Here is a 57,671-nt window from a genome sequence, read left to right as displayed (position 1 = left end):
GATGTCTACCTCTTCAATTTTGTTCTGACCGACATCGCCCGCCCACAAGCGGCCTTGTTCATCGAAGCTGACGCGCCAGGGATTGCGTAATCCATAGGCAAAAATCTCTTCGCGGTAGCCGCTCGTACTTCCTTTGTAAGGGTTATCGGCGGGGATGCCATAATTCCCTTTTCCGGTGCTGTTCACATCCACACGCAGGATTTTACCCAGCCAGCTACTGCGGTTCTGACCGTTGTTCTGCGGGTCGCCCCCACTACCGCCATCACCCGTAGCAACGTACAGATAGCCATCGGGTCCGAACAGGATTTTTCCGCCGTTATGATTCGAGTAAGGTTGCTCAAATTTAAACAGGACCACTTCCGAGCCGGGGTCAACTTCTGAGGCAGATGCCGACGATGCTTTGAAGCGGCTCACAACGGTTTCGCGGGGGTTCGATTTGGTATAGTTGACGTAGAAAAAGCCATTCTGCTTAAAATTGGGGTGAAACGCCAGCCCCAGCAGGCCCATTTCGCCCCCTGACGCCACTTTACTCTGAATGTTCAGGTACGTCCCGGCAGATGAAGCATTGGCATCATTCTCGAACACCCGAATGCGGCCTTCCTGCTCAATAACAAACACCCGGTTGGTGCCGTCATTGGCATGAGTGTACTCCACCGGCGACTCAAACTTGAGTTTAGGATAGGCGTTGACAACCTTCAGGGCGGCTGAGTTTCCGGTGCCGACAGAATCCAGACCTACGATATCGGTCTGTTGGGCAGGTTGACAGGCTGCGGCCAGCATCCAGGCAACACCCGACGTGGCCGTCAGGGAAATAATAAACGCAAACACCGCTTTGCTAAACATGACGATTCGCTCCATTTGTTTCTTTTTTTACGTTACAAATTAGGTTCCAGATGTTGTTGCCGAACTTTGCGGCCCACATTTTGTTCCGAAATCAGAGAATTTAGGTGATTACGGAATTGACTTCCTTAATAACCACCTGCCACGTCGGTGTAGTCATTCCACAGAACGGGGCATAGATTCCACTCAATTACTAACGTCATGACCACCAGTACCAGTACATTCCTCGACCATTTGCACAATCAGCGGGCGCGTTACCGCTACAAACTCCCCTCGCGTCCAGATGCCGGACGGTTTATCGACCAGTTGATGCGGCTGTTATTTCCTGTCACGCAGGATTGTAAGTCAATCTCGCAGCACGTGGAAGAAACGTATCAAAATCTGCATGAGCAGCTTATTTGTCTGCTGCACCCATTAGAGAATAACCTGGCCGACAGCCCGGCCGAAATCACCGAGCGTTTTTTTGACCAGCTACCAGCCATCTACGACAGTTTGCTGTTCGATGCTCACGCCATTGCCGACAACGACCCGGCAGCCGTTGGCATTGAGGAGGTTGTGGCCGTGTATCCGGGTTTCTACGCCATTGCCGTATATCGAATTGCCCACGAATTGCTGAAACAAAACGTGCCGCTCCTTCCCCGAATGCTGACCGAACATGCACACAGCCTGACGGGTATCGACATTCATCCGGGGGCGCAGATTGGCCGGTCGTTTTTCATCGACCACGGCACCGGCGTTGTGGTCGGCGAGACAACGGTCATTGGCGATAACGTGAAGATTTACCAGGGCGTCACCCTCGGCGCTACGCACGTGGCTAAGTCGATGGCCCAGAAAAAGCGACACCCAACCATCGAAAACAACGTCGTTATCTACGCCAACGCGACCATTCTGGGTGGCTACACCACGGTTGGTCACGATTCGGTTATTGGTGGCAACGTCTGGCTAACGACCAGTGTCGAAGCGCATTCCTTAGTGTTCAATCAGCACCAAACCGACGTTCGGCTAAAATCGCTGGAATCCCTCGAACCCATCAATTTTGTTATTTAAAAGACTGTCTATATCTCTACAAATTAGTGCCCGGCTCCCCGTCGCTGTGTCCTCACAGCGACGGGGAGTAACGTCAAACTTTAGAAATTCAAACAACCTCTAAAGAGGAGAAAAGGAATATAGACTTCCTTGCCCTCCTCCCTCCTTTACTCTTTTTTATGAAAGCCCCCAACATCCTCGATACCATTGGCAATACGCCCCATGTGCGAATCAATCGCCTGTTTCCGGGGTATGAAGTCTGGACCAAACTTGAGCGGGCCAATCCCGGCGCGAGCATTAAAGACCGCATCGCCCTGGCGATGATCGAAGCGGCTGAAACACAAGGACTACTCACATCCGACAGCACCATCATTGAGCCAACATCGGGCAATACGGGCATTGGTCTGGCGATGGTGGCGGCTGTGAAGGGCTACAAAATCATCCTGGTCATGCCCGAGTCCATGAGCATTGAACGGCGCAAAATTATGGCGGCTTATGGGGCTGAATTCGACCTGACACCCCGCGAGAAAGGCATGAAAGGGGCCATCGAACGCGCCCACGAATTAGTTGCCCAAACGCCCGGCGCCTGGATGCCCCAACAGTTCGAGAACCCGGCTAACATTGATGTTCACGTTCGGACAACGGCGGAGGAAATTCTGGCCGACTTTCCCGATGGCTTCGACGTTCTGATTACGGGCGTTGGCACGGGGGGCCATATTACGGCGGTTGGGCAAGTGCTGAAACAAAAATTTCCGAACTTGAAAGTCTATGCCGTTGAGCCGGAGTTGTCGCCGGTCATTAGCGGGGGGGCACCGGGGCCACACCCAATTCAGGGCATTGGCGCGGGGTTTATTCCACAAAACCTGCATACCGACGTGCTGGATGGTGTTATTCAGGTCAGTAAAGACGAAGCCTATGATATGGCCCGACGGTCGGCGAAGGAAGAAGGCACGTTTGTGGGCGTTTCGTCGGGGGCATCGCTGGCAGCGGTTGCCAAAAAACTTCCCGGTCTTGCTCCCGGCAGCCGGATACTGACCTTCTGCTACGACACGGGCGAGCGGTATCTGTCGATAGAAGGGTTGTATTAGTGAGGAGCAGGGTGCCGGGAGCACAGAGTAGAGATTCCAACCTAAAAAACGCACAGCTATTCCCTGCTCCGTGCTCCCGGCACCCTGCTCCAGGTACTTCACCTACCCTACTAATTCCATGACCCGTCAATCGCCTGTTTTTCGCACGGTAAAAGATACGATTTTCATCGTTGCCGGGGTGCTGAGCGCCGGGTTTGGGATTAAGGGGTTTCTGACATCGAGCCATTTTATCGACGGGGGTGTCACGGGCGTTTCGATGCTGCTGGCCACGCTTGTCAACATTCCACTGCCTATCTGGCTGCTGTTGATTAACCTCCCCTTTATTGCGTTGGGCTACCGGCAGTTTGGGCGGCAATTTGCGTTTAAAAGTACGCTGGCCATTGCGGGTCTTTCCCTTAGCCTGGCTGTTGTTCCCTACCCCGATGTCACACCAGATTTGCTGCTGACGGCCGTATTCGGCGGTTTTTTCATCGGGGCTGGCATCGGCTTAGCGATGCGGGGTGGCGCCGTGCTGGATGGTACTGAGATTGCCGCACTGCTCATTAGCCGGAGCAGTCCAATTCTGAAAGTCAGCGATGTTATTCTGGTGCTTAACGTCCTTATTTTTGGGGCTGCCGCTTTCTTTCTGGGCATTAACCCGGCCCTGTACTCCATGATTACCTACTTTGCCGCGTCGAAAACGGTCGATTTTATTATTCACGGTATTGAGGAATACACCGCCGTCCTGATAATTTCGAAGCATCACGAACCCATTCAGCAACGAATCATTGAACAGGGCTGGGGAATCAGTGTGTTAAAGGGAGCGGGTGGCTACGGCAAGCACGGTAGTCATCAGGATATTGAATGCGTACTTTATACCGTTGTCACGCGGCTGGAAATCAGCCGACTACGCACTATCGTGTCTGAGATAGACGCCAACGCGTTTATCATCCAGCACAGCGTCGATGATGTGGCGGGTGGCAAAGTGAAAAGCCTGCCGATGCATTAAATGCTGAATGATTTATTAGCTATGGCATTTAAGCCTGCTTTAGGCCGTTTGCATTTTAGATTCTGAGCAGCCAAAATGCTGAATCACTGAACGGTTCACCTTCTTTTCAGCGTGCCACAGCTCGTAATTTTTTTGCAGATTTACCCAAAACTGGGCAGTATTGCCAAAGGCCTCCGACAGTTTCACGGCCAATTCCGGGCTGATGCCCGCGCGTTCGTTCACAATGGCCGACAGATTGGCGCGGGCAATGCCTAAACCCTTCGCTACTTCGGTAATTGTCAAACCGCGTTCCTGAATGTATTCTTCCCGCAAAATCTCGCCGGGATGCACGGGGGCTAAAGTACGCTTCATTGTTTGTCCTTTTCTTAATGATAATCGACGTAATCCACGTCGTAAATGTCTCCGCTCTCGAACCGGAAAATGATCCGATAATTCGGCGTAACGGTGATCGACCAAAAGTTCGTCATATCGTCCGTCAATTTGTGAATCCCTGACCCCATTTGCTGAATGTCGCTGATGGATGTAACAGCCTCTAACTGATCTATAACTCGATTGATCTTGCGTAAGTACTGCGCGGGGAGCTTCGAGCTATTGCCCTCCTCGTAATACTGCTGCAAACCTTTGTGCCGGAAATTCAGAATCATAACACGCCTGTAGCGTGTAATATTACACATTACAGGATAAAAAGAAAAAGGACGGAAATATCCCGTCCTTTTTTCCGAAGCCCTCCCCCGATGATACCCGTTTTAGGCCGTTTATGGAGAAATGCTGTGCTGTAGCCGGACGGCTGCGTCTTTACGGCAAATTCCGTTTTTAGCACCTAAACGCAAGTCGGTATGACGTGTCTGCTACGCACATTTTTTCTCTTCGTTAGCTTATCAGCGATAATTCATCCCACCTTCGCCAAACCCGGCCCTATTCTTTCGGGAACCGTGCGCGACGTGACCGGCACAACCATTGAGTTTGCGACCGTTGCCCTGCACCGGGCGGCTGATTCGGTCGTCATCAAAACCGAGTTCAGCGATGCGGGTGGGTTGTTCCGGTTTGATCAGTTACCAGAAGGCCGCTATTTTGTTTCGGCGTCGCAGGTTGGCTTCGAGCGGGTGCAAACGGCCCCATTTGTCGTCGCTTTATCCGACCAGACGCTGCCTCCTCTTCTGCTAAAACCCAGCCGCAAAACCCAGTTGAAGGAGGTGACCGTTCAGGCCAGCAAGCCCCTCTTTGAGCGGGAAGCCGACCGGATTGTGGTGAATGTTGGCAGTAGCCCGCTCAGCGCGGGGGCTACGTCGCTGGAGATGCTGAGTCGTTCGCCCGGCGTGACCGTCGACCAGAACGATAACCTGGCCCTGCGGGGCAAACAGGGGGTTCTGGTGCTCATCGACGGTAAGCGCGTGCCCATGACCGGCTCTGAGCTGGCCGATATGCTCCGGGCCATGCCCGCCAATTCAATCGAAAAGATTGAATTGATCACCAACCCGCCCGCCAAATACGATGCGGCTGGCAGCGCGGGCATTATCGACATTAAACTCAAAAAAGACGGTCGGCAGGGCACGAATGGCAGCGTAAATGCCAGTTATGGCTATGGGCGATACGGCAAACTGACCGGTGGCCTCTCGCTGAATCATCGGCACAAAAACCTGAACCTGTTCGGCAGTTACAACTACAGCGACCGGAACGTGTACACCCAGCTCAGACTACACCGGGATTTCTACCAGGCAGGGCAGTTCACGGGCAGCAGCGACCAGGATAACCAGGGCAAAACACGCTACATTGCCAACACCTACCGCGTTGGCTTCGACTACACCCTCTCGAAACGAACGCTGCTGGGCGCGGTTATGAATGGTTTTGCGATGGACGCCGAAGCCCACATTCCTAATAGTACCCGAACGTTCGATTCAATCGGGCAACTCCAATTGGACTATCAGTCCGCAAACCGCCGGAACCTGTCCATACCCAACCAGGCTATTAACCTGAATCTGAAACACAGTTTCGATTCGACCGGGCGTCGGGAACTTACCGCCGATGCTGATTTCGCTCACTACGAAACCCACCGGCTGCAAAATCTGGAGACATTTTTCACCCTTCCGGTTCGTCCCTCAACTACGCTGGCGGGCAACCTGGACGGTATACTCAATATCCGTTCGTTCAAAGCCGATTACCTGCATACGACGCCGAATAAAACCCGGCTGGAAGGCGGTTTTAAGGTTAGCTGGGTTCATGCCGACAACAATGTGCTGTTTACCAACATCAGCGAAGGCAGGAGTGTGGTCGATACGGGCAAAACCAACCAGTTTCAGTACGACGAGAATATCAATGCCGTTTACATTAACCTAAACAAAACAATTAACAAACTGACCATTCAGGCGGGGTTGCGGGGCGAACAAACCAACGCCAAAGGGGTTCAGGTGATTGGTAATGATAGTTTTGAACGCAACTATTTTCAACTGTTTCCCAGCGTTTTCGTCAAGCAGACGTTGTCGAAAACGCACGAGTTGAGTGTATCGCTCAGCCGCCGGATCGACCGCCCGACCTACAACCAGCTTAACCCGTTCCGGGCTTATGTCGATGCGACGACGTACTTCTCAGGCAATCCGTCGCTGTTTCCGCAATCGAGTTACAACATCGAACTGACACACACCTTCAACCAGAAATTCATCACGTCAATTAGCTATAGCCGTACCGACCAGCCCATCATCAGCGTGGTGCAACCGGCGCCAGAAGGCAATCGGCAGGTCGTGTCGACGTTTCAGAACCTGACCCGCCAGGATTATTACGCCCTGACGCTCACCATTCCGGTGCAACCCGCCACCTGGTGGACAATGGACAATAATCTGGTGGCCTTTTACAACCGGTTCGTGGGCGATTTGGCGGGTACGTCGCTGAACGAAGGCCTGCCTGCGTACACCATCAACAGCACCAACACGTTCACCCTGGGCCGGGGCTGGACCGCCGATTTGACGGGGAATTACCAATCGCGGCAGTTGTATGGTTTTCTGGATATTCAGCCGTTGGGTCAGCTTAATGTGGGCCTGCAAAAAAGCGTCTGGAACAAGAAAGGCACGTTAAAATTGAACCTGACGGATGTGTTCTACACCAGTCCGTTACGGGCCAGCTCGAACTATACCAATTACGTTGAACAGTTCTACCAGCGGCAGGATACGCGGGTGGCTACGGCCTCGTTTTCATACCGCTTTGGCAGCGACACGGTTAGCCCGTCTCGTCGGCGCACGGGCGGTGCTGAGGACGAAAAACGCCGGGCCGGGGGCGCGTAGTGCTGGCTGTAGGGCACGTTGATTTTTACGACAGGATTACAGGATTTTATTTGCGTGAAAATCCTGTAATCCTGTCGTAAAAACTTGTCTTATACCCCAGTGCGGTTAGATGTTGGTGGCAAACTGCTCGATTGTTGTTTCGGGCTTCCCCAAATCGGCCCAGGTTTGTTCGGCTTCGAACGATTCGGGGTAGTTGTTGAGGGCTTCGGTGATGTGCCAGCCATAATCGGCCTGCGCCGAAAACGGGCGACCGAGTTTCATCAGGAAGGGCGGAGTTGTCAGTACGGATAGTTTCTCGTTGGCGTATGCAGCCACAAACCGGTCGGCGGCTTCGTGCTGGGTGATGGCTTCCGGCCCTTGAATCACGTACTCCTGACACTGACCGGCCTGAGCCAGTTGAAACGCCCGCGCTACCTGTTTGCCGTAGTCGTGCGCCGACACGTACCAGGGTTTCACGGCAGACCGCCCGACCAGCAGGATAAACCGCCCCATTCGCTGCGTTTCCGCCAGTGAATCCATAAAGCAGGAGGGATAAAAAATACTGTAAGGGATGCCGGATGCTTTAATGAGCCGAACGGCTTCCTGCTTGATCTCGAACGCCCACCATCGAAAACCATTCATGCCCTGATAGCGCATGACAAGCGATGATAAATAGGCAATTCGGCGGACGTCCGCCTGCTGAGCGGCTTCGAGAATATTCGTCAGGCCTTCGGCTTCGATATGGAAATCAGTAGGTTTTTCGTCCTGTCTGATAGACAGGTTGAGGTAGACCGTATCGATATTCTGTAGCGCATGGACCAAACCAGGCTGGTCGCGTACATCGCCCGCCATAACGTCGACAGTCGGAAACATCGCCCGCGTTTTGACTACGTCGCGGGCGATGATGCGAATGGAAAAACCAGCGTTGAGCAGTTCATGCGCGACCGGATGACCGAGCATGCCGGTTGCCCCGATAATGGCAATACGCATGAATTAGCGCAGATCGCGGATAAACCGGCGCATGGTTTCGCAGTAAATTTGCTCCGACTGGTCGAGGGGTTGTTCATCTTTGAGCAGCATAGCCAGCATAATCATTCCGTGCGAGACGGACCACCACTGAAAAAACAGCCGTTTGATGCTATCCTTCGACTTGGGAATAAACGAGAAGATCGTCTCACTCACAATTTTGCTAACTGCCTGCATCGACTCCGACTGGTAAACCGGCAGGGTGCAATAGGCCCCGTCGAGGTTATACATTACCTGATAAATCTCGGGCTGTTGCCGGGCTAATACCCACTGAATCAGCGAGATTTCATAAAGTCGTTTTTCAGGGTCGCGGTAAAGTTTCAGGATGCGGTTATACTCCTGAAGCAGATGACGGAATCCCTCATTCCTGATTTCGTCCAGCAACACATCTTTGCTGTCGAAATATTCATAAACGATAGGGGCGCTATACTCAATCGCATCGGCGATTTTACGAATCGAAACGGCTTGCCAGCCTTCCCGGCGGGCAATAGATTTTGCGGTTACCAGAATGCCGGATCGGGTTTGCTCACGATTACGCGGCTTTCGTTCAAGTACTTCCATAGAGCAGGTTACAAGTCGACAGTTAACGGTGTTAAACTGACTGAAAACTACGGATTTATGTTGAATTTCCGGGAGCCGGGCAAAAAAATTATGGAAAAATTAAAACTTCATCGGTAACAGACTACATAATTACCTGACAGACAGATTATTATACCCAGATCGATAGACTTAGAACCAGTTACTGATATACTAACCACCTGACGATCAAGCCTATTTTCTTTGAGCCACAAGCCACACCGCTTCGTCGCCCAACGCATAAGGCTCTCCGTCGATTGTTCCATAAGCGGCTATAATCTGCAAACCTGCTTCCGTAAACAACTGCCCCAGTTCGGCCAGTGTAAAGACATAGTGCTGCGCCAGGCGGGTCTCAATCTTCCCTTGTTTCACGTAAGTCAGGTGCGACTCGATTCGGCTATCCACTGGGAAGTATTCATTTTCGACCAGAAACAAGAGCGGCTCCTCATCGGCTCCACCAACGGGTTGCCAGCTACGCGCCTGGTAATCGGGCAGGACCGACTCGGCTACCATCTCCGAGTGCGCCAGAAATCGACCACCCGGCTTGAGCAGTCTGGCAATGCGCGACAAAAATAGCAGCATGTCGGGCCGGGGGAAGAAACTAAAACTATTGCCCAGGCAATACCCCGCGTCGAACGATGCATCGGCCCCTACGCTGGCTTCAGGCATCGTCAGAAAATCATCGACACAGGCGATTACCGGCAATTTTTCTTTATCAGCAATCGTCTGAATTTCAGCGATGTATTCGTCTGAAATGTCTACACCCGTCACCCGCGCACCCATTCGGGCAAGAGGGAGCGCGTGCCGGCCATAACCGCAGAAGACATCCAGCAGCCGGTCGCCGGGGCCAAACTCCAGGGTTTCTACGAGCAGTTCAAGGTCGAGTTGCGTTTGCTCATCCGTTTGGGCGGCTTTCCACGCATTCTGTGGCAACCCGTAAAAGAAGTTGTGATACCAGGCCATGTTGTGAATGATGAATGATAAATTATGAATGATAAATTCACGCATCAGCCAAATTCATCATTCATAATTGAAACGATGGCCTGAAAATCAGGAACCTCACCAGTATTTTCAAGCACTATTGGGGGTTTTCTGGCCGGGAGTTACCATGATGTCTGATTGATGACTGGGTCGCCGGGGCGATTACGCTATATGATTTGCTGGGCAAAGCTACATTTGTATTCGTTTAAATCGTAATTCGTACCGCAACGGCGGACCATCGCTTAAATCGTACATCTATTCATGCAAACTTATTGGGGTATTGACCTGGGCGGCACTAAAATTGAAGGCGTTGTACTGTCTGCTCCTTCGCCTGATGCTGTCCTCATCCGCAAACGTATTGATACCGAAGCCGAAAAAGGTTACGACCACATCCTGAGCCAGATCATCCGGCTGATCGACATGCTCAAAGCCGAAACGGGTCTCACGCCTGGCCGGATTGGTTTCGGAACGCCCGGTACCTTCGATCCGGCCCGGCAGACCATGAAAAACTGCAACACGACGGTGCTAAATGGCAAACCCATGAAACAGGACCTCGCCCGGTTGCTGAACGTACCCGTCGAAGTAGCGAATGATGCCAACTGTTTCGCCCTCGCCGAAGCGACAATGGGCATTGTACCCGATGTAGTACCTGATTATCAGACTGTTTTTGGCGTAATTATGGGTACGGGCGTTGGTGGGGGCGTTGTAGTGAAGGGCAAAGACGGACTCCCCTTTGTGCTGAACGGCTTTCAGGGTATTGGGGGCGAATGGGGCCATAATATTCTGGAAGAAAACGGCCCGCCCTGCTACTGCGGCAAGCAGGGCTGCAACGAGCAGGTTATTTCAGGTCCGGCCCTGCAACAGTACTATCAACAGCACAGTGGCGAAGAGCGAACAATGCGGGAAATTATGGATCGCTATCGGCAGGGTAACGACGTAGTAGCCAACCAAACTGTCGACCGGCTGCTGGAATACTTTGGCCGGGCCATCTCGGTCATCGTAAACATTCTCGACCCCGACGCCATTGTGCTGGGCGGGGGCGTTGGCAATGTCGACCTGTTGTATACGGAAGGTGTGGAACGGGCGAAAAAATACGTGTTCAACAGCCGGGAACTGAACACGCCCTTTCTGAAACCCAAATTAGGGGATAGCGCGGGCGTGTTTGGGGCAGCGATGTTATAAAAGCGTGGAGCGCGGAGCAGGGTAGAAACGCTTACCCCTGCTCCGCGCCCCTGGCGCCCCGCTCATCTACCTCGGTCTGCGGGCGCCCCCGCCCTGTGCGGGTTGCTGCTGTTGCTGGCCACCATCGCCACCGCCTTCGCCCCCTTTCACGTCGTCGTTCTCAACCGAACGGCCCCGTTTGCGCTGTGGTGTATCGAAACTCAGTTTACCGAACTTGTAGCTGAAGTTGACCCGAACACCGGCATTGTACAGATTGACAACGCTGCTCTGGGTGAAAATTGGGGATGCCGACTCGGAGCGAATGGTGAATGGGTGGCTGAAGAAATTCTCACCCGCAATGCCGAAACTGCCCCGTTTGTCTTTAAGGTCTTTTTTCACCCCGATGCTATAGAAACCAAATCCACCCCGGTAGCCCTGTAGCTGAATCTCTTTGCCCCGAAAGAAGCCAAATCCCTGCAAACCCCAGCCGTTTTTGATATTCAAACTGGTGAACACCCGCCCCGTAATGACCCAGCCCGAATTGGTGGCCTGGTAAATGGAAGCCGCGTTGTTATTGGTTAGATAGGCATAATACAAATCGAAACCACCACCAATCTGCCATTTGGAAAACAGGGTGGCATTACCGAATACGTTCGTTCCGTAGGCCGATTCGCGGCCAATGTTGAGATAGGTTGTGCGAATTACCTGCGACAGAACCGGGTTGGTTACCTGCCCCACACTGGAGGTAACTGTGTCGCGCACGCTGGTGATGGAGTTGTTGGTTTGCCGGGCAAAGAGCGACACATTCAGATAAACACTTTTGACATACGCACTGGTGCTCAACTCGACGTTATCGGTCAATTCGGGCGACAGCAACGGGTTTCCCTGTGTAATGTTGGTGGGGTTGGCCGCGTTGATGTTGGGGTTCAGAAACTGAATGCCGGGTCGCTGCAACCGACGGTTGTAGGCCAGTTTGATGGTTTTACCACCCTTCAGCGATTTTGAAATATTGATGCTGGGCACCAAATTGCCATAACCCGGAATGCCCAGATCCTGCCCGGCAGCTCCACCCTGCTCGCCTGGCTGATTCTGGCTGTAGTTGGCATTGATGGTTGTGTGTTCATACCGCGTTCCCACCTTTATCGTGAATTTGCTCTTGGTGGTCAACGTGTAGGACACATAACCCGCGCCAATGTTCTGATCGTAATTCAGGGTGTTGCCGGTTCGGTTGGGGTCGGGCAAAAAACTGGCCGTACCAACGCCATAATTGTAGCTGAACGAACTTTCGACCTGCCGGAAAATGCCCTTTCCGCCAAATTCAATCAATTGATTCGTGCCAATTGGCGTCTGGTAGTTCAACTGAAAAGTAGACTCCTGATTGTAGCTGTCATTCAGGTTTTGCTGCCGCGAGGTAATGGTCGAAAAATCAGCCGAACTCAGAATATCGGCCGTGAAATCATTATTTCGGTTGTTGCGGCTATACTGCGCCGACAGGCTCAGTTCCTGCTGTGGCGTGGCATAGGTCCGGGTATAATCGACGTTCGCATCGACCGTGCCCGACAGGTCTTTGGTCTGCACATTCCGGCTGTTGTAAGTCGGGAAATATAGTCCGCTGGTTTTGGTCAGAAAATTATCCTGGTATTGGACGTTGTTGCGGGCGCCATACCGCAGGCTGGCCGTAATAGCGCTGGTTTTACTGATGTCATAATCCCAGCCGAGCGTGTATTGCCCGAAAACACCCTGGTTGCGCGTATCAGCGCTCTGCTCGGTGGTGGTTGTCCCGTTTTTACCAACGGTTGTCTGAGTATTGGCAAAATTGCCGACGACATTGTAATTCGCCCGCCCGAATCCGCTCAGGCTAAAGCCCATTTTACCAGTCCGCAGGTTGCCATTCAGGCCGAGGTTGCTGCCCCGGTTGCCAACGCCCGAATCAATATTCAGCGTGAAGCCCTGCAGGGTGGTTTTCTTAGTGATGATGTTGATGATGCCCGCCGAGCCTTCGGCATCGTACTTAGCCGAGGGCGAGGTGATCACTTCAACCGTCTTAATCATGTCGGCCGGAATCTGCTTGAGGGCATCGGCCACGCTGCTGGCCACAATGGTGGAGGGTTTATTGTTAATCAGGACCCGCACGTTGCTGCTGCCCCGCAAACTCACATTACCGTCTAAATCGACTGACAAAAGCGGTACTTTACGCATCACGTCGGTGGCATCGCCCCCTTTGGCGGTCAGGTCCTTATCGGCATTATAAACCAGCCGGTCCACTTTTTCTTCGACTAAGGACGCCTGCCCAACAACTTCTACTTCGTTCAGGGTTCTGACATCGGCGGCCAGTTTAATAAGGCCAAGATTAATGTCGCCTTTGCGATTCAGCTTAACGCTCGAAATGGTCTTGTTCCGATACCCAACAAAGGAGATCAGCACCTGAAAATCGCCCTCCGGCAGCTTGGTCAGCGTAAACTTTCCTTTATCATCGGCCACCGTTCCATCAATTGGTTTTTTCGTTTGGGTGTTTATCAGGGCAATGCTGGCAAATTCAACCGGTTTGCTGTTGGTTGAATCCATAATGATACCCGTTAGTTTGGCATTACCTCTGGGCGAATCGTCGCTGGCGGTTCCGGGAATTACGGCTGGCCGCTGCTGCCCACCGCCACCGGGAAATGGAGGAAACTGCGCCCGAACTCCCGTTGGCAGGGTTAGCAGTGCGGTGCTTATAAGGAAGGATAGTAGTGCATTTTTCATAATCAGGCTGGAAACATTTGTATAGATATACTTACCGGGTAACTTGGTATAATCCCAATAGACAACTCGGTTGACCAAAATTGGCGGCAAATTTCTCAAAAAAATCTAATTCTACACAAACGGCCTTCATGGGGGACAAACGGGCCGGATTACTCAACTAAATAACTGTGTAGTGTGGCTTAATTCCGGGTAAGTAGCAGGCTCTATCACCTGGGGTACATTCGTTGGCTCGGTTCTCGATGTAATGCGTTTGCTGATGCTGTAGCTGTGCATCCGGCGGGCCGGATAGGGCGCGGTCAGCAGCAACAGCGCGTCGGCTTCGCTCAGGTCGTTGTGCAGCCAGGCGTGTTCGGCTTCGGGGGTCAGTACGCACGGCATTCGCTTTTTGGTGTTGTGAATAGCCGCCAGCAATGGATTGGCATCGGTGGTCAGCAATGTGTAGGTCGGTATCAACTCGCCTGTATCGGGGTTAGGCCACTCGTCCCACAAGCCAGCAATCGACGCAATTTTCTGGTCGCTCATGCTGATGTAGAACGGAAATTTTTTGCTGCCTTTTGTGTGCCATTCAAAGAAGCCCGTCACCGGAATCAGGCACCGCTTACCGGCCTGGGCCGCCGACCGAAACGACGGTTTTTCGTAAATTGTTTCGGCGCGGGCGTTGATGGTCTTCGTGCGAATTTCGTCGGCGCTCTCCTGATTTCGTGTCCATCGGGGAATCAGCCCCCAGTGAATCAGTTGCAGTTTGCCTGGTTCCTGGCGGGTAATGATGGGCCAGGCCGGGAGCGTGTAGGCGTTGGCATGGTATACCGGCTGAAAATCAGCCGAAGGTGGCAACACGGCTTCGTAGCGAATTTCAAGCTCTGAAGCGTTGGCATTGAGTGACTTATGAAAACACATGAGACAGATGGGCCCGCCCGAAGGCTACCCGTTGGTGTACTAACTTAACCACCAAATACCCGCTTCGGTTATGCTGTTTAACCGGCTTGAGTGCATTCTGTAGATTCCGTATGCCATATCTTGGAGATATGGCATACGGAATCTACAGAATGCACTCAAGCCGGTTTAGTGAAAGTCCTCCAGTTCCTTCACCTGTTCCCGTAGTTCATCAAGGTAACGGTCTTTAAACATACCCGCCAGCGACGCCAGCCCAATCGACACTGCAGTCAGACCAATTGGCAACAACACAATCAACAGGCTATACAGCCAACCGGCTTCGGCAAATTTACGGGCAACAATAGGCAGCATAATCATTGAACCGGCCAGCATGGCCAGCAGCCAGACACATTTCATCAGGGCAGAATGCCGGGTACGCAATCGAATCAAATCCGTCAGGGCGTGGTGCAAGTCGTGCGTATGGAGCGTAGTCCGGCGCAAGTCGCTGTTGTGGTGCAGCAGAAAATAAAGGCCGGTGGCGGCAATAAGGGTATAACAAACAGCCGGCAGATAATGAATCCATTGTGTATAATCGAAGGGGTTACCCGCAATGACCGCGCTGAAAAACACAACGAGGGTTAGCAGAATGGCGCCGGGCAGCCGCAACTCCCGAATCATTTTATCAATCGTACTCGTCGACCGATTGCGCTGAACAATAGCCAGTACCTGCTGACTTAATTGCTGAGTCGAATCGAGTTTCTGGTCGTATGCCTGCCAGGTGGCTTTAAATTCATCCAGGTTTATTTCCATGCTCATTTATTTGTTGGTTATGGCCACTATTCGTTTCAGTTTGCTTTTGATTCTGTTCAGCTTAACGCCCACATTCGACTGAGAAATGCCCATGATTCGGGAAATTTCGTCATACGAATTATCATCTAAATACAGAAACACAAGGGCTTTTTCAACCGGCGACAGGTGTTCGATGGCGGAGTAGAACTGGTCAATGCGTTCATCCAGTTCGGGCGCACCCGTAGCCTGAACCACAGCCAATAACTCATCATTAGCCTGCATCGGGGCAACCCGGCGTGACTGGTATCGAAACAGAGAAATAGCCGTATTCAGGGCAACCCGGTACATCCAGGTCGAGGATTGAGCTTCCCGGCGGTAGGACGGGAAGGCCCGCCAAAGCTGCAGGACCATTTCCTGATACAGGTCTTTCCGGTCTTCCTCATCCCGGCCATACAATCGGCATACCTTGTGCAGAATCCGGGCGTGGGCAGTAATACTCTGTATGAATTCGGTTTCCATTCCTGATTGCCTTTAACCCGTTAGTCGCCGACTTACCCAAAAACTTACAATTGCAAACAAAAAAAGTTAACTGCCCGTTAATTTAACCTGACCAGAACCATCTATGCCCACTGTCAAGCAAATACCCTCTCTCAAAACAACAGATACCCCCCATCATTCAGTCACCCTCACTGACCTTGAACGGGATAGCTGGCAACAACTCGCGTCGGCCATCGAAGAAGAGCAGGACCAGTTTAAAACGATGACCCTGGCCACCTGCACAGCGAAGGGAGCCGACGCCCGGACGGTGGTGCTGCGCCAGGTCGATACCACCCTAAACTACGTCTGGTTCCATACCGACGCCCGGGCCGAAAAGGTAATTCAACTCGAAGCGTTTCCAACCGCCATGCTGCTATTCTGGGATGAGACGCGGCAAATTCAACTCCGGCTGACGGTTGAAACCCGGCTTCATACCGACGACCACATAGCCGATGAACATTGGCAGGCGCTTTGGGTGGGCAGCCGCAAAATGTATCTCTCCGCGCCCGCGCCCGGCAGCGAACAGCCCGGCCCCTACCCTGGTTTTCCCGAGCATCTGGGCAATGAGTTACCCTCGGAGCAGGAGAGTGAAGCGGGTCGCAAAAACTTCGCAGTAATTGAATGCCGGGTGCTGGCGATGGAATACCTGCACCTGAGCCGCAGTGGACAAACACGGGCGCGGTTTCAGTATGAACCCGAATCCAAAAAGGTGTGGCTGGCGCCGTAATCAGGCTACGCTACACGCTACACAATGCAATACAGTTAGTCTGACTACTTGCGCCGGGTTTTAACCCGGTGTCGTACTAAACAACCGTCACGAAATATCCAGCACGGCAAACTGGGTGAACGTTACGTCGAAACCTGCGCCATCGGGAGCGGCTGCCATCAGGCCGATTTGTACGGGACTATCGGCGGGGAAATACGCCAGCCGCAGCATCTGGTAGGTGAAATCATCGAACGAATAATCAATGCGTACCGCGTCGTTTTGCCGGGTCAGCCGTAAATACACCGACGACGGATTATGGAGTTGCGGGCAAACCGACCAGTCCGAAAACTCGCGCGTGACTACGGCGCTGATATGCTGCTGCTCATCGACATACTCGATGCCCGTTTTGATCCAGTTGCGTTCATCGAGCCGGATCATCAGCCCTGCCTGATCGTACTGGTTTTTATACTGCCCCGTTACGTGTACACTCGCTACGAAATCACCCGCCTGTTCCCGGTAGTAAAAATGCCCATTATCGCGGACAAAATCGTAATGCGTTATACGCCAGAAATCAGTATCATTTTCGACACGCAGGTAAACCTGATCGCTATCCTCCGACCAGATTTGTGGTTCATTGTACCAAGTCATAGTTACTGGTTTTGGCGAAAATACAGAAATGTTGCCAGTAGCGATGCGATTAAATCCGGCAGGAATAGAAAACAGCCTGTTGCCAACAAACGTTTAGCTGCCAACTGAGTTTAGCGTGAGACGTTCAACTTACTGAATAGCCAATGGCAATCAACAACCGCGCCTTCAACTACGACCTCGACTACCAAAATCTGAACCTGCGCGAACAGCCTGAACTCTACCGCGTGGGCAAGGGTGAGCAGGGTTGTTAGTGATAGATTGCTTTTAACAACGGTACTTGAACAATATGGCTATGACAAAACCAAATTCTGACTATTACGGCATCGACTTTAGGGAACACCCGGAGAAGTATAAAGTAAAGATTGGTGAAATGGGTGTTCTAACAGCCATGCCATACAAAGCTGAGATTCTCCCCTACTGGCGGTTCAAGACGCCGGAAATTGCCCGCGAGTCATCCGAGAAAATTTATCAGTTATTTCTGGCCTATAAAGAAAACGGCGACTTCATCGGCATGGATATGGCCAGGAAGTTTTTACAAATGGGATACACACGTGCCAGGCGATACGCCAATCACGCCAGCGGCCAAAAATACGACGGCCCCGTTCCTACCGACAAAAAAGGCCAGTCGGGCGCACACGGGCGCGAGCAACTCCCCCGTGTGGAAGACCCCATGAAAGCCGAATCGGCCCGGATTTTTTACGGCAAATATCTCGAAGCACGGGAAGATGCTGAGTACAAACGGATGAAAAAGGAATGGCAGCAGAAATACGGGTAATATGCCCAGTCTGCTATAGCGGTGTATCTTTGCAGCAGAGTCGTTAGTTAATTCATACCGTTAATCTACTATCGACTGATGACTGACGACTAACCACTGACCTATGCAACTCCTTGACGGTAAGCTCCTTTCGGCACAAATTAAACTCGAAATTGCGGCACAGGTCGCCCAGATTCGTGAACAGGGCGGCAAAATTCCGCACCTCGTAGCCATTTTGGTTGGCAACAAAGGGGCGTCGGAAACCTACGTGGCCTCGAAAATGAAAAACTGCGAAGAGGTCGGCATGCACTCGACGCTCATTCGCTTCGACCCGTCGGTTACAGAAGACGAACTGCTGGACAAAGTCCGTGAGGTGAACACCAACCCCGATATGGACGGGCTGATTGTGCAGCTCCCCCTGCCGGCCCACATCAACCCCGACCGCATCATGGAAACCATCGACCCGGCCAAAGACGTCGACGGGTTTCACCCCATCAACATCGGGCGGATGGCCAAAGGATTGCCCGCCTACATATCGGCTACGCCACAGGGCGTGCTGGAGATGATTAAACGCTACGACATCAAAACGGCCGGTAAGCATTGCGTGGTCGTGGGCCGGAGTCAGATTGTGGGGTTGCCCATGTCGATTCTGATGCAGCGCAACACCTATCCGGGCAACTGCACCGTTACCATCACCCACAGCCGCACCCAAAACCTGCCCGAAATTTGCCGCTCGGCGGATATTCTGGTGGCGGCTCTCGGCAAACCGGAATTCGTTACCGCCGACATGGTGAAAGAGGGGGCCGTTGTGATCGATGTGGGCCTGGAGCGCGTGCCGGACGCCAGCAAGAAAAGCGGTTTCGCCCTCAAAGGCGACGTAAAGTTTGATGAAGTAGCCCCAAAAACGAGTTTCATTACGCCCGTTCCCGGTGGCGTTGGCCTGATGACGATCTGCTCGCTGATGCAGAACACCCTGAAAGCCGCGCGGGGCGAGGTTTATTGAGTCGACTGTTCGCCGAGGGCTTCGGCAGGTAGATCAGCGAAGAATTCATGGAGCGGAACCTCCTGTTCTCCGGCTATGCGGACATGTTCATCTGCTTTCTCGTAAATCGTCTCCGTCCAGGTATTGGCTATGTTCGTTCGACGAAAAACGGTAACGGATATGTCGAAGCGGTCTACAAATATTACCTCCTGCAAACTAATGACTCCCTGATATTTACGCAGTTTATGATTAAAGTCGTAAGCTGCCGTTGACTCGGACAGCACCTCTATAACAAAATAAGGGTTCGTAATGATGGCCGTTGAGTCTTTCCGAAATATAGGTTTACCTTTTACAACCGTAATATCAGGATTATAATACCCTTTGCCTTCCTCCTTCAGGACGCCAACATTACTACCTGCCACAAAGTATCCTTTTCCCTTTAAAATTCGGCGAAGAATATCACCGACTGCCATAATCAATACCTCGTGATAAAATGCGGCTAAGCCCATAATAATAATCCGTCCGTTATGATACTCAGCCCGGTAGGGCGTATCGGCCAGAAATTCCATAAAATCATCCCACGAAGCTGGAATAGCAACTACGCCCCCGGCTTCGAGTCGGGCTACCTGTTTACCATCCAATTGAACATGAATTGCCGCTTCCATCCCCATCTCATTTTTCATACAACTATGTTAGTATCAAACATAATGACAATTTCTGAATTTATGTCCGAAAAATACCGGCTCCTTCCTTAACAAACTTTAACAGCCCGCCCCAACCCGGTCGGGCTGCTTTTTACGTAATTTTGGCCTGGTCCCGGCGGTTACCCGCCGAATTGGCCACTACTTACACAAAAACAGTCCGCTAATCTCATCCGTATGCAATCATTCAAACGCCTGAATACCCTCACGGGCTGGGCCGCTTTCGCTATCGCGCTGTTTACCTACGCGAGCACCGTTGAGCGCACCGCCAGTTTCTGGGACTGTGGCGAGTTCATTGCGTGTTCGTTCAAACTTCAGGTGCCGCACCCGCCGGGTGCCCCGTTTTTCCTGCTGCTGGGTCGCATTTTTTCGATGTTTTCCTTCGGCAACCTGACCAACGTAGCCTATTGGGTCAACATGGCGTCGGTGCTGGCCAGTGCGTTCACCATCGCCTTTCTATTCTGGACCATCACCATGCTGGCGCAGAAGTCGTTGGGCAAACTGGAGAGTGAGTACTCCACCGGCGACACCCTGCTGGTTATTGGCACGGGGGCGGTTGGCGCGCTGGCGTACACCTTCTCCGACACGTTCTGGTTCTCGGCGGTCGAAGCCGAAGTGTACGGCATGTCGTCGTTCTTTACAGCCATTGTGGTGTGGGCGGCTTTCAAATGGGAGCGTATCGACGACGAAGCAGCCGCCAACCGCTGGCTCATTTTAATTGCCTACCTGACGGGTCTGTCCATTGGTGTTCACTTACTGAACCTCGTGACACTGCCCGCGCTGGCCCTGATCTACTACTTCAAAAAATACCCTAAACCAACCTTCTGGGGGGGAGCCGCTGCGTTTGGCATTGGCCTGGTTATTCTCGGCATTATCAATTCAGGCATCATTCCGGGCCTGCCGGGGATGGCGTTCGTTGTGGAGCGGTTCTTCGTGAACACGCTTGGGCTGCCCTTCAATTCGGGGATGTTTTTCTTCATCATCATTTTTCTTGGGTCATTGGTCTACGGCATTATCTGGTCGGCCCGAAGCAAGCGGGTTATCTGGAATACGTCTCTGCTGTCGCTGGCGTTTGTCCTCATTGGTTATGCCTCCTACATGCAGGTGCTGGTGCGGGCCGATTTCAACCCGCCCATCAACGAAAATGATCCCAGCGATGCCCTAAACTTCCTGTCATATCTGCGTCGGGAACAATACGGCAGCCGCTCGCTCCTGTATGGACCTGTGTTCACAGCCCGGCCCGTCGACCAGAAACCCGGAGCCGCCATGTGGAAGAAAGAAGGCAATAAATACGTTGTCTTCGACCACCAGCCGGAGTATGTGTATGCGCCCGGCGACCAGATGCTGTTCCCCAGGGTATATAGCAATCAGCAAAATCACCCGCAGCTTTATCGGCAGATGCTGGGCCTTGCCGAAGGGCAGAAACCAACCATGGGCGATAACCTGAGTTATTTGTTCAGCTACCAGTTGGGCCACATGTGGTGGCGATACCTGATGTGGAATTTTGCCGGGCGCGAGAGCGATGAAGAAGGCGCGGGTTACCTGCTGCCCTGGTCGTCGGATCAGAACGCGCCCGATTTGCTGAAGAACAACAAAGCCCGCGATAATTTTTACATGCTGCCGTTTGCGCTGGGCCTGTTCGGTATTGCGTTCCAGTACTTCCGCCGTCGGCGCGATTTCCTGATTGTAGGGCTGCTGTTTTTGTTTACCGGTATTGCCCTGCAAATTTTCCTGAACTCCCCCCCATCGGAACCGCGCGAACGCGATTACATCTACGTTGGGTCGTTCTACTTCTTTGCCATCTGGCTCGGTTTGGGCGTGATGGCCCTGGCTGAGGGTCTCCGCAATACGCTGAAATCAGACATCGCCCGGAACGGCCTGGTCGCCGGCGTGTGTCTGTTGCTGCCGGTGATGATGGGCATGAAAAGCTGGGACAACCACAACCGCGACAAACGCTATCAGTCGGTCGATTTTGCCAAGAACCTACTTAATTCCTGCGCGCCAAACGCGGTCCTGTTTACGGGTGGCGACAACGATACGTTCCCGCTCTGGTATGTGCAGGAGGTCGAAGGATTCCGGCGCGACGTGCGTGTGTGTAACCTGAGCCTGCTCGGTACGGAGTGGTACATTCAGCAGATGAAGCGCAGGGCGTATGAATCGGACGCCCTGCCAATTTCACTGGAATTTAATAACTTCAACAAAGGCAAAAACGACATTGTGCCCTTCTACGAAGTACCGGGCGTGAAAGGAGGCATCGACCTCAAGCAGTACATCAACCTGATTAAGACCAACAACCCGGCTATTCAGGTGCCACTGACGAACGGCGACATGACGAGTGTGCTGCCCTCATCGGTGCTGTTTCTGCCGATTGATAAAGCGGCTGTCGATCAGGCTAATTTCGTACCGGCCGCATTGCGCCCACTCATGAAAGATACGCTTCAGTGGACCATCGGCAAGAAAGATCTCTACAAGCCCGACCTGATCATGCTCGACATGATTGCCACCAATAACTGGAAGCGGCCTATTTATTTCTCCAGCACACTGGCGAACGATAACTACCTGAGCCTGAAGAATTACATGCAGTTGGAAGGCTATGCCTATCGGCTGATGCCGGTGGCGGTTCCGGGCGCTACGGATGGCTACGTAAATTCGGACGTGATGTACACCAACATGACCAAAAAGACCTTCTGGCGCGAGTTCGACAACCCGGATGTCTATTACGACGAAACCTACAAAGGTCCACCCGTGGTGTCGGCCCGGATTGCGTTCTTCCGACTCGCCGACCAGTTGATCCGCGAAGGCCGGAAAGACAAAGCCCGCGACGTACTGAATTACTCGCTGAAGGTCATTCCCGACAAGAGCATTCCATATGACCAGATTTCGTCGAACTACGTGCGGTTCCTGTTTGAAGTAGGTGACACCAAAAAGGCCCTTGAAATTGCCGACATCATGGCCAGCCGTGCCGACCAGGCCCTGGCCTACGATAAGAGTGGCAATGGCAATCGCTTTGGCAACCCCGACTCTGACCTGTATATTCTGCAAACCATTGTGGAAGCCTGCAAGGAGGCCAAACAAACGGCAGCCGCCAGCAAATACGAAGCCATCTTCCAGAAGCATATCAATGCCTTTGGTTGAGTAGGCTTACTGCCCAGGGTTAGTCCAACAACGGCCCGCTCACTGACAAGCAGTGAGCGGGCCGTTGTTGGACTAACCCTGGGCAGATTAAGAAAATAGCCGCCCCAAATCTGCCTTGAATTAGTTATGGGTATAGCAGATTGATGGTTGAGTTAAGGCCCGACAATGGCTCTCAGCGACCTGGTAACCAACCAATCGTTTGGGCGACCCCGGTTGATTGCTATCGCAGAACATTTCCTAACAATTTGTTTAACAGGCCGGTTTACGATTACCTGGCTTCCGCATAATGTTGGCGTCAGCCTTGCTCAACGACCTATGCCTGCAGACTTACCAGTAGCACCTGACCTATCGTCAACAGAATCGTTTTTATTCAGCAGAACACCCCTCTCGCCCAATCTCCAGGTGTCGGTTATTGTACCGGTGCGCGACGAAGCCGTTCACCTAACCCAAACACTGGATGCCTTACGAAAGCAGGTTGACGCCACTGGAACGCCACTTGATCCAGCCCGCTATGAAGTCCTGTTGCTGGCAAATAACTGTACGGATAACTCCTACCAACTGGCCGAACGCTACCAGCGTCAACACCCGAATTTCCCCCTGCGGCTGGCCCAGATTCAACTGCCCACGCCACAGGCGAACATTGGCACCGTTCGGCGACTGTTGATGGACGAAGCCTGTCACCGGCTGCTTACCGCTGGCAACCCGGATGGCATCATTGCCTCTACCGATGGCGACACAGTGGTGGACAGCCAATGGCTGTGGTACACCATGACCGAAATAGCTTCCGGTTGCGACGCGGTAGCAGGCCGTATTATGGCCTATCCCAACAACAATCCCGCGCGGCTCTTTCACCTGCGGGATGTGACGTACCGGCAGTTGCTGGCACAGGCTGAAGCGTTGCTCGACCCCAGCGCTCATGACCCCTGGCCCCGCCATTTTCAGCATTATGGGGCCAGTTTAGCCGTAACCTGTCGCATGTACCTACAGGCTGGCCGATTGCCAGCCGTACCTTACCTGGAAGATGAAGCGTTTTATCAGGCTTTGCTGCGGACCGACGCTAAAATCCGTAAAAGCCCATCCGTAAAAGTATTTACCTCAACGCGGCTTCGGGGGCGCGTAGCCGTTGGATTTTCCGAGCAACTGCGTTACTGGACTGAGATGCACAATGAACAGAAAATCCAGTTAGCCGAGCCGCCCGGTGCCTGGCTAACTAAATTCCAAAATCGGCGTCGGTTGCGGGTACTCTGGCAACTCCCGCAATCGCCCCTATCTGGCAAAACCCTCAACACCATCGCGCGGGAGTTGCGTATTTCGGAAGGCTGGCTACGGCAACAGCTATCGACCTGCCTCTACTTTGGCCAGCTTTGGGAGAATATAGAAGCCCAAATGCTAAACAAAAACTGGACCGATCAATGGCGGCCTATTCCCATTACAGACGCTATTCGGGTACTGCGTGCTCATCTCCGCCTGTTACCTGCACCTACGGTTTTATCAACAGATCGAGCCGGTACTGCTCAGTCCGCTGGCCCAGCAGGTGTTGCAACGGCTGCCCCGATGTGGTCAACTCCAGAAATGACTCATGTACCTGATCGCCCGTTAGCGGGTAATCCGGCACGAACGGCGTCCAATGCACCAGCAGCAACTGACCTTTTGGTTTTAGATGATTGACCATCAGGCGCTGTGTGCACCGGAGATCGGCCATCGTCAGGTAATACCCGACCTCCGACAGCAAAATCAACTCAAACGATTCGTCGGGAAATTGATTCGGTATGCTCATCTGCCGAACGGTTACCTGCGGAAACGGGGCCAGCCGCTCACGGGCCTGATTCAGAGGCAGTTCACTGGCGTCAACGGCCAGCAACTTGTCGCAGCGCGGGGCCAGCATCTGGCTCAGCACACCAATGGAGCAGCCAATTTCAAAAACGTTCGCATACCGTTCCTGAGGCAGGGCAGCCAGCGTAGCTGCGTACTTGTCGCGCTCATAAGTACTGGTGGCAAACTGCCAGGGGTCGTTGCTGGCCCGGTACACATCGTCGAAGTAGGCTTGAGGCAGGCTGGTCTTCATGGGATAAAAAAAACTTCGTGAGGAATCCTGAAATACCGTAATAAATCCGGCGACAGGTAAAAAGCCGTCGGGTCATCATCAATCAGGTGCGTCACCTGCGACCGGTGGGCAGCAATGGCCTGCTGTTTCAACTCCATAACTGAGTCGATAGCCAGACTGCGGGCGCGGACTTCGTGTGGGCGGGGCTGGTCCTGTGCTGTACCCAATTCCCATAGCCAGATTGGGTATTCGATAACCGTGGGTTTGGTCGGCATCTGCTCAACAGCCGCCTGCGTCAGGTGCCACGAAGCCCGGTGGTCGGTGTGGGGATCGCGTCGCCAGGGTATCAGCATGGTCTGGGGAGCGATGGCCATCAATCGGTTATGCAGATTGGTGACTGCATCGGCAAAATCCGGCTGGCCGGGCGCGGGCACCTTCGTATCGACCAACCGCATGAACTGCACGGCATCCGGCTCCACGCCGAGGATGTGCAGCGCAGCAAGGGCCTCGCGCTCCCGCAGCTGCCGAAGCCGTTCGGGTGGATACTGCCTCGAGTGCGGATGCGACCGGCTGCCATCGCTGACGAACACGACGTATACGGACTGGCCCGTTTGCCGCAACAGGGCGATGGCACCGCCACAGCCCAGCGATTCGTCGTCGGGATGCGGGGCAATAACGACCGTTGTGCCAACTTGTTTCAGCCAGTCATCGCCGACCGGTTCAACATTGCGGTCAAAGAAATGGGTTTGATCAACGCCAGAGATCATGCGTTCGGGATGGATTATGGAGCACATACTGCCCAATATCGGTGAGGGTTGCATCGGGCGCGGGCTGCCGCAGATACATGCTCAAATCCCGGTGAATGCGCTCAAAGGGCAACGGACGCAACAGCCCGCGTGCGCCCACCGAGCGTTCGGCTAATTGCAGGGTTCGCAGACAAATGTCTTCGATAGCTGTGCGGGTCATGTTGGCATAGGCCACAATCTTGTCCGCTTCCGTATGATGAGCCAGCCAGGCATCTGTTTTGTCGCCCGCCGAGGTTAGCCACTGATTTCCTGACTCGATCAGGTACGCCATTTCGGCGATGCGGGCTTTCTGAAACGGGTCGTCGGTGCGGTTCAGGTTCGTTAAAAAAGAACGGGTTTCCGCCAGCAGCGCTTCGGCCGCTCCGAGCTGAACGGCCGCAAAGCGAATGGCGCCCCCGCTGAAATACGGCTGCCGCAGGTAGTCGCCCGGCCCGCCCAGCAGGTCATGTCGGGTCAGTTCGACACCCGTAAAATCCAGCCTGAAACTGGCCGACGCCCGCATACCCAGCGGCTGCCAGAAACGGGCATCTTCAGGAATAGGTATCACCCGCTCCATTGGGATGATGCACATCTGCCAGCCCGACTGGTTGGAGCCGGTCAGTTCGCCGGTGACGACAGGCCGGTTAATCCAGCCCGCGCCGGAACAGAACGTTTTGCACCCTTCGAGCACGTATCTATCCGGTCCAACAGCGTGAATGCGGACCCCATTGCCGGCCTGGGTGTTCCAGACGCTGAACAGCCGATGGTGGTCTGCCACATCGGCGTAGTACGTTGCCCGCTGCGCCGGTGTGCCGAACAAATGAATGAGATAGAGTGCATTGATATGCCCTTCATACACCCGGCCAACGGCCAGGTTACCCGTACCAATTCGTTTGAGAAGTTGCAGCAGGTGACTTGTTCGCGGCTGGTCGAAATCAAGTTCCCGATTTGGCAGGGTGATGGCAAATAACCCGGCTTGGGCCAGTTCCGCAAATTCCATTTCCGGGAAACGCCCCTCAACATCGCTTTGCGGGGCCAGGTCAGCCAGCCGATTAACCAGTTGATCAAGTTGCTGACTATCCCTTAGTTTTGGCTGTAGCGAAGTGGGCGATGCCGGTGTGCCTGTCATATAAACCAAATCGGTTAATCAGGTAAAATGTTTACCCCTTCGGGTTGAAATAGATAGCGAGGATACCACACCGGCAACAGCCTACGGCTTGGCTACAACCACCATAGATTGAGTAAAACGACTGTTAGGAGCAGGGATAGTAATCCGGCAATTTTGCTTTATAGTATTATTGACAACGGTTAACCTTTGTTCAGTACCCAAACCTTATTTTCTCAACTCGCTTTAGTTCATGAACATACTCACTAAATCCCTATTTCTGGCGCTGTTTGCAGCCTGCGTAACTATGAATGCCTGTACCTCAAAAAAAGAAAAAGAAACCGACGACCAAACGCCGGGCATCGACAAATCAACTTACGGCCAGCTTCCCGACGGGCAAACGGCTGACCTCTACACCCTACGGAATACGGCTGGAATGACCGCCCGCATCACCAATTACGGTGGTATTATTGTGGGGCTGACAGCGCCCGACAAGGCTGGCAAATTTGAGGACGTAACCCTGGGGTTGGATTCGCTGTCGGATTACGTGAAGGGAAGTCCATTTTTTGGGGCGTTGGTGGGGCGCTATGGCAACCGCATTGCCAAAGGCAAATTCACCCTCGATGGCAAGCCCTACACGCTGTTTGTTAACAACATGGGCAATCACCTGCACGGCGGTAAAGTGGGTTTCGACAAAGTCCTCTGGGCCGCCACGCCCATCGAAGGCGACGAACCCGGCCTCAAACTAACCTATACCTCGAAAGATGGCGAAGAAGGGTATCCCGGCAATTTATCCGTTGAGATTACCTACACCCTGCAAAAAGATAACGCACTGAAGATTGATTATCAGGCCACTACCGACAAACCAACGGTTGTGAACCTGACGAACCATACCTATTTCAACCTGACGGGTGGGGCCAAACGCGACATTCTCGATCATGTACTGACCCTCAACGCTGACCGGTTTGTACCCGTCGACAAAACCCTGATTCCAACCGGCAAATTAGAGCCGGTAGCCGGCACGCCCTTCAATTTCACCAGGCCAACCGTTATCGGCAGCCGCATCAACGACTCAACCGATACCCAGATCAAGTATGGCATGGGCTACGACCATGCCTGGGTGCTGAATAGTGGGGGTGATTCAATGAAGCTGGCCGCCACCGTCTATGAACCCACCAGCGGACGAACGATGGAGGTTCGCACCACCGAACCCGCCGTCCAGTTTTATACCGGTAATTTCCTGGATGGCAGCCTGACGGGCCGCGAGGGTGTGGCCTACAAAAAACGGTTTGCCCTCTGTTTAGAAACCGAACATTACCCCGATTCGCCCAATCAGCCTTCTTTCCCGACCACGGTGCTGCGGCCCGGCCAGACCTACAAAACCACAACGGTGTATCAGTTCTCAGCGAAGAAAGAGTAGGGTTTGCCTTCACTATCTGGTGGTGGGTGATGGTTCATAAAGTGCTTGCGTGGGCGGGTCGCGGGCGTTGGGTTGCAGTCTCAGGGAGTCATCTGTAGACTTCCGTTTTCTGGCGACAGGGCGAACGACTGAATTAGTCAGTTCAACAGAAAAGGCAGCTTCCCACCGACAAAACCTCCAACACGACAATCAGGAATTTTGAATTATCCCCTAAAAACCATTGCGGGTTCAACGCCATTAATTCGCCTGATTGCCAACAACGAACTTAAAACAGCCATCAACACCGTAACAATCAGTAGAGCAATACGGAAATGAATATGAAAAGTCAACAAAATGCCAGCGTTGGCGACCATAATTTTAAATAGTTCCAAAAACAAAGTAGCTAATCCATATCCCATTAGTGCATATAAAACGGCTTGCGTCAGTATCAAACGAGACACATAACTGTTTGTAGCCCCAATTGCTTTTAAGGTTCCGTAATCTTTTATATGGTCTATGACTGTAGAGTACATAGAGATAGCAATGATAAATAAGCCACTGATTACAGCAAAAACTACCATCAACATAAACACGATACCGATACCTGTGTTTCCCAGTACTATATCCACTGTCATTTGACGCAGGTTTTCTTTTTGCCAGGCTCTCACGCCAAAAATGTGTCGGTTTATATTTTTGACGACCGTTTCAGGCGTATATCCTTTTTTTACGTTCACGGTAATCGCACTATATGAATAAGAGGGAAATTTCCCATAGAATCTGGCCCGGTCTAACGTAGTGTAAAGAAAATTAACTGCCAACCCTCGAACTCCTCTGGTTTGGGCTTTGATAATGGCCTGTTTACCATTGATTTCAAATTTTGTTCCTATATCGGTTGTGCCACCGAAAGTCATAGCATCGAAAAAATCAGCACTTACGGCCGCATCCTGTATTAAATCATTTCGGTTGCCCGCTATAATTTTCGACGTATCAGGCCCGGCAATAAACGTTGGGGCTTCGCTACCAACTAAAAAAACGTTCGCATTTTGTCCATCGGCAAATTTGGCCTGTGTATTTACAATGACAATTGGGTAGGCTTTTTCAACCCCCTCAACGCTTTGCACCTCTCGTAAATAGCGGTCATCAATCCGTCCTAATTGATTAGCGTTTCGGTTCACATTGTCAATTACCCACACTTCAGTATTGGTGTTGTTCACTAAGCAACCAATCATATCCATGTGGAAGAACAAAAGCGAAATTTGCTGACCTATCAGGAAAGTGCAAAGCAAAATGCCAAATACCAACCCAAAGGATTTGGATTTATCAAACTTCATAAACCTAAATGCTGAACGTATCATCCCGGTGTTTTTTTAGTGTCGATTCTACACTCAATTCGGGTATTATATAGTAAAGCCTCCGGTTTGGTCAGCAAAATTTTAACTTCCCGAACCCGCCTATCCTCCTGATCGCCAGCCTTTTCTGAAAACAAAGACTTTTTTCGTAAATAAGCCGAAGCATAAATTACGCTTCCAGAGGTTATAACCTGCTCGTTCCCAATTAGATGAATTTCAGCATTCTGTCCGACCTGAATTTTATCTGCAAATAGTTCGTCAACTTCGCAAACTGCGATGGTTTTTCCATCAGGAGCAAATGTAGCAAAGGTGGAAAAAAGCTCAACGGCACCCCCTTTCTGTACCAGAATTTCCAACAGTTGTCCCGAAGCAGGAGCGTTTACAGCTTTTTTTCGCAATTCAGCAATAGCAGTTTGATGCTCTTTCCCGGTTTCAGCAGCTTTTAATTTAGCCAAAGTCACTTCTACTATACTACGTTCGTATTTGTTTTCCTGCGTCAGATATTCGGCTTGAGCATCTTCAAACTGTTGTCGGGTGGCCGCATTTTGTTCATACAAATTTTTCATCCGCTGGAAATAGCTTTGTCGGTTATCGCGTTGAATTTGCGTTTGGCTAACCATGTTCTCCGCTATCCGAATTTGGGATTGCAGGGTAGTAATTTTACTTTTTAGTTGTTGTATTCGAGCCATTTCAACAGCGTTATCTATCTGTAACAGCGTCTCGCCAAGTTGGACTTTAGCCCCTTCATTCTTATAAATTTTTACGACAACCCCGCCCGAATTAACGGCAAGTGACACAATCTTGCCTTCTGGTTCGATTCGGCCAATGCCTACTATCTGATTAACCGTATTAGGCTTAATGACCGGCGTATTAGCAGCCTGAAGGTCTTCTTTTTTTACTGGCGAGCCATGACACGCCCAAAGAAAAAGGAGCAAAGACAACGGGTAAATTTGCGATTTTTTCATGCTGAAAACGATTTATGCCAATGGAGTTTCATTGAACGGTTTTTCTGAAACCTGACCACTACTGACATAAAGTATGCGGTCGGCAAAGGGAAAAAGGCGATGGTCATGCGTCACTACGACGACGGCCCTGTCGGTTTGTGACAAAGCCTTGAGTTCACCCATTACCATGCCTACGCTATTTGTGTCTAATGAAGCCGTTGGTTCATCACAGAGAATTAGTGGCTCATTTGTTACCAAAGCCCGGGCAATAGCTACCCGTTGCTGTTGCCCACCACTCAGTCGTTTGGGCAGGAAATTTAATCTATCACCCAGCCCCACCTTTTTTAATGCTTCGGTGGCTCTTTGTTGAGCCACTTTGCCAGGGATGTTTAGGAGATTGAGCGGAGTCATTACATTTTGTAAAGCCGTATAGGGAGAAAGCAAATTGAAGCCCTGAAAGACAAAGCCGATAGTCTCCAAACGAAGATTTGCTAATTGCTTATAGGTCAGCTTATTAACCTGACTTTGATTCACAATAACACTGCCTTTTGTTGGATAGATGACACAACCGAGTAAAGACAGCAATGTCGTTTTGCCTGACCCCGAAGCCCCAACTAAAAGCGTTAATTGACTTTTATAAATGTCCAGTGTTGTTTCAGCCAATGCCGTTATGATGGTATCGCCTGTTTGGTACTCTTTAGAAGCCCCGATAACCGAAGCAATGATTTCGTTACGCATTTGCCGGAGTAGCGATTAAGTCAGGCAAATGTAGCGGTTTCGTTATAAATAAACAACGTTTTCGTTTTTTATTTTCTTGGTTTTATGCTTGGCCTGTTAAAATAGACCGAAACCGTTATATTTGTCTTATGAGTGTATTGCCATTACTATCAGCCTGGGAAACGTACCAGGATAATCATAAAAATCCTGATTTACAGGCATTTGCTATATGGCTATTGAATACAGAAACACCCAATCGCACTTATCCGACAGAGCACTATGGCGATTATAACCCCTCCATCAACGCTAATACGTTGGTTGGCCACTTAATTGGTAAGTTATATAAGTCTATGAAAATCAATACGAAATATATTTTTAGTGAGATAGATTTAGGTGGCATAGACGACTTTCATTTTTTGGCAACCCTTAAAACCGTAGGCGAAACAACAAAAAAAGACCTTTGCAATCAGACATTGACTGAACAAAGTACAGGGCAGGACATCATTAAAAGGATGGTTAACCAAGCCCTTATACAAGAAGCCCAACACCCGCAAGACAAACGGGCGACGTTGATTCGGATAACTGAAAAGGGGAACGAGAAGCTAAACCTGGCTTTCGAGAAGCTACAAACCATGCCCGAACTAACCATCGGGTTGAGTTTAGAGGAAAAAAAAGACTTAGTAGGCTTGTTGCAGAAAGTGGTAAACAGTATGACGCAAAATTAGCGGGGATGGCCGTTAGTGGTTCGCTCCGCGAGGGCGTGTCTCCGCCGACAGGTTGCAGGCCGCAAGGTCAATGTTTGCAGCTCAACCGGTTTATGGGTGTAAGGGATCCTGCAGGTGTTGGGCGGCTCATTTGAGTCGCCCAACCAGCATTTTTTCACGCTATGTCTGAACAACCCATCACCGAACGGGCTACCATGCCCGCTGGCCACAACCCCATTCTGGAGCGCAGAACGGTGGAAAACGCCAATCGAAACCTGCTGAAATACCTGCGTCCGGGCCTAACCGTGCTCGATGTTGGCTGTGGGTCGGGGGCCATCACGCGCAGCATCGCCGAAAAAACCGGCCCCGCCGGGCGGGTTTTGGGCATCGACACCGGCGAAAAGTTGATTGAACAGGCCCGACAGAATGCGGGCAACATGCCCGGTCTGGCCTTCCAGCAGGCCGATGTATATTCGTTTGACACAACGGAACAGTTCGACCTCGTGACCTGCGCGCGAACGCTGCAATGGCTGGCCCGGCCCGAAGCTGCGCTGCTGAACATGAAACGGTTTGTTAAGCCGGGCGGGCAGTTGGCAATCCTCGACTTCAACCATGAAAAAATTAGCTGGACACCCGCACCACCCGCAGCCATGCGAACATTTTATGACGCTTTTCTGCGATGGCGGCAGGATGCCGGTTTCGACAACGCCATTGCCGACCATGTGAGCAGGCAGCTACGCGGCCTGGGCTTTGAGGACATTCACGAGGAACCCCAACATGAACTATCGCAGCGGAGCAGCCCGGATTTCGCCGTAACCAGCCGGTTATGGGCAGAAGTGGCCGAATTGCGCGGTCCGCAGTTGGTGCAGTCAGGGTACATTACCGAAGCCCAGCGCCTGCAGGCCATCACCGGGTATGACAACTGGATTGCCACCGTTGGCGAGTCGATGGAGGTGTATATGCTGGCAATAGAAGCCCGGCAGGGGGTTTAATTACGCCCAGGCCCGGCGCAGAAATCGAAGCCAGTTGCCGTGCATAACGTTGGCGACATCCTCGTCGCTGTAGCCGCGCTGACGGAGCAGGTCGGGGATATTCTGCAAATCGGCGATGGTATCCAGGTCATAGGGACACTGTTCTTTGCCGAAGGCGCCATCCAGGTCCGAACCGATGCCGATATGCCGGGCGTTTCCGGCCAGTTGGCAAATGTGGTCCAAATGGTCGATCATGACCGAGAGCGTGCAGTTCATCCCTTCGGGGGTCGACTGGCCGCGCACCCAGTTGGGCACCATCATCCAGGCATCCAGAGCGCCACCAATCACGGCATCGCGGGCAATGAGTTCACGAATCTGCTCATCGCTGAACTGCCGGTTATGATTCACCAATGCCCGGCAGTTGTTGTGGCTGGCCCAAACCGGCCCGTTGAATTGCCCCAGTGCCTCCCAGAAACTGTCGTCGCACAGATGCGTGGCATCCAGGATGATATTCAGCCGTTCCATTTCCTGCAGGAGTGCCCGTCCGGCAGCGCCCATGAACCCGGTGGCATCGGTGCCCTGGGCGTAGCGACCCGGCCCGTAGTGAGCGGGCCCGATGGCCCGCAGCCCATACTGATACGCCCGTTCAACATAAGCCGGGGTAATCAGCGAATCGGCTCCTTCAAGGCTTAAAAGATAACCCACCGGTTTCCACGCATTCGGTGCCTCGTTGTTCCACAGCGTCAGGTGATTGTCTAAGCTTGCCAGGTCGCGAATCTGCACCATCTCGTCGGCAGCTTCCATGGCTTCATACCAGCTTCGCTGGGCCTGCGTTTGTGCCCAGGCCTGCTCCAGCGACTGCCAGCCGGGAAGTGGATTGCCGGGGGCAACGTAGCGGGCAATTTGCGTAGCCACTACCAAACCGATGTTTCCCCGGCGCAGGTCGGGCAGTGCGACGGTGGCCTTCGCCCGGTCGGGCTTATCGGTCATGCCCGCTTCCCGTTCGCGCAGGCGGGCAACCGGCTGGCGCAGGTCGCGGTTCCACTCCATCGCATTCATGCTCAGGTCGAGGTGGGCGTCAATGGTGAACATGGTTTTTGCTTTATACGGAAATCATCCGGTCGCGGGCGAGGGTGCGCCATTCGCCGGTAATTGTTCCCTTTTCAATTGGATATGCCCGTTCATACAAGGCAACAGTTGGGCAAATATGGTTGGGCAGGCCATACAGCACGTCGCCAATGCGGAATGAATGACCGGCGCCCGCTTCTACCACCAAATGCTCCTCGCTCTGCCCAATGGGAATTAGATCGGGGGCATTCAGGAAAGTGATTCGCTCGCTTAATTCGCCCTCGGCAGCCACCGATTTATGCCCCACATCTAAGCAAAGTTTGGTCGAATCGGGCAGCGAGATTACCCGCGACACGACCAGGGCTGCTGGCAGAAACGGCTGCTCCGGCAGGGTTGTCTGATAGCCTTTGTCCCAATAGATAAAGGTGCCGGGGCTGCACTCAACGCCCGGACGTTTGGCATGAATGGGAAAGGTAGGGCTACCCCCTACAACAAGAACGGGCTTCATAAACCCCCGCGCCGACAGTGTTTCGCTCAGGAGCTGCACCGGCCAAAAGGCAGCATCGCAATCGGTTGTGCGAACCGTCAGGCTGGGGTTACGCAGGTGGCCATCGTAGGCGTGCAGGCCAACGGGCCGAACACCCGCCAACTGGTTGAGTTCGGCATAAAGCGTGAGCACCGCCCCGCCAGGCGCAATGCCGGTTCGGTTCATGCCCACATTCAGGTCCACATAAACCGGCACAATCCGGCCTGCCATAACGGCCAGTTCGGAGAGTTGGCGGGCCGTTGTCATGTTGTCGACCAAACAGGAAAACTCCGTTGTTGGATACGCTCCAATTAAGTCGAGGAGCCGGTGCATTTTCGCTTCGTTCGGCTGATAGGCCAGCAGCACATCGGGCGCATCAAGCATGGCCAGCATTTCGGCTTCGGCAATGGTGGCGCACTTAAACTTCTGGATGCCGGCATCGATCAGCAACTGGCTGGCCTCCCGCGATTTATTCGTTTTTACGTGGGGCCGCAAGCGGCTGACATCGCTCAGCGCATTTTTCAGGAGGGCAATGTTTTGTTTCACCCGGTCGGGATACACCACTAAGGCGGGCGTGTCGAGTTGGGCGATGTCGTCGATCCAGTACCAGGGGTTTTGTTCCATGGGGTCAAACTAATTCAAAGAGTGCCTCCACTTCAACCGGAATATTGTCGGGCAGTGACCCCATGCCCACCGCCGACCGTACGCCAATGCCGTTGTCGGGTCCCCATACGGCGGCAAACAGCTCGCTGCACCCATTAATGACATAGGGGTGCCGTTCAAAATCGGGTGTGCAATTCACCATGCCCAGCACCTTAATAACACGCTTGACCCGGTCGAGACTGCCCAGATTGGCCCGGATGGTCGATAAGATGGTCAGGCCCGTTTGCCGGGCGGCTAACTTACCCTGCTCGATGTCCAGATCGGCCCCAACACGCCCGATAAGCAGGCTTTTGTCGTCCTGCACCGGCCCATGCCCCGACACATACAGGTATTTTCCGTCGATGAGAAAGGGTTTATAAACGCCCATCGGCTTCGGTGCGGGCGGCAAGGTGAGGCCCGTATGGGCAAAAGCAGCTTCGGGAGACAGGCTATCGGATTGCATAAGAAATCGACGTGATAACAAGTGTGATCTACAACTTTCTTTAACTTGTGCAAACATAACCTTTCCCTCAGTTTGAGAGGATACAGATTCGAGCAATATGTAATTATAAACCAGAAAAAGCGATGAGATCGAACAGACTATTCACAAAAATGAAGACTATAGCGACAGAGTTTACGCTATTTTTAACAGAGGCAGTCAGGGGTAGATTAAAAATCGACGTTGTATGAAGTGACAGGAAGGTATCTGAATTCGCTCCTGCCGCCCCAATCGAATTTCGCAGATTTACTACGGGGACAGGAGAGAGCAGGCGCAATCAGTACCCATACCCGTCGGGAGCATCAGTTAACCAACTGTTTCTCGATTTCTTCCAGCGATTTACCCTTGGTTTCGGGAACCCGAACCCGAACGAACAGGAAGTAAATCAGGCACAAAACGGCATGAAAGCCAAAGGTGAACGGCAGGCCCCAATATTGCTTCATGATGGGAAAGGAGGCCGTTGTGAAAAAATTGGTGATCCATAAGGCCAGCGTTGCCAGAGCCAGCGCATTGCCCCGAATCCGGTTGGGGAATATCTCGGACAGGGCCACCCAGGTCACCGGCCCCAGCGTGGCCGAATAAATGGCGATGAAGGCCAGCACAAAACCAAGCACCCACGGGCCGGGCAACTGCCAGTAAAAAGCCGCCGACAACGCCAGCGCATCTAAACACAGCAGCGCCGAACCGTATTGCAGCAATTTTTTCCGCCCGATGTTGTCAATCGTGCCGATGGCAATGAAGGTAAAAATGAAGTTGATAACCCCAATAATAATGGATTGCAAAAAGGCGGAATCCTGCGCCATACCCGCCTGCCGAAACAATTCCGGAGCATAGGAAAACAGGGAGTTTTGCCCAACGGCCTGCGAGAAAACCGCAATGACGATGCCGACAAAGACAATGGGCCACAAGTCTTTTCGAAACAGATCGGTGATGGACTCTTTGGTTTCCTGCGAAAAACTTGCCTTAATCTGGGTGGCTTCGGCATGGGCATAGCCGCGCCCACCAATGCGACCCAAAACGACCTCCGCTTCGCCGGACCGACCTTTTCGGATGAGCCAGCGCGGACTCTCGGCCACGAAAAACAAGCCGAAAAAGAACAGCAGCGACGGCACCGACTGCGACGAAAACATCCACCGCCAGTTATTGACGCCCGTGTTCAGGAGCAGGTAGTTGGAGAGGTAGGCCAGCAGAATCCCAATCACAATTGAGAGTTGATAAAAGGACACCATCCGCCCCCGCATGGACGCGGGTGAAATCTCGGCGACGTACATTGGGCAGACCAAAGCCGCTGCGCCCACGGCGACTCCGCTCAACATCCGAAACGAGATAAACAGGGGAAAGCTACCCGCCCAACCCGTGCCTGCCCCGGTGAGGGCAAACAAAACGGCGCAGCCCATCAGCAGTTTTTTCCGCCCCAGCGTATCACTCAGCTTGCCGCCAATCAATGCTCCGATGGCGGCCCCCAAATTGATGCAGCCCACCGCCCAGCCCGTTTGAAATTCATCTAACCGGAAGTAGGTCGTAAAAAAGGGAACCGTGCCCGAAATGATGACCAAATCGAACCCAAACAGAACCCCACCCAGCGCAGCAATGGCACTGATGAGATACACGTAATGCCGGTTGATGTCAGCAGGGGTGTTGACGGTTTCCGTAGGCGTTGGGATGATGACGGCCATTGTTTGTTGGGGTTGGCGTTTAGTTGAGTAACGCGGCTTGTTGCCGGGCTGATTTCCGCACAAAACCCCGTAAAGTCGTTAGAGCGACATTAACCGAATTGTAGATGCTCTTCATGGAAATAGCCATCACTTCAGCCGCCTGGGGGTAGGTAAGCCCTTTCATATACACTAAATACAGGACTTCTTTCTGGCGTTTGGGCAGGTTATTCAGCCCGGCCATTACGACCCGTTTCTGGTGTTCGGCCAATTGCTCATCAATCAGAAATTTCTCATACGGCTCAATGATAAACTCGGCTTTGTCGAACAGATAGGCATCGGAATCATACTTGTTTAACCGGCCAACGGTATCCAGCAATCGTCGGCGTAAAGCTCGGTACAGATAAAACCGGATGTTATCCGTGGCTCCTAATCGCTGTCGGTTCTCGTAGAGATGCAAAAAAAGTTCATGCAGACAATCTTCCACCACCTGCCGGTTTCGGATCAGATTATACCCATACCGATACAGGTCTGCCGCGAACAGATCATACAATTGCCCGAGCGCGTTCGGGCCTCCGTGGCGAAATGTATTCCACAGAAGGCTATGCTCGGTGGTCGTGAGTCGATTCGTCATGGTGGATTTACTTCAACGACACATCGGCTTCCTTGCTTAAAAAATCGGCCCCTGCTTCGGCTAAGCCAGCCGCTTCCCAGGTAAGCAGGGCTTCGTCGGGAACGACGTCGATGGGCGTAATGCTCGATAAGGAAGAAGCCGAATCGTTGTAGCCAATGTTGGAAGCCCGGTTGTAGCACGAAATCATCGACCAGCGGGGCTTATCCGACAAATTGGCTTCGGAGCGATGCAGCAGGTTGCTGTGGAAAAACAGAACATCACCCGCTTTTAGCTCCACATACACTAAGTCCATCGTTTGCAGGGCCAGGTCTACATACCGCTGCGACGCGCCCACCTGTTCGCCCGCAAAGCCGTGTTCGACCCGCCCCATTTTGTGCGACCCTTTAATAACCTGCAAACACCCGTTTTCGGGGTTGGCGTCGGTAATGGCTACCATCACCGACATCATCTGGTCGGGCAGCAGGAATTCATTTTTGTACCAGTACCCATAGTCCTGATGCCACTCCCAGGCGCCACCCACGCGGGGTTCTTTCTGCATGAGTTTGGAATGGAAATGGCAAACGGACGCTTCTCCGTCAAGCAGTGCATCGACCGAATCTACCAAACGTTCGCTGCGGGTAAGCAGGCCATACACATCATCGCCGGGTTTGTACCAAAGCGATAGTTTGCTGCGTTTGCCGGTGCTGTCGTTGACATTGATGGCGTGTTTACTGACGGCACTATCCTCAGTGGCAACCTGATACAGTTTTGCCACCTCGTGCTGGTTCAGGAAACCCCTGATAATCAGATACCCATCCTGCTGATACTGCCGGATCTGGTCGGGAGTTAACGATTCGTTTGTCATGTTGATTAGGTATTATGAGGAATAAAAATTTTTCCCAACCCCCTTTGGGGCAGGGCTGTTAAGTGCTATCTCCTTTACCCGGCAGCGGCCGACCGTCCCCCTGAAGGAGGTAAACTAATTACTGCTAACCTCAAAAAGCTCCCCGGCATATGGCCCGGTCAGGCTTACGGCAAAGCCAGTCGTTTGAAGGGCCCGCCCGGTTAAGGTAGTGATGATTTTTCCGTCCATTGTTTTCACCTGATACCGTTTCGCCGGGTCGAGATGCCGGACGGTGATTTGTCGCTTCGTTTCGACAGCGCCATGCCGGAACACGCCCAGGATGCCGCCCTGTGTTGTCTCTGTGTTGATGCGCTGGAACCCGTCCCACATGCCTTCCAGAGGCTCTCCAAACCCGGCTAAATCCTGCCGGTAACTCATAAAATCGTACTTCGTTTGCATGGTCTGAAGCCAGTCGGCATAGCTGCGGTATTTTTTCAGGTCGTTTTCAGCTAGTTTCCGGGGGTCGCCCAGCATAATGGGCAGGGCACCGGCCAATGATTTGATGTGCATTTCCCAACCGGCATCCTGCATCTCAGGATTGCCGATGACCAGCGCCGTGGCGGGTATGGCCGGGGAGCGCCACCAGGCCATATTCCTGACGCGCAGATCCACTTTGGCATCCGGGCCGTTGAAATTGGAAAGCCAGTTTCCTTCGGCATGTTTCAGCATGGCGTAGTCAATCAACTGCAGCCCGCCCATCGTTTCGAATGTACAGTCGATAAACAGCGTAGGCTTGGCAGTATGCAGCTCATCAAATAGTTTCCATACCTCTTCATAATTGGCATATAACGATTCGTGGTGATCGATATGCCCTTTATGATTGGTGGCATAACACCCCGTAACCTTGTTGCCAAACCGGTAGGTGCTGGTTACCACCGTGAAATCAAGCTTTACATACTCAAGTCCATACTCCAGGGCTAATTTCAGCAGCACGTCCTTGATGTAGCCCCGCCAACCCGTTCCAAAGCAGGCAGTACGCATGTTCAGGTCATCTTCGTGCAGATTGGCCGGTTGCTGTTTTTCATCCAGAACGAACCATTCGGGATGTGCTTTGTAGACTTTACTTTCCGGTGAGGCACTGCCCACGCTGACCCACAGGCCCGGCTTCATCCCTAAGGATTTGATGTAGTCGAAAACGGGTTTCAGGCCATTGGGGAATTTTTTGGTATCAATAATCCAATCGCCATACGTAGTAGCCCAGCCATCGTCGATCACAAACTCTTTCATGCCGGCATCAGCGGCAGCTTTTGCCAGTTCCCGGATCAGCTTCTCATTGATATCCTTACGAAAGGGAACCCAGGTGTTGTAGACAAAGGTGGGTTTTTGCGCCAGCTCGGACAGCCGTATGCCCATGTGCTTCCGAACAAAATCCGAAACGGCGGTATTCAGTACGTCGTCCGGGTCCTTATGGTTGTTGTATACTATTGTGAATATGTAGGGGGTCGTAAACGATTCACCTTTCTGGATGTATTTCCGAAAAGGAAACCGGGCATCTTTATGCGTCAGTCCACTGAGAATTACGGGTTCCTGCCAAAACACCGACGTATGTTTAACAACACCGGCGGCTTCGTTTCCAATCACAATTCCCTGCTGCCAGTCGCTGTTGTGAACGGTCAGTAACGCATCCTGCATGTTGCCATCGTAGGGACCAATTGACCGCCTTCTGCCATAATCGTGACAAATCCAGCTAAACGTAGTTGCGTAGTAATTGGTCACTATGAACTTCTCCACATCGACCGACTCCAGACGAGCCGACTCGTTAGTCAGGTTTTTAACGGTGAGTCGTTTACGGATAACGGGCAATTCGGGATACAGTAAATACTGCACTGTCAGTTCAACCTTACCATCTTTGCTTTGCAGGGTCACGGCGGCTCCGTCGCCCTGCCTGGTATCGGTAATTTTCTGAATGCTAACCTGTCGCCAATCGCCCGTACCAGAATAGGTTACTCCGTTTAGGTCAAACTGAAAGTCGGGGTTTGTCTTTTGAAAGTAGTTGAATTCACCAGTACTCGGTTTGTAACTTGTCGTTAGAAAGTTGCCTTCCGAAGCCGGAAGATGAATGGTTCGCTGAACGACGCCATTATCAAGAAGCAGTTCTGAATTCGTCCATTTGGCATAGGGGCGGTCCGTCGTTACAGGGGCCGCCAGTGCGATACACAGCGAGAACGTATTCAGTAGACAAATAAGTAAGCCGTTCTTCATCACTACTTGCTTCCGGTGCTGATTAAGGGTTGGAAACTATCTGAAAATTAGTTCTTCCTCAGCCTGAACCCCCTAAATCCCCAGAAGGGGACTTTATCCAGGCGTGAGCAAAGTCCCCTTCTGGGGATTCAAATAGGTGCTTATGCAATTGCATTTTACATTCACAAAATTCAGTTTTTCTAAGAGAGCAGAGATGAAGTATTTTAGCCTAAACATGGATTATTCTATCTTCGGGTCGTTTATTAAGTATAGATGAGTTCGATGAGCACGATAACGCGAAAAAGCCGGGGGTTTGCCGGGGAACGCATCATTGAGATCCCAAAGGAAACGATTGACAAATGCCAGCACATGCCGCTGATAAACAGCCTGTTCATTACCCGAATGGGGTTTTATCCGAAGGCATTGCATCACTACTACCAGCGGCCCGCCGGTATTTCGCAGGTGATTTTACTGTATTGCACCGATGGCGCGGGCTGGATTCAGTTACAGAAGAGCCGGGTGGTCATTCATGCCGGTGAGGTTTTTGTTATAGCCCCCGGAACCCCGCATTCCTACGGTGCCGACACCGAAAACCCCTGGACAATTCACTGGTTTCACTTCAGCGGAAATCAGTGCCATGAAATAGTGGGCGCCATCATGTCTGTGAAAGACAACCCGCCACAACCTGCCAGGGTTGGGTTTTCGGAGGAGCGAATCGCGCTCTTCGACCGCATATTCGATACGTTTCTGAAGGGCTACAGCCAGTCAAACCTGCTGTATGCGAATCTGGCTATTCCGTTTTTCCTGGCCTCGTTTATCCTGCCCGAAAACTTTCAGAAGGAACTCGTTACCAGCATAACCACCAACCCGACGAACAAGGCCATTCTGTTCATGCAGAACAGCCTCTCCAAACCCATTACGCTGGATAATATTGCTCAGGCAGCTCATTTATCCACGTCATTTTTTTCGCGGAAATTCAAGCAGGATACCGGCTACGCGCCCATTGAGTATTTCAATCACCTCCGCATTCAGAAAGCCTGTCAGCTACTCCATTTCAGCGATTTACGGATCAATGAAGTAGCCTCTCAGCTTGGCATCGACGACCCGTTTTATTTTTCGCGCCTGTTCAAAAAACAAATGGGCGTTTCGCCGGTCGAGTACCGAAAAAGCGAGGGTATTCATCGGCCCCGGTCATAACGGGCATGGGAAAGTGGGTTATGGCGCTATAGGCTGAAGCTGAAGCCGGTACGTATTGAGTTGATACGGCGCAAACTGTGTAGTAAGACTGCCCTTGATCGGCGTTAATACCCGTTCATTCGTTTCGAGATGGGTTGTTTGCCAGGCCTGCCGAATGGGCGACGCAACCCGGATCGCGGGTGTGGCCGACTTATTGGCAACGTTCCAGAACCGGGCAATCAGGCCCTTGCCAATCCCATCCTCGTCCGGCTTCAATGTCCAGAGCAGGACGTGTTTATCGGAAAGCGTCACCAGCGAATACGTCACACCCGGATACTGGTTCGCCGAACCCGTGATGGCGCCCGTTACCAGCGGGTTCTGGTGTTCGAGCGAGAAACGCATGGCCGTCAGCGCGTCGAAAGCCGCCGGGTGGGTGGTGAGTGCGAACTGATACCGGAACGCCGTGGCCCCGTTCTGATTCAGAATCCCAAGTTTCGGCCCGTCGATCTGCCCGCCCGCTAAGGCTGTCAGTTGGGGCGATTTTTCCCAAAGTGAGTCGGGTGTGCTTTGCCCTAATTTAAAAAAACTACAATCCATGTTGGAGAGCGTTACCCCATAATTCGGCTCACTCAGGTCGGCGAAGTGGTTGAATGTCAGCCAGTCGTAGCGGGCATTCTGAGCGGCATAGTGGCCGCCCCGCGTTTCTTTTTTGGCCGTCAGAATGGCGCCCAGTTCTTCGTGGTTCATGGTCGGATTGGTCAGGTTCAGCGAGAAGGCCCATGTTTTTACGTCCCCAAAATTAGCCTGAATGCTGTCCTCAATCTCGATGCGGGGCGGTCCGGCCGGTCCGCCGGTGCGGTTCCGGCTGTTTCGGAACAGTGTTACCCGAACCGTATGAGCAATGGGGTCGGCAGAAACGGCCCGGAGCGTAACCGATACAGGCCCGGCGTTTTCAATCACAACCGGGTTACCCGCATCGATATTGACCGACCCCAAATCATTGAACAAACGCCCATCGAGCCTCCGAACAACCGACCGATTTCCGGCCCGCAGGTCGACCAAATCGCTGATTACGCCCGACTTCCGCAACCGCAGCCGATAGTAGCCATTCTGGATAATTTCCGCTCCGGCAGACCGGCCATTCACCCGCGCGGCTACCGGTTGGCGGGCGGGCGCTCCCGGCCTTATTTCAAACACTTTATAGCCGACGGACGGGATGGCTGAGGCCCAGATTCGGAGGTACGGCTTCCCACTTTTACGGATTAGCTGGCTGGAAACTTCGGTATGGGTCTGTATATCAATGACTTTTACGGGCGTCATGCTGGCAACCGGAAAATCAGCCACATCATTCCGAACCCAGCTTAGGGGGTTGAATACGTAGAATCGGGGGTGGGTAGAGACGTTGAGTTGTCTGCCTAAGGCAGCAATCGCCCGGCTGTAGAGCGTATCGACGTAGGCCATTATCGCGTTCTTTTGCCTGATCTGCCAGTTGGCCCGCTCCTGCCGGGAAACCGGCCCGTCGGCGGTCCAGTCGTGTTCCCAATACAGGCCATACGCATCCCAGGCCAGGTTGCGGGCAGTCGACAGGTCACGGGCAAACGTGCTGTCTTTCAGCGAAATCAGGGCGGCAAGGCTCTCGGCAGACCGGAGTTTCTCGGTCGCCCGCCGAACCTGCGCGGTGGTTTCGTTCATCGACGCGGGGTAGAGATCCCACTCGTTGCCAAACGAGACCGACTGAGACGGGATGGTTTTATACGTCTTCTCAATATCCCGAAAAAAATCTTCTTCGTTCGAGACCCTCACCCGGCGGGTGGGGGTTGTTGTCTGCTGGGCAGCCGTGACGAAGGCGGGCGAATTGTAGGTTTCCAAATCATCCCAGCCATAGCCGAATGCCCCGGCCACGTTGTAGGGATAGGCCGAGTTGGCCCTGATTGTGTCGCAGAGCGTGGTAAGGTCGCCGACGGTTTTTGTCAGGCTACCGGCCACATCGGTAACTTTGTGTTGTTGCCGGGTTTCACCGTAGCCCCCTAAACCCGTATTGTCGCCAGGAATGTTGTACCATTTCATGAGTACAGAGCGGTTGTCTGGCCCCATATACCGGTACAATTGGTGCTTTCGGGACTTTAATTTAGGCTGGATTTTTGAGGCACAGGCACACACCCCCCGCCAACTGTATTTCGCGCCCGAACCCGCCCAAAGCGAACTCAGGCCAAGCGGCAGCGTCTGATTTTCCATGCAGACCGCCATCGGAAAATGCACGTCATACCGGCGTTCGAGTTGCCCGGCATAATACATACCCCGCAAAACAGCCTCGGTGGGCTGGCCGCCATAGGTACTCACCAATGCGTTTAGCGGGCTGCTGATATGCCCCGATTTGACGTAGCCCATGAGCCGATCAAACTGCGCCGGACTACGAAACTTCTGGTAGGTTTTCAGCCAATAGCTGCCGTCGCAATTCCAGCGGGCCTGAAAATCGGACGGGCTGGTTTTCGTGGAGTCGATTTGGCCCATGTAGTAATCCAGCATCTTCACAAACGCCGAGTCATACTGCGCTTCAGTACCGGTCCACATGTAATCGGTATGGTCGTCGTTGGCGAGGTAAATCCGTTTGACGGGCTGCGCCTGAAGGCTGAAAACGAAGGTCAGAAAACTAATTGTGAGCAGGATTGATTTCATGCGTGTGTTTACTCAAATTGCTTCTGTCACTTTTCCACCGACCACAAACGTATCACCAATGTTCAGTTTCAGGGCCAGAAAGTACGCCATGAAATTGAACGGAATGATGGTGTGCAGAATCGAGTAATTTTCCTCTGCATCAGGAGCTTCGACCGTAAATACATGTGCTCCTGCCTGAGCGATCAGGCCCGATAATCGACGGCTGCGTTCGCAGGCTGCGCCCTGCGCCAGAATCTGAATGACGATGCTGTTTTGGGCGGTTTCTTTGGGACCATGATCGTACTGGGCCATGGGCAGCCCATGAAAATTTAGTTTGGTACTTTCGCTCAAAATAAGGGCCGCTTCGTAGGCGGTGGCGATGTTTGGACCGCTGCCCGTTACGTATATGCCATGAATCGGGTTTTGACTCAGTACGGCAAATACGTCATTGGCTAAGCGTTCGCCCTCCTCCCGATACCGGTTCATGCTGCTGGCAATTCGCGCTACCGATTGGGCGGGCGACAGGCCAAAACCCTTAAACAAGGCCACCAACGTATTGACGTAGGTTTTTGACGACGAATATTTTTCCTCCCCGGCCAGAATTGGCAGAACGCGGGCCACGTTCGACGCCCTGCATAACTCACTGTCGATGTCATTCGATACGGCCACGTACTGCTCGAAAAGCGCCCGGCACCAAAGGGCCTCGCTGCTCCGGCCCGACTGCGACAGAAGGACCGCTAACGGAGCCGTTTTACCCTGCGCCAGATAATAAAAATATTCCGAGGCCAGTTCGGGGTAGATGGGCAGACCCATGTATTTAAACGCCAGGGGCGCAAAATAAGATGACCCCATGCCGAGGTACGGAACGTTTAACGGCAACGGTTCGACCGGGCTATTCAGTACGTCTTTTGCCCGGTCAGGTATTTCTAAAATCTCATTCAGGATTGCATTCATGTGATAGGTTTGTAAAGGCATTTTTCCTCTGTTCCTCTGTGTTTATGTTAAGGTCATGCTTGATTAGCAACTGGTTCCGGGGCCGGTTTCTTCGCTTCATACGATAGGGTCAACGCGCCGATGATGGCCAGCCCAATGCCCAGCGATTCGATAAGGGAAAGACTTTCGGACAGAAAAATAATGGCCAGTATAATCGTAAAAACGGGTTGCAGCGCTCCGGCAATGGTGGTTACTTTCGAGGCTTTGCCCTCGGCACTGTATGCGGCAAAACTTGCCAGCACACCTAAGCCATTGAGCATTCCTGCAAACGAGCCAAGCACCAGCGTTTTGGTAGACATCCCAAACTCAGCCCAGCCAACTACCACGAAGACAAGCGCAATAACTACCGACGAAATGATAAAGCTGACGTAAGACCATTCGGCAGAAATGTAATTGGTCGTCTCTTTTTGAGCGGCACTAAATACGCCCCAGAAAAACAACGCCACCATTGAATACAATAGCCATGAATTTAGCCCAATGCCACTGAAAAAAGCTGCCGGATTATCGAACAACAGCGACTCGCCCGACAACATCACCACGGCGGGAATCGCCAGCAAAATACCAATTCCGTTGATCCAGTGCAGCTTTTCGTTGAAGACCAGCAGGGCAATGGCAATGGTCACGAGTGGATACAGATTCGTTACGGGAATAACAATAGCCGCCAGCCCACCCGCGCTAAATGCTTTATAAACAGCCACATTGCCAATTACGGCCAGCACACCCGCAACCAATCCCCACAGTATGCCTTTGCGATTGGGAGTTGTATTCCTGACTTTTCTGATGACCAACGGCAGGGTGAGCAGCATCCCGACGCTGAATAGGAGATGGTTCGTAAAGGGGCTTACCTCGTCCGAAATCAGTTTAGCCACCACGCCCCAGGTTCCCCAGAAAAAGGCGGCCGCTATCGAGTACAGAATCCAGGCTTCGGGTTTATTTTTCATTGTAGTTCATCTAAAAAGGGCGGCACTGCCCAGAATACCTGCCTGCTCTTCCAGCGCCGAAATAGCGATGGTGGTTTTGTAGGCTTTATACGGATTTAGCAACGTGGGCGTATGCAGTTTATCGACATCGTTTTTGCCAAACCGGTGCGCCGGTTCGACGGCCCGCAACCCTTTGGCAATGCCACCCCCCAACACAATAATGTCGGGGGCGTAGAGGTTGACGTAATTGTCGATACCAGTTTTCAGGTATCCAATATATTCCTGCACAATCGCCTGAGCATCGGGGTTTCCAGCCTGTTTTTGGGTAAAAATAGTCTCGGCGGTCAACGGCAAATCCGGGTATTTCTGCGCCCAGTCGAATCGGCTGGCAAGCTGACAAATACCCGCTCCCGAAACCAGCGATTCGAGACAACCCGTTTTGCCACAATAGCAAACCGTGTCGTTGGTCGTAATGGTGAGGTGGCCGCCCATGTGAGCAAAGGGCAGCGGCCCATCAAGTTTACCATCAATGGTAAAACCAAGGCCAAGTCCGGTGCCTAAGGTGAGCACCAGCACGCGGCTAAAACCCCGGCCCTGCCCATAAATGGCTTCGCCCAGCGCCACCACCCGCGCATCGTTATCCAGCAAACAGGGCAATTTGTGTTGCTTTTGAATTTTGTCGGCCAGCGGATAATCTTCCATGAATTCGAGAAATCCGTAGGTAGAATCCACAGTTCCGTCGGCAAATACAAAACCAGGCACGCCAAAGCCAACGCCTGCCAGGTGTGCCTGGTTGGCAGTGGCTTTGGCTTTAAACTGGCTGATGGCTTCACCAATATGCTGTAGAAAACGTTCTCCGTCTTTGGTTTCGGTTGGGGTAATGAGCATCTCCTCCACCTGCCCGGTGCCCAGGTTTACCAAACCAATTTTGGTCCGTGTTCCACCAATGTCGATGCCAATTGCGAGCGTTTTCAAGTCAGGGATTACTTAGCGAGTTGAAGCCGATAGGTATTGAGTTGATTCGGGGCAAACTTAGCCTGTAGCTGTTTACCGGCTGGTGTCAAAATCCGCTCGTTGGTCTCGATATGCGTTGTTTGCCAGGCCCGGCGAATGGACGACGCAACACGGATCGAGGGTGTGGCCGACTTATTGGCAACGTTCCAGAACCGGGCGATTAAACCCTCATCGATACCGTCTTCACTCGGTTTCAGGCTCCACAGCAACACCGCGTCGGCGGTGTTGCGGCTTTCCGACCGATTCGGGTCGCTGGTAGTCAGGAGCGAGAACGTAGAGCCAGGATACGTATCCTGCGAACCAGTTACGGCACCCGTCACGAGTGGATTCTGGTGTTCCAGCGAGAAACGCATGGCGGCTACCGGCTCAAAATCACCAGTATGCGTTGTTAGCGCAAATTTGTACAAAAACCTGGTTTGGCCGTTTTGCCCGAAAATTCCCAGCATACCTTTGTCTTCTACTTTCGCATCGACCTGCCCACCCGCCAGTGCACTCAATTGCGGAGATTGCTCCCACAGCGAATCGACGGTGCTTTTGCCCAGCCGGAAAAAACTACAATCCATGTTGGAGATCGTTACGCCATAATGCGGCTCACTCAGATCGGCGAAGTGATTGAACGTTTGCCAGTCCAGGCGGGCATTCTGGCTGGCATAATGCCCACCGCGCGTTTCTTTTTTGGCCGTCAGAATGGCGCCCAGTTCCTCATGGCGGGTAGTTGGCCTGGTCAGATTAAACGAAAACGCCCATGTTTTTACGTCCCCAAAATTAGCCTGAATACTGTCCTCGATCTCGATGCGGGGCGGTCCGGCCGGTCGGAATGCCGCATCACCTCCGGTACGGGTCGGGCTGTCGGCAAATACCGTTACCCGAACCGTGTGTGGCACCGGAACGGGCGAAACTGCTTTTACCGTAACCGACACAGGCCCAGCGTTTTCCACCACGACCGGCTCACCTTCATTGACATTGGAAACGCCCAAATCATTCAGATACTTCCCGTCGATGAGCTTCACCAACTGCCGCCCATTGGCTAAGCTGTCGTAGAGTTCGGTAATGGCGCCCGACGGACTGAGCCGGATGCGGTACCGGCCCGTGCGAATGTACTCACCGGCAACCGTAGCCGCTACAGGCAACGAAGCGGGCGCACCCGATTTTAGCTCAAATACTTTATAACCGACCGATGGAATATTCCCGGCATAAATACGCAGAAACCGTTTTCCATCCTTCGTAATCAACTGGCTGGGAGCTTCTTTACCCGTCGAAACGTCGATGACCCGAACCGGATAGAGACCTGTATAGGCCAGATCAGCCATGTCGCTGCGGTTCCAGTTCAGGGGATTGAAAACGTAAAAGCGGGGGTTAGTTGATTTTTTAAGCTGGCTGCCCAGGGTTTTGGCCGAGAGCGTAAATAATGAATCGACGTAGCTGCTAATCTGTTGTTGAACCTTGTTTTGCCAGTCGGCCCGCACTGGCCGCTTCACCGGCCCGTCGGCGGTCCAGTTGTGTTCCCAATACAAACCAAACGATTCCCAGGCTAAGTTCCGGGCCGGTATCAGGCGATTGGCAAAGGTGGGGGCTTTCAGGGCAACCAATGAGGCAAGCGCTTCGGCAGCACGTAATTTTTCGGTCGAGCGCCGAACCTGGGCAGTGGTTTCGTTCATCGACGCACAGTACAAATCCCATTCGTTGCCATAGCTCACCGATTCGGACGGTAGGTTAGGATAACTCCGGGCCACATCCTGAAAGAAATCTTCTTCGTTCGAGATGCGTACTTTCCGGCTGGGTGTCGTTTCGGCTCTGGCCGCTTCGAGAAAGGGCTGTGAGGTGAAATTGTCGAGGTCGTCATGCCCATAGCCAAACGCCCCGGCCACGTTGTACGGATAGGCGGAACCGGGAGAGATGGTGTCGCACATGGCATCTAATTTACGGACCGTCTGTTGCAGGTCATTCAGTTTATTTTTCGATTTTATAACTAACCGGCATTCGGCATAGCCCCCAAACGGCGCGGTCTTTTTTACTTTTTCATCGTAGGCATACCACTTCATCAGAACGCTGGACGAATCCAAACCTGCGTAGCGGTAGAGTTGATGACGTCGGTTCGCCCGGTACTCGTAGGTCATCTGGCTACCGTAGCCACCAATGCCTTTCCAACTGTATTTCGCCCCCGACCCGGCCCATAACGAGCTTAGTCCGAGCGGCATGGTGTTGTTCTCCATGGCTTCGGCCAGCGTGAACCGAAGTTGGTAGGCCCGCTCCAACTGCCCGGCATAATACATGCCCCGCAACACGGCTTCGGTGGGTTGTGCGCCGTAGGTACTGACCAGCGTGTTTAACGGGCTGCCGATATGGCCCGATTTAATAGCGGCAATAAGCCGGTTGAACTGGGCCGGGGAGCGGTATTTCTGGTACGCCCGAAGCCAATAGCTGCCATCGCAGTTGAAGCGGGCCTGAAAATCGGACGGGCTGTTTTTTGTCGAATCAATCTGCCTGAGATAATAATCGAGCATGTGAACGAAGGCCGTGTCGTATGTGGCTTCATTGGCCGTCCACATGTAGTCAGTATGGTCGTCGTTAGCCAGATACAGGCGTTTGATGGCGGTCGGAAGGCCGAACCCCCGGCGATCCGGCTGCGCGTCGACCGCAGAAAGAAATAACAGAAAAAAGATAAAGAAGAACGTGTGTTTCACAAAGTACGGGAGGTTAACCTAAACCAGCATTCGCCTGATTACTGTGCGCCCTACTGTTAAACAGGCAAGTCGGTCCTATTTCCCGTCCACTCTCTGGACTTTTACGATAAAAAAGCCAGACGACCTAAGTCACCTGGCTTGTAGTTTCACGTTGTGTGTAGGTATACCGTCCCGTTTCCGTTAAATCTCCCCTACTTCGCGTGAAATAGAGGGACACAACTCAGCCCAAAACTGATTGTTTGCAGAATTTTATTCTTTGCGGAATTCTCAAAACATTCCTGCTTAGGTGCTGCTGACCGTAGCGGTTTACGAACGTACTCCGTTACGCAGCCAATACTTAGAAAACCTTATCTGAGCAACGTTACCTTAAAGAAACCTTTCGTAAAACGAACTTCTTCGTTCGTAAGATTTTTCAAGGTTACCTCAAAAACACCCTCCACCTGGTTCGTTTTTTCATCATACTTTGTTACGTCAATCCAACTACTATCAGTACCCGGAATTGTACTAATTCTTTGTCCGAGCTGGATCGTTATGCCGGGCGGATAATACGTATCTATACCAGCATCTCCTCCAATTAGCAAAGTGTACTCGCTGGCTGCCCGCGTGTTGCCTTCAATACAAGTCTGTATGTCGGATAGCTTGTGTCTGCCAACAACTAACGGAATTCGCTGAAAACCAAGCCGTTGGGTTGGAACACAGCGGTCGACGCAGCCGGTGACGCCCCCCACCGGCTCGTTGTATGATCTGGCGTGCGGTAAATCGGTTGACAGGCCGAGCGCAAATTGATTTGATGTGCATGGTTTACCATCGACGGCATACTCTCTTTGGGCGAATGCTGAACCAAACCATGCAGACCCATTTAGCAGGGCGGTTGCCGTGTATGGGCTGTTATTCGTTGATATGGGAGCAACGGGAGGGCTAACCGGCCTTGAGCAACTGACAAAGCCGATAAACAAACAAGTGCTCCAACGTAGACATCTCATGACATGATGCGGTTGCTTTATTCAGAGATACTTTTCGGGAAGCAACGGTTGTAAAGCCTACTGGCATTTTTTCCATTCGCTTACCTAATGCAACATCAGCCAGCGCATTGTTATTTCACCAACTCCTTCTGATACAGTTTCACCAATGTATCGACGGCATAATCGATCTCGTCGGCCGTGTTGTATTTGCCGAACGAAAACCGAACGTAGCCCCGGTCGGGGTCAAGCCCCGGCAAGGCCGACAGCACATGGGAGCCAACCGTTGAGCCGCTCGTGCAGGCCGACCCACCCGACGCCGAAATCCGGGCAATGTCCAGGCTAAACAGCAGCATATCGCTCATGTCTGATGCGGGCAGGCTGACGTTCAGCACGGTGTATAAACTGGTATCGACATTCGCCGAATCGCCGTTGAAGGCCACCGGTTCGCCGTGGTCCGGCATTCCGGCGCGGTCGGGCATCTTCTCCAGCAGCCGCTCAATCATCCGGCGTTTCAGGGCCGTAATGTGCTGCCGGTGCGCGTCCATGTCGCGGTAGGCAATGTCGAGGGCTTTTGCCAGGCCCACGATTCCGTACACGTTTTCGGTGCCGCCCCGCATGTTTCGCTCCTGCGAGCCGCCATACACGAGCGGGTGAATGTTGACCCGCTCCGCATTGATGTACAGAAAACCCACGCCTTTCGGCCCGTGAAATTTATGGCCTGCTCCCACAATAAAATCCACCGGTAACTGCTGTAAATCATGCCGGAAATGGCCCATTGTCTGCACCGTATCGGAATGGAAAATAGCGTCGTATTCCCGGCAAATCTCTCCTACCCGGTTCAAATTCAGCATATTGCCAATTTCATTATTGCCGTGCATCAGCGATACCAATGAACGGCCACCACTCGCGTTCCGGTTCGCCCGCAGCAATTCGTCTAAGTGCGCCAGGTCAACATGGCCTTTCCCGTCTATATTTACCAGACTCAACCGAATTGTTCCGCGCTCATGCAGGTGCTGGAGGGTGTGCAGAACGGCGTGGTGTTCGAGTGGCGAGGTGATAGCGTGCGTGAGGCCGTAGGTGTCGATGCTGCTCCGAATAGCGGTATTGTCGGCTTCGGTACCACCCGATGTGAAGAAAATTTCGGCGGGCGAGGTATTCAGCAGCGAGGCTACCGTTTTACGCGCCTTTTCGATGGCCGTTCGCACGGTACGCCCGTGACTATGAATCGAGGACGGGTTGCCGAACTGCTCGGTCATAAGCGGCAACATGGCGTCCAAAACTTCGGGGTCGAGACGGGTGGTGGCGGCATTATCCAGGTAAACAGCAGGGGGAGGTGTCATCATCAACAGGTTATCTTCTATCCCACAAAGGTAGGGCATTTTAAAGAGTGAAAGAGTGAAACACAAACCAAAGCTGCGTCGTTCTCCTCACACCACCAATCTGCTCCCGATGAATTTTTCACAAGCGCCCGGCCTGATTTATGCTGAACTCTCCGCCTGGATTCGCACGGCCATTCAGTATATCCCCAGGGTTGCCGTCGCCATCATTTTACTGGCGTTGTTTGCTGTATTATCCCGTTGGCTGAGCCGGTGGGTCGTGCGCGGGCTGGACCGAATCAGCAACAACGTTTCAGTCATTAACCTAACGGGGGCCGTTGTGCGGGTGATGGTCATGGCAGTCGGCTTATTTGCGGCCTTAGCCGTGCTGGGGTTAGACAAGGTCGTGACTTCGCTGCTGGCCGGGGCGGGCGTGATTGCCCTGGCCCTGGGCTTCGCCTTTCAGGATTTAACGACCAATTTTATTTCGGGTACGATGATTGCCCTGGCGCGGCCTATTCAGGTGGGCGACACGGTCGAAACCAACGGCTACACCGGTAAAGTGCTGGATATTAAACTCCGCTCCATTGTGATGGATAATGGTCAGGGCCAGACGGTTGAGATTCCGAGCAAAGATGTATTTCAGAAACCCATTACCAACTTCTCCCGCCTTGGCCAGCGACGCATCGAAGTAGCCGCCGGTGTTTCGTACATTGATGACCTGGCAACGGCTCAGCGGGTGGCAATAGCAGCGGTTTCCCGGCTGCCCTTTGTGCTGCCCGACCGCCCAACCGAGCTGCACTACCGGAATTTTGCCGATGCGAACGTTCAGTTTATACTCTGGTTCTGGATTAACCCCATCACGACGAACCCGCAGGCGGCTCTGAGCGAAGCCATTATGGCCGTGAAACGCGCCTTCGATGAGCACCAGATTCTGATTGTCTTCGCCGGGCAAACGTTTGACCTGAAACAAAAACTCGCCCACGGTCAGGAGGCAAGCGATGAAAAGGTTTAAGGGTTTCGAGTTCAAGGGTTCAGGTTGGCTGGCGCAGAGTTGCTTTCGCGCCAGCCAACCTGAACCCTTGAATCGTTCCGGGGGCCCGGCTGAAACTTACTTTGTCACCCTTGCCAGCACCTGTTTCAATTTATCATATACTCCCGCGCCCTGCAAATTGGCCGCCACGTTGCCAGCTTTGTCGATGACGACTACTGTGGGAACCCCGGTAATGTGGTATTTATTATGAAATCCGTAGGCATTTGGCACGGGTGTAAATGGCAGCGATTTTATGTTCGGATTTTTTGGCAGTTCGCTGTTCAGAACACCCAGCACGACCAGACCCGTTGGGGAGCGGTACGGTTGAAGCGCGGTGGCGAAGTCGGTACGCTGCTCATCGCTCAGGAACTCCTTTTCGGCGCCAATCCAGAAACTGAGGATGACCACTTTACCCAGCAAATCGGCTGAGCGGTAGGTTTTCCCATCGGAGCCAGTCATAACAAAGGGCGCGATGGGTTGCCCGGCTTTGGGTTGTTTAGCCGGGTCGCGGTCACGAAAACGGTGCAGTTCCCGTTCTTCGGGGGTGGCTGGCCGCAGTGTGTAGGTATTGCTGTGCCCATATTCATTGTAATCAGGCACTAAGTGATACGCATCCGGCTCTTTCCTGGCCAATTGCTCATAAGCCTCCATGGTCATTCGCTGGCCGGTCACCAGATTCAGGATAGGCGTGGTCCTATCGGGACGCTGGGCAACGCCAGCCCTTGTTTTCTGCACACCCATCTGCGCCTGACTTAGGGTAGTAAACGTAATAAAGCATGCAGTCAAAATCACTTGTGTATAGAAGATCATGTTATTTGATTTCGCAAAGATGGTGCCAGCCTCACAAGCGGTGAGGTCAGTGCATACTTCCCGTTCTCTGTTGCGAAATCAACATTGACCCTTGTTGAAACTGGAGCTTTACTGGTTAGCTTTTGATCCATCGCAACGCTATGGCCAGATTTTCCGGGATTAGCAGGTGTCAATCGTTAGTTTATACCTGTTGGTTATAGAGTGTTAACACGCGTGCAAAATATCTATCTATTTCAGATTTATACTGATTAATTTCACGTACATCTCTAAATAATTTATTATATTCTGCTCTTGATAAAGCGCGGTTAATGTGTTCAAGCGCATGAGTAGCAAAAGTAAATTTTGTTTCCTTCATAGCCCGGGCAATTGTTGGTTCCAGTTGATCATTAGGTATCAACCTGGACGATAATCGATGATAATATCGGGCCAGCGTATCATCATAGCGAAAATGCCAATAGTGTGTGTATGTAGTGGCATAACCTGTTAATTCAGTGACCGCCGTATCCACCGTTTTAGCGTTAAAGTCATCATTACTTCCAATTTCAACTGTATAATAAATATAGATATTAGTAACGTATAACAATCGGTTAATGTCTGAAGATATATACTGTTTTACAAGCTGATAGGCTTGCAAGGCCATGAGTAAACATTCCTGTGCCCGGCTCATATCAATTATAGTCGGTTCTGCTGCGGGCGATTTGGTAAAAATACCCCCCTCTAATAAATTAAGAATATGATAGTCAAGAAAGGCTACGGCCACCCGTGCGTTAATCCATAGCTGAACCTGGTCGATGGGTAATTGGGCAGACGTTGCCAAGTGGTTTGCCACAACCTCACACCCACCATCACTTAAGTAATTACGCTCGTTGTCGCGTAGGTTTGAAATAATGTCATCTGTACGCTGACGTCGGGTTAGGTTCGTATTGACATCATCAGAATCACGACTTTCATCATCCCTTACAAAATTCGCCCCAAAGAGCATCAGAATATCATTCGAATAGGGAACACCAGGAATATACAATTCACGGGCAAATCGATATGCACCGATAAGCCATATTATAACAAGCAATTCATATAATTCTTTGCGCCGGTTTTCATCAGTATACAGTACGGCATTATTTTTAACATCACGCCAAATCACATATTTCTGATAGAGCTGTAGGGCAAACTCCTGCTGCGTAATCCGGTTATAGTTTTGGGCATTTAAGAACTCGCTTTCCAAATATTTTTGAACCATTCCAGGAAACCCAAACCGTGTTAAGCTTACTGTATGATACAGGTTTGGGGGCACAGTATGCTTACCTATAAAACGTTCTAATGCCTGGTGTAGGGTTGGTAAATCTTCTAATAAATAAGCTAAGAAAAAAAATTTATTATCAATGTCGCTGTAGGCGTCTTTAACTTGTTGGGCATATTTTTTGAAATCACTTTCATACCACTGATCGACTACCTTAAGGTTAAAAAAAGTATAATTTTGAAAACCGAACTTACGTAAGTTAGTCATCAGATTCCTGAGCTCTTCATCGGAGAATAGCGGACTAATGATATTACGAAAAAAGTCAACTTTGATATATTGGGTTAGGGCCTCAGCCAACTTCTGGCGTTGATGATGGTACTGCTCTTTATCAGAGGTTTTCCATAATTTATTCAGGTTAGTTATATGGCTTTCTAATTCATCAATTTTTTGCTGATGGCGAGGCAGTGTAATTCGGTAGAAACTCTGGGTAGTATCATCAGCAGTTGCGGCTTCGGCTTTGTATAAGCTGGTACATAAAAAAAATTCACTTGGTTTAAGCGCAAATATCTCACGCGATCCCAGTCGGATCATGAATAGTTCACGTAAGTTATGATCCTCATTAATAATTTTTGTAAACATGCCCTGCGAATCAAAAAAAATAGGCACATATCCCTGTTTCTTAAAAGAATCATCGTTGTTTTCTTTGGCAATCCAGTGATTCGCTTTAGCAACCCGCCGACTCAAATATTCCATTGCCAGTGCGTCCCGCCTGTTATTTTCAGATTTATCAGGCCGTTCTTTTTGCAACCGGGAAAAAATGGGGGCCGCTACATCCAGATTAGGCTCCTCATTATCCTGTTTAGCTGAAAGTTGAACCACACCTTGTTTCTCAACCAACCAGTATAAGCGGCTTTGCCAATGCCGGGGATCAAGCATGGTCATTACTTTGAATACATCCTGACTGGTTCGATAAAATTCGAGCCGTTTTGCTTCACTCTCGCCATTGGTAGGTTGTTTTAGTATCCTTTTTAGAAATCTTGATAAATTATTTCGAAAAACAGGGTTATCATAATCAACTTTGAAATCGTCTGCTAGTGTACGGCTTAACTCATATTGATGGGCTGGCGTAAAGTAAATATCACCAATTAATTTATGGCCAAATAAAGCATGAATGAGTGTTGTTAACCGATCAAATTGCTTTTGATTAAACGTCTCGCTCTGCTTATCAAAAAAGTCATAAATACCACGTATATATGCTACGATGTCTACGGTATCGAAATAATATCTTATGGGCAAATCTCGCCGTCTCAGCGCGATTATGTCATCAAATTCTTTTACATATTCCAGAGAATCCTCCATAGCCGGGCGATTTATAGCTGATTAATTTATTGAGAAGTCAATGTCGACCGCGAAGGTTAAAATAGACTCTTTGGTGCCTACACGTGCTTTGTTGATTTTAGTACTATCGTTCCCTAAGGCTTCTTTTATCATGGCCTCATCTTCCTGCTCATTACTTGTATCAACCAGGGCAGCCCATTCAGGAAGCAAACGTTTAACATCCTTAAATAAACTATTATAGGCCCACCTGTGCCAGTCAGCAACTAAAAGTCGATAGGAAGAGGTTGGGGTTATTTTAGCCTGATTAAGTTTGTCAAGCAACTTGTCAACTATACGCCCATCTGCATCGCCGGCAAGCGCCACGATAAGTTCTTCCCGGATTGATTTTTCTGTCGTGAGCCAGCCATTCAGATTTAACAAGCCTGTGATAGCCGAAACAATTAATGATGATGCTGATTCAACCTCAACTTCTTTTAAAATAGACCGCCATTCATTTAGCAAATCAGGAATAGGTAGTGGTAAATGTCAAGCTGATTTAGTTTGATTATAATGGTTAATAAAGTTGAGTGTACGCGCAAAATGACTATCATCCGTTTTGGCAAAGGACAGCGTTTTACGGGTTAGGT

At 51.9% G+C, this 57,671-nt stretch carries 49 protein-coding genes and 1 pseudogene (1 of these 50 running past the window's edge); 16 read left to right on the top strand and 34 right to left on the bottom strand.

Annotated elements, in window-relative coordinates:
• A protein-coding gene (locus tag ACYVI1_RS13110; RefSeq protein WP_460910755.1) for a PQQ-dependent sugar dehydrogenase crosses the window boundary here: on the bottom strand, positions 1-858 show its 5' portion. Its footprint begins 378 nt before the window's first position; the window shows 858 of its 1,236 coding nt (coding positions 1-858); the start codon lies at positions 856-858; the stop codon falls past the left edge of the window.
• Positions 859-1,041: 183 nt separating this feature from the next.
• On the opposite strand from ACYVI1_RS13110, the gene epsC reads away from it, so the two are divergent.
• The 3 genes from epsC to ACYVI1_RS13095 all read left to right on the top strand — a co-directional run bounded on the left by epsC (position 1,042) and on the right by ACYVI1_RS13095 (position 3,942).
• Entirely contained in the window at positions 1,042-1,887 is an 846-nt protein-coding gene (epsC, locus tag ACYVI1_RS13105) for a serine O-acetyltransferase EpsC (protein WP_460910752.1), read from the top strand.
• A 158-nt stretch (positions 1,888-2,045) separates the two neighbouring features.
• Positions 2,046-2,954, top strand: coding sequence for a cysteine synthase A (cysK, locus tag ACYVI1_RS13100; RefSeq protein ID WP_460910749.1), 909 nt, complete (start codon positions 2,046-2,048; stop codon positions 2,952-2,954).
• 118 nt (positions 2,955-3,072) lie between these two features.
• Positions 3,073-3,942 (top strand): YitT family protein, encoded by an 870-nt coding sequence (locus ACYVI1_RS13095; protein ID WP_460910746.1) that lies wholly within the window; start codon positions 3,073-3,075, stop codon positions 3,940-3,942.
• A gap of 39 nt (positions 3,943-3,981) precedes the next feature.
• Here the strand turns inward: ACYVI1_RS13095 and ACYVI1_RS13090 are convergent, their stop codons facing one another.
• Positions 3,982-4,293 carry a HigA family addiction module antitoxin gene (locus tag ACYVI1_RS13090; protein WP_460910743.1) on the bottom strand — a complete coding sequence of 104 codons (312 nt, stop codon included), beginning with the start codon at positions 4,291-4,293 and terminating at the stop codon, positions 3,982-3,984.
• Between the two features lie 14 nt (positions 4,294-4,307).
• Positions 4,308-4,586, bottom strand: a complete 279-nt coding sequence (locus ACYVI1_RS13085; protein WP_460910740.1) for a type II toxin-antitoxin system RelE/ParE family toxin — start codon at positions 4,584-4,586, stop codon at positions 4,308-4,310.
• A gap of 192 nt (positions 4,587-4,778) precedes the next feature.
• Between ACYVI1_RS13085 and ACYVI1_RS13080 the strand changes: the two genes are divergently transcribed.
• Positions 4,779-7,214 carry an outer membrane beta-barrel protein gene (locus ACYVI1_RS13080; protein ID WP_460910737.1) on the top strand — a complete coding sequence of 812 codons (2,436 nt, stop codon included), beginning with the start codon at positions 4,779-4,781 and terminating at the stop codon, positions 7,212-7,214.
• Between the two features lie 105 nt (positions 7,215-7,319).
• Here ACYVI1_RS13080 and ACYVI1_RS13075 read toward each other — a convergent pair whose 3' ends face one another.
• The 3 genes from ACYVI1_RS13075 to ACYVI1_RS13065 all read right to left on the bottom strand — a co-directional run bounded on the left by ACYVI1_RS13075 (position 7,320) and on the right by ACYVI1_RS13065 (position 9,758).
• Positions 7,320-8,183 carry an SDR family oxidoreductase gene (locus ACYVI1_RS13075; RefSeq protein WP_460910735.1) on the bottom strand — a complete coding sequence of 288 codons (864 nt, stop codon included), beginning with the start codon at positions 8,181-8,183 and terminating at the stop codon, positions 7,320-7,322.
• Positions 8,184-8,186: 3 nt separating this feature from the next.
• The gene (locus ACYVI1_RS13070) at positions 8,187-8,780 is read right to left on the bottom strand and encodes a TetR/AcrR family transcriptional regulator (RefSeq protein ID WP_460910732.1); all 594 of its coding nucleotides are present in this window, start codon (positions 8,778-8,780) and stop codon (positions 8,187-8,189) included.
• A gap of 210 nt (positions 8,781-8,990) precedes the next feature.
• Positions 8,991-9,758, bottom strand: a complete 768-nt coding sequence (locus ACYVI1_RS13065) for a class I SAM-dependent methyltransferase (protein ID WP_460911184.1) — start codon at positions 9,756-9,758, stop codon at positions 8,991-8,993.
• A gap of 279 nt (positions 9,759-10,037) precedes the next feature.
• On the opposite strand from ACYVI1_RS13065, the gene ACYVI1_RS13060 reads away from it, so the two are divergent.
• On the top strand, positions 10,038-10,958 hold the full coding sequence (locus tag ACYVI1_RS13060; RefSeq protein ID WP_460910730.1) for an ROK family protein: 921 nt from the start codon (positions 10,038-10,040) through the stop codon (positions 10,956-10,958).
• A 66-nt stretch (positions 10,959-11,024) separates the two neighbouring features.
• On the opposite strand, the gene ACYVI1_RS13055 is transcribed toward ACYVI1_RS13060, so the two are convergent.
• From ACYVI1_RS13055 to ACYVI1_RS13040, 4 genes are all read right to left on the bottom strand, one after another.
• Entirely contained in the window at positions 11,025-13,679 is a 2,655-nt protein-coding gene (locus ACYVI1_RS13055; protein ID WP_460910727.1) for a TonB-dependent receptor, read from the bottom strand.
• Between the two features lie 153 nt (positions 13,680-13,832).
• The gene (locus ACYVI1_RS13050) at positions 13,833-14,576 is read right to left on the bottom strand and encodes an SOS response-associated peptidase (RefSeq protein ID WP_460910725.1); all 744 of its coding nucleotides are present in this window, start codon (positions 14,574-14,576) and stop codon (positions 13,833-13,835) included.
• A gap of 165 nt (positions 14,577-14,741) precedes the next feature.
• Positions 14,742-15,362 (bottom strand): hypothetical protein, encoded by a 621-nt coding sequence (locus ACYVI1_RS13045; RefSeq protein ID WP_460910724.1) that lies wholly within the window; start codon positions 15,360-15,362, stop codon positions 14,742-14,744.
• Positions 15,363-15,368: 6 nt separating this feature from the next.
• Entirely contained in the window at positions 15,369-15,860 is a 492-nt protein-coding gene (locus ACYVI1_RS13040) for an RNA polymerase sigma factor (protein WP_460910721.1), read from the bottom strand.
• A gap of 103 nt (positions 15,861-15,963) precedes the next feature.
• Between ACYVI1_RS13040 and ACYVI1_RS13035 the strand changes: the two genes are divergently transcribed.
• Positions 15,964-16,605 (top strand): pyridoxamine 5'-phosphate oxidase family protein, encoded by a 642-nt coding sequence (locus ACYVI1_RS13035; RefSeq protein WP_460910718.1) that lies wholly within the window; start codon positions 15,964-15,966, stop codon positions 16,603-16,605.
• A gap of 87 nt (positions 16,606-16,692) precedes the next feature.
• Here the strand turns inward: ACYVI1_RS13035 and ACYVI1_RS13030 are convergent, their stop codons facing one another.
• Positions 16,693-17,232 carry a DUF1349 domain-containing protein gene (locus ACYVI1_RS13030; protein ID WP_460910715.1) on the bottom strand — a complete coding sequence of 180 codons (540 nt, stop codon included), beginning with the start codon at positions 17,230-17,232 and terminating at the stop codon, positions 16,693-16,695.
• Positions 17,233-17,375: 143 nt separating this feature from the next.
• On the opposite strand from ACYVI1_RS13030, the gene ACYVI1_RS13025 reads away from it, so the two are divergent.
• From ACYVI1_RS13025 to ACYVI1_RS13015, 3 genes are all read left to right on the top strand, one after another.
• A complete protein-coding gene (locus ACYVI1_RS13025; RefSeq protein ID WP_460910713.1) occupies positions 17,376-17,483 on the top strand; it encodes a DUF4385 family protein in 108 nt (35 codons plus the stop codon).
• Between the two features lie 41 nt (positions 17,484-17,524).
• A complete protein-coding gene (locus ACYVI1_RS13020; protein WP_460910711.1) occupies positions 17,525-18,007 on the top strand; it encodes a DUF4385 domain-containing protein in 483 nt (160 codons plus the stop codon).
• 103 nt (positions 18,008-18,110) lie between these two features.
• Entirely contained in the window at positions 18,111-18,989 is an 879-nt protein-coding gene (locus ACYVI1_RS13015; protein WP_460910710.1) for a bifunctional 5,10-methylenetetrahydrofolate dehydrogenase/5,10-methenyltetrahydrofolate cyclohydrolase, read from the top strand.
• On the opposite strand, the gene ACYVI1_RS13010 is transcribed toward ACYVI1_RS13015, so the two are convergent.
• Positions 18,983-19,651 carry a Uma2 family endonuclease gene (locus ACYVI1_RS13010; RefSeq protein WP_460910707.1) on the bottom strand — a complete coding sequence of 223 codons (669 nt, stop codon included), beginning with the start codon at positions 19,649-19,651 and terminating at the stop codon, positions 18,983-18,985. The genes ACYVI1_RS13015 and ACYVI1_RS13010 overlap by 7 nt on opposite strands.
• 195 nt (positions 19,652-19,846) lie before the next feature.
• Between ACYVI1_RS13010 and ACYVI1_RS13005 the strand changes: the two genes are divergently transcribed.
• Complete coding sequence (locus ACYVI1_RS13005) at positions 19,847-22,804, top strand: glycosyltransferase family 117 protein (protein ID WP_460910704.1); 2,958 nt, start codon at positions 19,847-19,849, stop codon at positions 22,802-22,804.
• Positions 22,805-22,969: 165 nt separating this feature from the next.
• Positions 22,970-23,650 (top strand): annotated as a pseudogene (locus ACYVI1_RS13000) (glycosyltransferase family 2 protein); the annotation flags it as partial.
• A 634-nt stretch (positions 23,651-24,284) separates the two neighbouring features.
• On the opposite strand, the gene ACYVI1_RS12995 reads toward ACYVI1_RS13000, so the two are convergent.
• The 3 genes from ACYVI1_RS12995 to ACYVI1_RS12985 are packed head-to-tail and all read right to left on the bottom strand — an operon-like array spanning position 24,285 to position 26,762.
• Complete coding sequence (locus tag ACYVI1_RS12995) at positions 24,285-24,869, bottom strand: class I SAM-dependent DNA methyltransferase (protein WP_460910702.1); 585 nt, start codon at positions 24,867-24,869, stop codon at positions 24,285-24,287.
• Positions 24,866-25,615: a PIG-L deacetylase family protein gene (locus ACYVI1_RS12990; RefSeq protein ID WP_460910699.1), complete on the bottom strand. Its 750-nt coding sequence runs from the start codon at positions 25,613-25,615 to the stop codon at positions 24,866-24,868. Before ACYVI1_RS12990 ends, ACYVI1_RS12995 begins: the two co-directional genes overlap by 4 nt.
• Positions 25,599-26,762: an acyl-CoA dehydrogenase family protein gene (locus ACYVI1_RS12985; protein WP_460910696.1), complete on the bottom strand. Its 1,164-nt coding sequence runs from the start codon at positions 26,760-26,762 to the stop codon at positions 25,599-25,601. The genes ACYVI1_RS12990 and ACYVI1_RS12985 overlap by 17 nt, the downstream gene beginning before the upstream one ends.
• 229 nt (positions 26,763-26,991) lie before the next feature.
• On the opposite strand from ACYVI1_RS12985, the gene ACYVI1_RS12980 reads away from it, so the two are divergent.
• Complete coding sequence (locus ACYVI1_RS12980; RefSeq protein WP_460910693.1) at positions 26,992-28,158, top strand: aldose epimerase family protein; 1,167 nt, start codon at positions 26,992-26,994, stop codon at positions 28,156-28,158.
• A gap of 203 nt (positions 28,159-28,361) precedes the next feature.
• On the opposite strand, the gene ACYVI1_RS12975 is transcribed toward ACYVI1_RS12980, so the two are convergent.
• The 3 genes from ACYVI1_RS12975 to ACYVI1_RS12965 are packed head-to-tail and all read right to left on the bottom strand — an operon-like array spanning position 28,362 to position 31,168.
• Complete coding sequence (locus ACYVI1_RS12975; protein ID WP_460910691.1) at positions 28,362-29,468, bottom strand: ABC transporter permease; 1,107 nt, start codon at positions 29,466-29,468, stop codon at positions 28,362-28,364.
• Positions 29,469-29,488: 20 nt separating this feature from the next.
• Positions 29,489-30,451 carry an HlyD family secretion protein gene (locus ACYVI1_RS12970; protein WP_460910689.1) on the bottom strand — a complete coding sequence of 321 codons (963 nt, stop codon included), beginning with the start codon at positions 30,449-30,451 and terminating at the stop codon, positions 29,489-29,491.
• 12 nt (positions 30,452-30,463) lie between these two features.
• The gene (locus tag ACYVI1_RS12965) at positions 30,464-31,168 is read right to left on the bottom strand and encodes an ABC transporter ATP-binding protein (protein ID WP_460910687.1); all 705 of its coding nucleotides are present in this window, start codon (positions 31,166-31,168) and stop codon (positions 30,464-30,466) included.
• 128 nt (positions 31,169-31,296) lie between these two features.
• Between ACYVI1_RS12965 and ACYVI1_RS12960 the strand changes: the two genes are divergently transcribed.
• Positions 31,297-31,872 (top strand): MarR family winged helix-turn-helix transcriptional regulator, encoded by a 576-nt coding sequence (locus ACYVI1_RS12960; RefSeq protein WP_460910684.1) that lies wholly within the window; start codon positions 31,297-31,299, stop codon positions 31,870-31,872.
• Between the two features lie 161 nt (positions 31,873-32,033).
• Positions 32,034-32,843 (top strand): methyltransferase domain-containing protein, encoded by an 810-nt coding sequence (locus ACYVI1_RS12955; RefSeq protein ID WP_460910683.1) that lies wholly within the window; start codon positions 32,034-32,036, stop codon positions 32,841-32,843.
• Here the strand turns inward: ACYVI1_RS12955 and ACYVI1_RS12950 are convergent, their stop codons facing one another.
• The 7 genes from ACYVI1_RS12950 to ACYVI1_RS12920 form a co-directional block, all read right to left on the bottom strand.
• A complete protein-coding gene (locus tag ACYVI1_RS12950) occupies positions 32,844-33,914 on the bottom strand; it encodes a dipeptidase (protein ID WP_460910680.1) in 1,071 nt (356 codons plus the stop codon).
• A gap of 10 nt (positions 33,915-33,924) precedes the next feature.
• Positions 33,925-35,040, bottom strand: a complete 1,116-nt coding sequence (locus ACYVI1_RS12945) for a D-TA family PLP-dependent enzyme (RefSeq protein ID WP_460910678.1) — start codon at positions 35,038-35,040, stop codon at positions 33,925-33,927.
• Positions 35,041-35,044: 4 nt separating this feature from the next.
• Positions 35,045-35,521 (bottom strand): RidA family protein, encoded by a 477-nt coding sequence (locus ACYVI1_RS12940; protein WP_460910675.1) that lies wholly within the window; start codon positions 35,519-35,521, stop codon positions 35,045-35,047.
• Between the two features lie 338 nt (positions 35,522-35,859).
• Positions 35,860-37,233, bottom strand: a complete 1,374-nt coding sequence (locus ACYVI1_RS12935; protein ID WP_460910673.1) for a sugar porter family MFS transporter — start codon at positions 37,231-37,233, stop codon at positions 35,860-35,862.
• A 19-nt stretch (positions 37,234-37,252) separates the two neighbouring features.
• The gene (locus ACYVI1_RS12930; protein ID WP_460910670.1) at positions 37,253-37,843 is read right to left on the bottom strand and encodes an RNA polymerase sigma factor; all 591 of its coding nucleotides are present in this window, start codon (positions 37,841-37,843) and stop codon (positions 37,253-37,255) included.
• A gap of 7 nt (positions 37,844-37,850) precedes the next feature.
• Positions 37,851-38,687, bottom strand: coding sequence for a phytanoyl-CoA dioxygenase family protein (locus tag ACYVI1_RS12925; protein WP_460910667.1), 837 nt, complete (start codon positions 38,685-38,687; stop codon positions 37,851-37,853).
• 114 nt (positions 38,688-38,801) lie between these two features.
• Positions 38,802-40,928 (bottom strand): glycoside hydrolase family 36 protein, encoded by a 2,127-nt coding sequence (locus tag ACYVI1_RS12920; protein ID WP_460910664.1) that lies wholly within the window; start codon positions 40,926-40,928, stop codon positions 38,802-38,804.
• 261 nt (positions 40,929-41,189) lie between these two features.
• Between ACYVI1_RS12920 and ACYVI1_RS12915 the strand changes: the two genes are divergently transcribed.
• On the top strand, positions 41,190-42,104 hold the full coding sequence (locus ACYVI1_RS12915; RefSeq protein WP_460910661.1) for a helix-turn-helix transcriptional regulator: 915 nt from the start codon (positions 41,190-41,192) through the stop codon (positions 42,102-42,104).
• Positions 42,105-42,122: 18 nt separating this feature from the next.
• On the opposite strand, the gene ACYVI1_RS12910 is transcribed toward ACYVI1_RS12915, so the two are convergent.
• The 6 genes from ACYVI1_RS12910 to ACYVI1_RS12885 all read right to left on the bottom strand — a co-directional run bounded on the left by ACYVI1_RS12910 (position 42,123) and on the right by ACYVI1_RS12885 (position 52,651).
• On the bottom strand, positions 42,123-44,759 hold the full coding sequence (locus ACYVI1_RS12910; RefSeq protein WP_460910659.1) for a glycosyl hydrolase-related protein: 2,637 nt from the start codon (positions 44,757-44,759) through the stop codon (positions 42,123-42,125).
• A 12-nt stretch (positions 44,760-44,771) separates the two neighbouring features.
• Positions 44,772-45,692 carry an SIS domain-containing protein gene (locus ACYVI1_RS12905; RefSeq protein WP_460910656.1) on the bottom strand — a complete coding sequence of 307 codons (921 nt, stop codon included), beginning with the start codon at positions 45,690-45,692 and terminating at the stop codon, positions 44,772-44,774.
• A 53-nt stretch (positions 45,693-45,745) separates the two neighbouring features.
• The gene (locus ACYVI1_RS12900; protein ID WP_460910655.1) at positions 45,746-46,672 is read right to left on the bottom strand and encodes a DMT family transporter; all 927 of its coding nucleotides are present in this window, start codon (positions 46,670-46,672) and stop codon (positions 45,746-45,748) included.
• Positions 46,673-46,678: 6 nt separating this feature from the next.
• Positions 46,679-47,626: an ROK family protein gene (locus ACYVI1_RS12895; RefSeq protein WP_460910652.1), complete on the bottom strand. Its 948-nt coding sequence runs from the start codon at positions 47,624-47,626 to the stop codon at positions 46,679-46,681.
• An 8-nt stretch (positions 47,627-47,634) separates the two neighbouring features.
• Positions 47,635-50,349: a glycosyl hydrolase-related protein gene (locus tag ACYVI1_RS12890; RefSeq protein ID WP_460910649.1), complete on the bottom strand. Its 2,715-nt coding sequence runs from the start codon at positions 50,347-50,349 to the stop codon at positions 47,635-47,637.
• 1,093 nt (positions 50,350-51,442) lie between these two features.
• Positions 51,443-52,651 carry a cysteine desulfurase family protein gene (locus ACYVI1_RS12885; protein WP_460911182.1) on the bottom strand — a complete coding sequence of 403 codons (1,209 nt, stop codon included), beginning with the start codon at positions 52,649-52,651 and terminating at the stop codon, positions 51,443-51,445.
• Positions 52,652-52,760: 109 nt separating this feature from the next.
• Here ACYVI1_RS12885 and ACYVI1_RS12880 point away from each other — a divergent pair, with 109 nt between their 5' ends.
• Positions 52,761-53,642 (top strand): mechanosensitive ion channel family protein, encoded by an 882-nt coding sequence (locus ACYVI1_RS12880; RefSeq protein ID WP_460910647.1) that lies wholly within the window; start codon positions 52,761-52,763, stop codon positions 53,640-53,642.
• Between the two features lie 96 nt (positions 53,643-53,738).
• Here the strand turns inward: ACYVI1_RS12880 and ACYVI1_RS12875 are convergent, their stop codons facing one another.
• The 3 genes from ACYVI1_RS12875 to ACYVI1_RS12865 form a co-directional block, all read right to left on the bottom strand.
• Positions 53,739-54,446 (bottom strand): TlpA family protein disulfide reductase, encoded by a 708-nt coding sequence (locus ACYVI1_RS12875; protein ID WP_460910644.1) that lies wholly within the window; start codon positions 54,444-54,446, stop codon positions 53,739-53,741.
• A 205-nt stretch (positions 54,447-54,651) separates the two neighbouring features.
• Entirely contained in the window at positions 54,652-57,066 is a 2,415-nt protein-coding gene (locus ACYVI1_RS12870) for a hypothetical protein (RefSeq protein ID WP_460910642.1), read from the bottom strand.
• A 21-nt stretch (positions 57,067-57,087) separates the two neighbouring features.
• Positions 57,088-57,546, bottom strand: coding sequence for a hypothetical protein (locus tag ACYVI1_RS12865; RefSeq protein WP_460910640.1), 459 nt, complete (start codon positions 57,544-57,546; stop codon positions 57,088-57,090).
• Positions 57,547-57,671 lie beyond the last annotated feature (125 nt).

Source organism: Spirosoma areae (genome assembly GCF_054781775.1).
This window is presented reverse-complemented; position numbering and strand designations above follow the sequence as displayed.

Excerpts from the sequence above, each read along its gene's own strand:
- epsC (WP_460910752.1), top strand. The coding sequence starts at position 1,042 with ATGACCACCAGTACCAGTACATTCCTCGACCATTTGCACAATCAGCGG.
- cysK (WP_460910749.1), top strand. The coding sequence starts at position 2,046 with ATGAAAGCCCCCAACATCCTCGATACCATTGGCAATACGCCCCATGTG.
- ACYVI1_RS13095 (WP_460910746.1), top strand. The coding sequence starts at position 3,073 with ATGACCCGTCAATCGCCTGTTTTTCGCACGGTAAAAGATACGATTTTC.
- ACYVI1_RS13090 (WP_460910743.1), bottom strand. The coding sequence starts at position 4,293 with ATGAAGCGTACTTTAGCCCCCGTGCATCCCGGCGAGATTTTGCGGGAA.
- ACYVI1_RS13085 (WP_460910740.1), bottom strand. The coding sequence starts at position 4,586 with ATGATTCTGAATTTCCGGCACAAAGGTTTGCAGCAGTATTACGAGGAG.
- ACYVI1_RS13080 (WP_460910737.1), top strand. The coding sequence starts at position 4,779 with ATGACGTGTCTGCTACGCACATTTTTTCTCTTCGTTAGCTTATCAGCG.
- ACYVI1_RS13075 (WP_460910735.1), bottom strand. The coding sequence starts at position 8,183 with ATGCGTATTGCCATTATCGGGGCAACCGGCATGCTCGGTCATCCGGTC.
- ACYVI1_RS13070 (WP_460910732.1), bottom strand. The coding sequence starts at position 8,780 with ATGGAAGTACTTGAACGAAAGCCGCGTAATCGTGAGCAAACCCGATCC.
- ACYVI1_RS13065 (WP_460911184.1), bottom strand. The coding sequence starts at position 9,758 with ATGGCCTGGTATCACAACTTCTTTTACGGGTTGCCACAGAATGCGTGG.
- ACYVI1_RS13060 (WP_460910730.1), top strand. The coding sequence starts at position 10,038 with ATGCAAACTTATTGGGGTATTGACCTGGGCGGCACTAAAATTGAAGGC.
- ACYVI1_RS13055 (WP_460910727.1), bottom strand. The coding sequence starts at position 13,679 with ATGAAAAATGCACTACTATCCTTCCTTATAAGCACCGCACTGCTAACC.
- ACYVI1_RS13050 (WP_460910725.1), bottom strand. The coding sequence starts at position 14,576 with ATGTGTTTTCATAAGTCACTCAATGCCAACGCTTCAGAGCTTGAAATT.
- ACYVI1_RS13045 (WP_460910724.1), bottom strand. The coding sequence starts at position 15,362 with ATGGAAATAAACCTGGATGAATTTAAAGCCACCTGGCAGGCATACGAC.
- ACYVI1_RS13040 (WP_460910721.1), bottom strand. The coding sequence starts at position 15,860 with ATGGAAACCGAATTCATACAGAGTATTACTGCCCACGCCCGGATTCTG.
- ACYVI1_RS13035 (WP_460910718.1), top strand. The coding sequence starts at position 15,964 with ATGCCCACTGTCAAGCAAATACCCTCTCTCAAAACAACAGATACCCCC.
- ACYVI1_RS13030 (WP_460910715.1), bottom strand. The coding sequence starts at position 17,232 with ATGACTTGGTACAATGAACCACAAATCTGGTCGGAGGATAGCGATCAG.
- ACYVI1_RS13025 (WP_460910713.1), top strand. The coding sequence starts at position 17,376 with ATGGCAATCAACAACCGCGCCTTCAACTACGACCTCGACTACCAAAAT.
- ACYVI1_RS13020 (WP_460910711.1), top strand. The coding sequence starts at position 17,525 with ATGACAAAACCAAATTCTGACTATTACGGCATCGACTTTAGGGAACAC.
- ACYVI1_RS13015 (WP_460910710.1), top strand. The coding sequence starts at position 18,111 with ATGCAACTCCTTGACGGTAAGCTCCTTTCGGCACAAATTAAACTCGAA.
- ACYVI1_RS13010 (WP_460910707.1), bottom strand. The coding sequence starts at position 19,651 with ATGAAAAATGAGATGGGGATGGAAGCGGCAATTCATGTTCAATTGGAT.
- ACYVI1_RS13005 (WP_460910704.1), top strand. The coding sequence starts at position 19,847 with ATGCAATCATTCAAACGCCTGAATACCCTCACGGGCTGGGCCGCTTTC.
- ACYVI1_RS12995 (WP_460910702.1), bottom strand. The coding sequence starts at position 24,869 with ATGAAGACCAGCCTGCCTCAAGCCTACTTCGACGATGTGTACCGGGCC.
- ACYVI1_RS12990 (WP_460910699.1), bottom strand. The coding sequence starts at position 25,615 with ATGATCTCTGGCGTTGATCAAACCCATTTCTTTGACCGCAATGTTGAA.
- ACYVI1_RS12985 (WP_460910696.1), bottom strand. The coding sequence starts at position 26,762 with ATGACAGGCACACCGGCATCGCCCACTTCGCTACAGCCAAAACTAAGG.
- ACYVI1_RS12980 (WP_460910693.1), top strand. The coding sequence starts at position 26,992 with ATGAACATACTCACTAAATCCCTATTTCTGGCGCTGTTTGCAGCCTGC.
- ACYVI1_RS12975 (WP_460910691.1), bottom strand. The coding sequence starts at position 29,468 with ATGAAGTTTGATAAATCCAAATCCTTTGGGTTGGTATTTGGCATTTTG.
- ACYVI1_RS12970 (WP_460910689.1), bottom strand. The coding sequence starts at position 30,451 with ATGAAAAAATCGCAAATTTACCCGTTGTCTTTGCTCCTTTTTCTTTGG.
- ACYVI1_RS12965 (WP_460910687.1), bottom strand. The coding sequence starts at position 31,168 with ATGCGTAACGAAATCATTGCTTCGGTTATCGGGGCTTCTAAAGAGTAC.
- ACYVI1_RS12960 (WP_460910684.1), top strand. The coding sequence starts at position 31,297 with ATGAGTGTATTGCCATTACTATCAGCCTGGGAAACGTACCAGGATAAT.
- ACYVI1_RS12955 (WP_460910683.1), top strand. The coding sequence starts at position 32,034 with ATGTCTGAACAACCCATCACCGAACGGGCTACCATGCCCGCTGGCCAC.
- ACYVI1_RS12950 (WP_460910680.1), bottom strand. The coding sequence starts at position 33,914 with ATGTTCACCATTGACGCCCACCTCGACCTGAGCATGAATGCGATGGAG.
- ACYVI1_RS12945 (WP_460910678.1), bottom strand. The coding sequence starts at position 35,040 with ATGGAACAAAACCCCTGGTACTGGATCGACGACATCGCCCAACTCGAC.
- ACYVI1_RS12940 (WP_460910675.1), bottom strand. The coding sequence starts at position 35,521 with ATGCAATCCGATAGCCTGTCTCCCGAAGCTGCTTTTGCCCATACGGGC.
- ACYVI1_RS12935 (WP_460910673.1), bottom strand. The coding sequence starts at position 37,233 with ATGGCCGTCATCATCCCAACGCCTACGGAAACCGTCAACACCCCTGCT.
- ACYVI1_RS12930 (WP_460910670.1), bottom strand. The coding sequence starts at position 37,843 with ATGACGAATCGACTCACGACCACCGAGCATAGCCTTCTGTGGAATACA.
- ACYVI1_RS12925 (WP_460910667.1), bottom strand. The coding sequence starts at position 38,687 with ATGACAAACGAATCGTTAACTCCCGACCAGATCCGGCAGTATCAGCAG.
- ACYVI1_RS12920 (WP_460910664.1), bottom strand. The coding sequence starts at position 40,928 with ATGAAGAACGGCTTACTTATTTGTCTACTGAATACGTTCTCGCTGTGT.
- ACYVI1_RS12915 (WP_460910661.1), top strand. The coding sequence starts at position 41,190 with ATGAGCACGATAACGCGAAAAAGCCGGGGGTTTGCCGGGGAACGCATC.
- ACYVI1_RS12910 (WP_460910659.1), bottom strand. The coding sequence starts at position 44,759 with ATGAAATCAATCCTGCTCACAATTAGTTTTCTGACCTTCGTTTTCAGC.
- ACYVI1_RS12905 (WP_460910656.1), bottom strand. The coding sequence starts at position 45,692 with ATGAATGCAATCCTGAATGAGATTTTAGAAATACCTGACCGGGCAAAA.
- ACYVI1_RS12900 (WP_460910655.1), bottom strand. The coding sequence starts at position 46,672 with ATGAAAAATAAACCCGAAGCCTGGATTCTGTACTCGATAGCGGCCGCC.
- ACYVI1_RS12885 (WP_460911182.1), bottom strand. The coding sequence starts at position 52,651 with ATGACACCTCCCCCTGCTGTTTACCTGGATAATGCCGCCACCACCCGT.
- ACYVI1_RS12880 (WP_460910647.1), top strand. The coding sequence starts at position 52,761 with ATGAATTTTTCACAAGCGCCCGGCCTGATTTATGCTGAACTCTCCGCC.
- ACYVI1_RS12870 (WP_460910642.1), bottom strand. The coding sequence starts at position 57,066 with ATGGAGGATTCTCTGGAATATGTAAAAGAATTTGATGACATAATCGCG.